Source organism: Spirosoma harenae (assembly GCF_054776975.1).
On record NZ_BAAHBD010000009.1, the window covers coordinates 147766 to 205436 of the forward strand.

General features: G+C 47.9%; 40 protein-coding genes (1 of these 40 running past the window's edge). 17 read left to right on the forward strand and 23 right to left on the reverse strand.

Going from position 1 to position 57671, the window contains the following annotated elements:
* Window positions 1-38 precede the first annotated feature (38 nt).
* The 10 genes from ACYVE4_RS13565 (at window position 39) to ACYVE4_RS13610 (ending at window position 17613) form a co-directional block, all read left to right on the forward strand.
* On the forward strand, window positions 39-1157 hold the full coding sequence (locus tag ACYVE4_RS13565; protein WP_461040712.1) for an alpha/beta hydrolase-fold protein: 1119 nt from the start codon (window positions 39-41) through the stop codon (window positions 1155-1157).
* 236 nt (window positions 1158-1393) lie between these two features.
* Window positions 1394-3328, forward strand: coding sequence for an alpha/beta hydrolase-fold protein (locus ACYVE4_RS13570; RefSeq protein WP_461040713.1), 1935 nt, complete (start codon window positions 1394-1396; stop codon window positions 3326-3328).
* A 28-nt stretch (window positions 3329-3356) separates the two neighbouring features.
* On the forward strand, window positions 3357-3692 hold the full coding sequence (locus tag ACYVE4_RS13575) for a hypothetical protein (protein ID WP_461040582.1): 336 nt from the start codon (window positions 3357-3359) through the stop codon (window positions 3690-3692).
* 155 nt (window positions 3693-3847) lie between these two features.
* On the forward strand, window positions 3848-4903 hold the full coding sequence (locus tag ACYVE4_RS13580; RefSeq protein ID WP_461040714.1) for an endo-1,4-beta-xylanase: 1056 nt from the start codon (window positions 3848-3850) through the stop codon (window positions 4901-4903).
* Window positions 4904-5037: 134 nt separating this feature from the next.
* The gene (locus ACYVE4_RS13585; protein ID WP_461040583.1) at window positions 5038-6090 is read left to right on the forward strand and encodes a glycoside hydrolase family 43 protein; all 1053 of its coding nucleotides are present in this window, start codon (window positions 5038-5040) and stop codon (window positions 6088-6090) included.
* A gap of 97 nt (window positions 6091-6187) precedes the next feature.
* Window positions 6188-7249 (forward strand): endo-1,4-beta-xylanase, encoded by a 1062-nt coding sequence (locus ACYVE4_RS13590; RefSeq protein WP_461040585.1) that lies wholly within the window; start codon window positions 6188-6190, stop codon window positions 7247-7249.
* 568 nt (window positions 7250-7817) lie between these two features.
* Entirely contained in the window at window positions 7818-10952 is a 3135-nt protein-coding gene (locus tag ACYVE4_RS13595; protein WP_461040587.1) for a SusC/RagA family TonB-linked outer membrane protein, read from the forward strand.
* 36 nt (window positions 10953-10988) lie between these two features.
* Entirely contained in the window at window positions 10989-12527 is a 1539-nt protein-coding gene (locus ACYVE4_RS13600) for a RagB/SusD family nutrient uptake outer membrane protein (RefSeq protein WP_461040589.1), read from the forward strand.
* A gap of 86 nt (window positions 12528-12613) precedes the next feature.
* The gene (locus ACYVE4_RS13605; RefSeq protein ID WP_461040590.1) at window positions 12614-16006 is read left to right on the forward strand and encodes a VCBS repeat-containing protein; all 3393 of its coding nucleotides are present in this window, start codon (window positions 12614-12616) and stop codon (window positions 16004-16006) included.
* A 65-nt stretch (window positions 16007-16071) separates the two neighbouring features.
* Window positions 16072-17613, forward strand: coding sequence for an alpha-N-arabinofuranosidase (locus tag ACYVE4_RS13610; protein ID WP_461040592.1), 1542 nt, complete (start codon window positions 16072-16074; stop codon window positions 17611-17613).
* Window positions 17614-17677: 64 nt separating this feature from the next.
* Here the strand turns inward: ACYVE4_RS13610 and ACYVE4_RS13615 are convergent, their stop codons facing one another.
* The 6 genes from ACYVE4_RS13615 to ACYVE4_RS13640 form a co-directional block, all read right to left on the reverse strand.
* Window positions 17678-18604: a helix-turn-helix domain-containing protein gene (locus tag ACYVE4_RS13615; protein ID WP_461040716.1), complete on the reverse strand. Its 927-nt coding sequence runs from the start codon at window positions 18602-18604 to the stop codon at window positions 17678-17680.
* Window positions 18605-18661: 57 nt separating this feature from the next.
* On the reverse strand, window positions 18662-19384 hold the full coding sequence (locus ACYVE4_RS13620; RefSeq protein WP_461040594.1) for an SDR family oxidoreductase: 723 nt from the start codon (window positions 19382-19384) through the stop codon (window positions 18662-18664).
* A 12-nt stretch (window positions 19385-19396) separates the two neighbouring features.
* Window positions 19397-20302: an SDR family oxidoreductase gene (locus tag ACYVE4_RS13625; protein ID WP_461040595.1), complete on the reverse strand. Its 906-nt coding sequence runs from the start codon at window positions 20300-20302 to the stop codon at window positions 19397-19399.
* 159 nt (window positions 20303-20461) lie between these two features.
* Window positions 20462-21199 (reverse strand): SDR family oxidoreductase, encoded by a 738-nt coding sequence (locus ACYVE4_RS13630; RefSeq protein ID WP_461040597.1) that lies wholly within the window; start codon window positions 21197-21199, stop codon window positions 20462-20464.
* 68 nt (window positions 21200-21267) lie between these two features.
* Window positions 21268-22146, reverse strand: coding sequence for a helix-turn-helix domain-containing protein (locus ACYVE4_RS13635; RefSeq protein WP_461040599.1), 879 nt, complete (start codon window positions 22144-22146; stop codon window positions 21268-21270).
* An 87-nt stretch (window positions 22147-22233) separates the two neighbouring features.
* A complete protein-coding gene (locus ACYVE4_RS13640; protein ID WP_461040601.1) occupies window positions 22234-23175 on the reverse strand; it encodes an NAD(P)-dependent alcohol dehydrogenase in 942 nt (313 codons plus the stop codon).
* 443 nt (window positions 23176-23618) lie between these two features.
* Between ACYVE4_RS13640 and ACYVE4_RS13645 the strand changes: the two genes are divergently transcribed.
* Complete coding sequence (locus ACYVE4_RS13645) at window positions 23619-24116, forward strand: cupin domain-containing protein (protein ID WP_461040603.1); 498 nt, start codon at window positions 23619-23621, stop codon at window positions 24114-24116.
* An 8-nt stretch (window positions 24117-24124) separates the two neighbouring features.
* Here ACYVE4_RS13645 and ACYVE4_RS13650 read toward each other — a convergent pair whose 3' ends face one another.
* Together ACYVE4_RS13650 and ACYVE4_RS13655 are read right to left on the reverse strand one after the other, a co-directional pair.
* A complete protein-coding gene (locus ACYVE4_RS13650; RefSeq protein WP_461040605.1) occupies window positions 24125-25066 on the reverse strand; it encodes a helix-turn-helix transcriptional regulator in 942 nt (313 codons plus the stop codon).
* 336 nt (window positions 25067-25402) lie between these two features.
* Window positions 25403-26299, reverse strand: a complete 897-nt coding sequence (locus ACYVE4_RS13655) for an SDR family oxidoreductase (RefSeq protein ID WP_461040607.1) — start codon at window positions 26297-26299, stop codon at window positions 25403-25405.
* Window positions 26300-26541: 242 nt separating this feature from the next.
* Here ACYVE4_RS13655 and ACYVE4_RS13660 point away from each other — a divergent pair, with 242 nt between their 5' ends.
* Together ACYVE4_RS13660 and ACYVE4_RS13665 are read left to right on the forward strand one after the other, a co-directional pair.
* On the forward strand, window positions 26542-27102 hold the full coding sequence (locus tag ACYVE4_RS13660) for a hypothetical protein (protein WP_461040609.1): 561 nt from the start codon (window positions 26542-26544) through the stop codon (window positions 27100-27102).
* Window positions 27103-27215: 113 nt separating this feature from the next.
* On the forward strand, window positions 27216-27704 hold the full coding sequence (locus ACYVE4_RS13665; protein WP_461040611.1) for a ferritin-like domain-containing protein: 489 nt from the start codon (window positions 27216-27218) through the stop codon (window positions 27702-27704).
* 103 nt (window positions 27705-27807) lie between these two features.
* On the opposite strand, the gene ACYVE4_RS13670 is transcribed toward ACYVE4_RS13665, so the two are convergent.
* A complete protein-coding gene (locus tag ACYVE4_RS13670; protein ID WP_461040612.1) occupies window positions 27808-29001 on the reverse strand; it encodes an amine oxidase in 1194 nt (397 codons plus the stop codon).
* Window positions 29002-29272: 271 nt separating this feature from the next.
* On the opposite strand from ACYVE4_RS13670, the gene ACYVE4_RS13675 reads away from it, so the two are divergent.
* On the forward strand, window positions 29273-30442 hold the full coding sequence (locus ACYVE4_RS13675; protein ID WP_461040614.1) for a glycosyltransferase: 1170 nt from the start codon (window positions 29273-29275) through the stop codon (window positions 30440-30442).
* A 61-nt stretch (window positions 30443-30503) separates the two neighbouring features.
* Here the strand turns inward: ACYVE4_RS13675 and ACYVE4_RS13680 are convergent, their stop codons facing one another.
* The 10 genes from ACYVE4_RS13680 to ACYVE4_RS13725 all read right to left on the reverse strand — a co-directional run bounded on the left by ACYVE4_RS13680 (window position 30504) and on the right by ACYVE4_RS13725 (window position 47792).
* Window positions 30504-30710 carry a hypothetical protein gene (locus tag ACYVE4_RS13680; RefSeq protein WP_461040616.1) on the reverse strand — a complete coding sequence of 69 codons (207 nt, stop codon included), beginning with the start codon at window positions 30708-30710 and terminating at the stop codon, window positions 30504-30506.
* Between the two features lie 375 nt (window positions 30711-31085).
* On the reverse strand, window positions 31086-33365 hold the full coding sequence (locus tag ACYVE4_RS13685; RefSeq protein ID WP_461040618.1) for an alpha-L-rhamnosidase-related protein: 2280 nt from the start codon (window positions 33363-33365) through the stop codon (window positions 31086-31088).
* Window positions 33366-33460: 95 nt separating this feature from the next.
* A complete protein-coding gene (locus tag ACYVE4_RS13690; RefSeq protein ID WP_461040619.1) occupies window positions 33461-34012 on the reverse strand; it encodes a DUF2264 domain-containing protein in 552 nt (183 codons plus the stop codon).
* A 439-nt stretch (window positions 34013-34451) separates the two neighbouring features.
* On the reverse strand, window positions 34452-35573 hold the full coding sequence (locus tag ACYVE4_RS13695; RefSeq protein ID WP_461040620.1) for a glycoside hydrolase family 88/105 protein: 1122 nt from the start codon (window positions 35571-35573) through the stop codon (window positions 34452-34454).
* Window positions 35574-35578: 5 nt separating this feature from the next.
* Window positions 35579-36565, reverse strand: a complete 987-nt coding sequence (locus ACYVE4_RS13700; RefSeq protein ID WP_461040622.1) for a glycoside hydrolase family 43 protein — start codon at window positions 36563-36565, stop codon at window positions 35579-35581.
* Window positions 36566-36667: 102 nt separating this feature from the next.
* Window positions 36668-38296: a RagB/SusD family nutrient uptake outer membrane protein gene (locus tag ACYVE4_RS13705; RefSeq protein ID WP_461040623.1), complete on the reverse strand. Its 1629-nt coding sequence runs from the start codon at window positions 38294-38296 to the stop codon at window positions 36668-36670.
* A 27-nt stretch (window positions 38297-38323) separates the two neighbouring features.
* Window positions 38324-41389 carry a SusC/RagA family TonB-linked outer membrane protein gene (locus ACYVE4_RS13710; protein ID WP_461040625.1) on the reverse strand — a complete coding sequence of 1022 codons (3066 nt, stop codon included), beginning with the start codon at window positions 41387-41389 and terminating at the stop codon, window positions 38324-38326.
* 477 nt (window positions 41390-41866) lie between these two features.
* Window positions 41867-43807, reverse strand: a complete 1941-nt coding sequence (locus ACYVE4_RS13715; protein ID WP_461040626.1) for a family 43 glycosylhydrolase — start codon at window positions 43805-43807, stop codon at window positions 41867-41869.
* A gap of 256 nt (window positions 43808-44063) precedes the next feature.
* On the reverse strand, window positions 44064-44903 hold the full coding sequence (locus ACYVE4_RS13720) for a 3-keto-disaccharide hydrolase (protein WP_461040628.1): 840 nt from the start codon (window positions 44901-44903) through the stop codon (window positions 44064-44066).
* A gap of 129 nt (window positions 44904-45032) precedes the next feature.
* Window positions 45033-47792 carry a PQQ-dependent sugar dehydrogenase gene (locus ACYVE4_RS13725; protein WP_461040629.1) on the reverse strand — a complete coding sequence of 920 codons (2760 nt, stop codon included), beginning with the start codon at window positions 47790-47792 and terminating at the stop codon, window positions 45033-45035.
* Window positions 47793-47960: 168 nt separating this feature from the next.
* Between ACYVE4_RS13725 and ACYVE4_RS13730 the strand changes: the two genes are divergently transcribed.
* The 3 genes from ACYVE4_RS13730 to ACYVE4_RS13740 all read left to right on the forward strand — a co-directional run bounded on the left by ACYVE4_RS13730 (window position 47961) and on the right by ACYVE4_RS13740 (window position 53382).
* Window positions 47961-52217 carry a two-component regulator propeller domain-containing protein gene (locus tag ACYVE4_RS13730; RefSeq protein ID WP_461040630.1) on the forward strand — a complete coding sequence of 1419 codons (4257 nt, stop codon included), beginning with the start codon at window positions 47961-47963 and terminating at the stop codon, window positions 52215-52217.
* Window positions 52218-52410: 193 nt separating this feature from the next.
* Window positions 52411-52941, forward strand: a complete 531-nt coding sequence (locus ACYVE4_RS13735; RefSeq protein ID WP_461040632.1) for a response regulator transcription factor — start codon at window positions 52411-52413, stop codon at window positions 52939-52941.
* A 57-nt stretch (window positions 52942-52998) separates the two neighbouring features.
* Complete coding sequence (locus tag ACYVE4_RS13740; RefSeq protein ID WP_461040633.1) at window positions 52999-53382, forward strand: LysR family transcriptional regulator substrate-binding protein; 384 nt, start codon at window positions 52999-53001, stop codon at window positions 53380-53382.
* A 133-nt stretch (window positions 53383-53515) separates the two neighbouring features.
* Here ACYVE4_RS13740 and ACYVE4_RS13745 read toward each other — a convergent pair whose 3' ends face one another.
* The 4 genes from ACYVE4_RS13745 to ACYVE4_RS13760 form a co-directional block, all read right to left on the reverse strand.
* Window positions 53516-54823, reverse strand: coding sequence for an MFS transporter (locus tag ACYVE4_RS13745; protein WP_461040634.1), 1308 nt, complete (start codon window positions 54821-54823; stop codon window positions 53516-53518).
* Between the two features lie 236 nt (window positions 54824-55059).
* On the reverse strand, window positions 55060-56067 hold the full coding sequence (gene araD1 / locus ACYVE4_RS13750; protein WP_461040635.1) for an AraD1 family protein: 1008 nt from the start codon (window positions 56065-56067) through the stop codon (window positions 55060-55062).
* A 36-nt stretch (window positions 56068-56103) separates the two neighbouring features.
* On the reverse strand, window positions 56104-56895 hold the full coding sequence (locus ACYVE4_RS13755) for an SDR family NAD(P)-dependent oxidoreductase (protein WP_461040636.1): 792 nt from the start codon (window positions 56893-56895) through the stop codon (window positions 56104-56106).
* A 22-nt stretch (window positions 56896-56917) separates the two neighbouring features.
* A protein-coding gene (locus ACYVE4_RS13760) for an enolase C-terminal domain-like protein (protein WP_461040637.1) crosses the window boundary here: on the reverse strand, window positions 56918-57671 show its 3' portion. 416 nt of this gene lie beyond the right edge of the window; only the last 754 of its 1170 coding nucleotides appear in the window; its start codon lies off the right edge, out of view; it ends in the stop codon at window positions 56918-56920.

Consider the following 57671-nt stretch of genomic DNA (forward strand, 5'->3'; position numbering starts at 1 on the left):
TGATAACCTTTTATTCTCACTCAAAACCCAAAAACCCAATGATCGCTAAATCATTAGCTGTACTATTCGCAGCCGCATGCACAAGTTTAACCTGCCTTGCGCAGGGAAGCCAACCAGCTATTGCTGAGGATTTTAAACCCTCTACGCTGAACCAGCCGGGACAGGAATACCCCCAAGTGAACTCTCAGGGCTACGCTCGATTCAAGATTAAGGCCCCTAAAGCCGATAGTGTTCGGGTGAGCTTAGGACTGGGTGGACGAGGAGGTACCATTCTCACCAAAGGGGAAGACGGTTTCTGGACCGGCACCACAGCCGGGCCGCTGGACGAAGGTTTCCACTATTACAACGTAACGATCGATGGAGGAAAGTTTAACGACCCCGGCGCACAGAATTACTATGGTTCCGTTCGGTGGGAAAGTGGCATTGAAATTCCCGCCCACGATCAGGATTTTTATGCATTAAAGGACGTACCACACGGAAATGTGCAGCAGATTCTGTTCCCATCCAAAAGCACCAGTACGTCGCGTCGGGCATTTGTATACACGCCACCGGGTTACGAAAAGGAAAAATCGAAAAAGTATCCGGTACTGTACTTGCAACACGGTTGGGGTGAGGACGAAACGGCCTGGAGTAATCAGGGCCACGCCAACCTGATTATGGATAACCTGATCGCCGAAGGCAAAATCAAGCCCTTTATTATCGTGATGACCTACGGGATGACCAACGAGGTGAAATTTGGCAAGATTAGGGAGTTTAAAATCGAACCCTTTCAAACGGTCGTGGTCGACGAATTGATTCCATATGTGGACGCTAATTTCCGTACGCTGAATAACCGCGACAATCGGGCTATGGCGGGTCTGTCGATGGGCGGCATGGAAACCAAAATGATTACCCTCAATAAGCCAGACGTTTTTGGGTATTACGGTTTACTCAGTGGTGGTGTTTACGCACCGGAAGATCTGAAGGACAAGGCGAAACCAAAGCTTGTGTTTATCAGCTGCGGCAGCAAGGAACGACCCGACGGGGTAACAAAATCGGTAACGGATCTGAAAGGGGCGGGGTACAATGCCGTTTCGTACATCTCCGACAAAACGGCCCACGAATTCCTGACCTGGCGTCGTAGTCTGCATGAGCTTGCTCCATTGCTGTTTAAGTAAAAGATTTCTTTTCGACAGGATTCTCAGGTTTTCTTACACCGAAGCTATTTAAACTTTATTTAACCGTTGCTTTTGTCATTCTGACGAAGGAAGAATCTTACAGTTTACTAACTCATCTGCTTGGATGCCTTAAGATTCTTCCTTCGTCAGAATGACAAAAGCGCTTAGTCAAACTACCGTAAAAGTTCAAACAGGCCTTCCGGAAATCCTGTCAAAAAATATTCCCTTAGAAGATGATGAAAAGTTTATTTCTAAAAAGCCAGTACATAGCCATTGCCGTGATCCTAGGATCAACGGCTTATGCGCAAACCATCGACAAAGAAATGCCCAAAGGATTCGATCAGGTGCGTACGGGCATTGCCACGGGTAAATTGGATTCGATTCAGTACGAATCTAAAACCGTGGGTACTACCCGTAAAGCATTGGTGTATACGCCACCGGGTTATTCCAAAAAGAAAAAGTATCCCGTTCTGTATCTGTTGCACGGCATCGGTGGTGATGAAAAAGAATGGCTCAAGGGGGGAAACCCACCTGTAATCCTGGATAACTTATACGCCGACAAAAAACTCGAACCCATGATCGTGGTGATGCCAAACGGACGCGCCATGAAAGACGACCGGGCAGTTGGTAACATCTTCGACAAAGACAAAGTCGAAGCGTTCGCTACGTTTGAAAAAGATTTGCTGAATGATCTGATCCCGTTCGTCGAGAAAAAATATTCGACCCTAACTGATCGCGAACACCGCGCCATTGCCGGGCTATCGATGGGGGGCGGACAATCGCTGAATTTTGGGCTGGGGAATCTGGATAAATTCGCCTGGGTCGGTGGGTTTTCGTCGGCTCCCAACACGAAGCCCCCGCAGGAACTGGTGCCCAATCCGACAGACGCCAAAAAGAAGCTGAAACTGCTCTGGATTTCCTGTGGCGACAACGACGGCCTGATTACGTTCAGCAAGCGTACGCATGACTACCTGTATCAGAACGACGTACCGCATATTTATTACGTTGAACCGGGCGTCCATGATTTCAAAGTCTGGAAAAACGGGCTTTACATGTTCTCCCAATTTCTGTTCAAGCCGGTTGACGTATCATCCTTAACCAAATACACGCTCCTAGGCTCACCGGCGTCTACCAACATTCGGAATGCCAAATACCCGCAGATTTTACCGGACAATCGGGTTGTCTTTCGGGTGAAAGCCCCGGATGCTCAAAAGGTACAGATCGATCTGGGCAAGAAATACGACATGGTGAAAGATACAGCCGGATTCTGGAACGTAACCACTGATTCCGTCAGCCGGGGCTTTCACTATTATTCCTTGCTCATTGACGGATTACCTACAGCTGACCCTGCGAGTGAAACGTTTTACGGCATGGGCCGAATGGCCAGCGGCATTGAAATTCCCGACAAAGACGGTGACTACTTTGCCATGAAGGACGTACCACATGGCGACATCCGTATTAAACGTTACCTGTCGAAAGCGTCGAATACCTGGCGGGAAATGTACGTATATACCCCACCGGGCTATGACCAATCGAGCAACAAATACCCGGTGCTGTATCTCCTGCATGGTGGGGGCGAAGATCAGCGTGGATGGTCAACGCAGGGCAGAACGGGCCTTATCCTCGACAACCTGATTGCGGAAGGCAAAGCTAAACCGATGGTGATCGCGATGCTTGATGGAAACATGACTATGCAGGGCGGACTGGCCGGTTTCAACGAGAATGTGCTACGTTCCTTTGAGAGTGAATTGAAGCAGGGAGCCATTCCGTTTGTGGAAAGCAATTTTCGGGTAGCTGCCGATGCCAAGAACCGGGCGCTCGCCGGTTTGTCGATGGGTGGTTTGCAGACGCTTTATGCAGGCATCAAGAATACCAATCTGTTCTCGTCGCTGGGCGTGTTCAGTTCGGGCTGGTTTGCCAATAATCCCAAGCTGTCGGACCCGCAGTATGCCTTCATGAAAGACAATGCCAGCACGATCAACAGCAACCTGAAAAACCTCTGGATTTCGATGGGCGGGAAGGAAGATATCGCTTATCAGAACTGTCAGGTTATGATGAAAAAGTTTGATGAGCTGGGCGTCAAATACAACTACAGCGAATATGCTGGCGGCCACACCTGGCCGGTCTGGCGGCACGACCTGTTCATGTTTGCACCGTTGCTGTTTAAATAACTAGTTAACTAAACCCCCAATTTTTACCATGAAAACGTTATTCTTTGCTCTATTCTTATCAATTGTCAGCTTGACAGCATTTGCCCAAAACCCAATTGATGGTAACTGGAAAGGCAGTCGTGAAACGGCAAACGGCACTTTTGACGTAAACTATACCTTTAAAGTAGAAGGTAACAAATTGACAGGAACATGGAAGACTCAATTTGGAGAGGCACCATTACAAGAAGGCACTGTTGATGGCAAAAAGATTTCGTACACTATCACGCTCAACGACCGTAAAATGAGCTACACGGGCGAGTTAGTTTCTGATAAAGAGATAGTTGTAAAAAGTGAGCGTGGTGAGATGAAGCTTGCCAAGCAGTAAGGAAATGGTACCCTTTACTTGCGCAAAAATCAGCCAGCTAAAGGGTACTTTCATTTTTTAAGGCGGTTTGAATAGATTTTTAATCGTCTCAAAGTCAACCGTATATCTCAATGGTTTTACTAAGAAATCTCAGGGCTATCAGCACGGCCATTTTCATGATGGGAACGGTCTCCGGATTTTCCCAATCTGTTCCTTCGTTAAAAGACGCGTTTAAAAAAGATTTTGGCATCGGAACGGCGCTCAACAACGCCCAGATTGAGGAACGTGACCCTCAAACGACGGAGTTTATTGCCCGGCAGTTCAACATGGCGACGCCCGAAAACATCATGAAGTCGGCGCTGATTCATCCGAAGTGGGATACGTACGATTTTTCCATGGGCGATAAACTGGTTGAGTTTGGCAAGAAGCACAACATCAAAATCAATGGGCATACGCTGATCTGGCACAGTCAATTACCGCCCTTCATTCGCGGAATTCGTAGTCAGGATTCCATCCGAACCTTTTTTACGGAGCATATCAAAACAGTTGCTGGACACTATAAAGGCAAGGTTTTTTCGTGGGACGTCGTGAATGAAGCCCTTAATGAGGACGGTACGTTGCGGAAGTCCGTTTTTCTGCAAAACCTCGGCGACAATTACATTACAGAAGCCTTTCGACTGGCTCAGGAAGCCTCGCCCGGTACGGAGCTGTATTACAATGATTACAACAACGAACAACCTGCCAAACGCGCGGGCTGTATTACGCTGATCAAGAAAATACAGGAGGCTAAGGTACGTATTGATGGCGTAGGCATTCAGGGCCACTGGCACGTTGGGAAAGTACCGCTGAAAGACATCGAAGAAAGCATTCTTCAGTACGCGGCCCTGGGTATGAAGGTCATGTTTACGGAACTGGATATCGAAGTCCTGCCGCGAAATTTTCAGGGTGCCGATGTGGGACAACGCATGACGGCGAACGAACAGTCAAATCCCTATACAGCGGGTCTGCCCGACAGTGTCCAGCAGCAATTAGCCGCTGATTACGAAGCTCTTTTCAAGCTATTTCTCAAACACAAAGACAAAATTACCCGGGTGACGTTCTGGGGTGTCAACGATGGGCAGAGCTGGCTAAACAACTGGCCCATCAGAGGCCGAACCAATTACCCGCTGCTCTTCGACCGGAACAATCAGCCTAAACCAGCTTTCGAAAAAGTCATTGCGTTGACGAAGTGAAAGCGGAGCTAAGTCCATGATATATTATCCACTGCCCGTCTTCTCTAATTTCTGGAACGACGCTACAGTTTAGCCAGCCGCTGATATCTCAGTTGAGACTACTAGGGCTATGGATTATTTTCTTTTAACTATCAATGAGTCAAATTCTTATGAAACGAACCTACACGACACTTGCCCTTATTGCTTGTTCACTGACCGCTTTTGCACAATCTAATAAGACGCCCAAAGATCAGCCACTAGTGTCGCACATCTACACAGCTGACCCTTCTGCCCATGTTTTTAACGGTAAGATTTACATCTACCCATCGCACGACATTGACGCCAAGGATGTTAAAGAAGACGATGAAGGTGGCCATTTCGCCATGCGTGACTACCACGTGCTATCGATGGACAAGATTGGTGGACCCGTTAAAGACAACGGTGTAGCGCTCGATATTAAAGATATTCCGTGGGCGGGTCGTCAGCTTTGGGCACCTGATGCTACGTATAAGAACGGAACGTATTACCTCTATTTTCCAGTAAAGGATAAGCAGGACGTGTTCCGTATCGGTGTGGCAACCAGCAAAAGTCCGACCGGGCCATTCAAACCAGAAGCGGAACCCATCAAAGGCAGCTACAGCATCGACCCCGCCGTATTTCAGGATACTGACGGAAAGGCATATTTGTATTTCGGAGGTATATGGGGTGGCCAGTTACAGCGCTGGGAGGGTAACAACTATGATCCTAAAGGGGCGTTGAAGCAAAAAGACCAGGTGGCCTACCTGCCCCGCGTCGCCCGATTGAGCGCCGATATGAAGTCGTTTGCAGAGCCCGTTCGGGAGGTGCAGCTACTGGATAAGGATGGCAAACCGTTTTTGGAAAAAGACAACGACAAGCGGTTTTTCGAAGCGGCCTGGCTGCACAAATACAAGGGTAAATACTACTTCTCGTATTCCACCGGCGATACGCACAATCTTTGTTACGCCATCGGCGACAATCCATATGGCCCTTTTACATACCAGGGAATTCTACTAAAACCCGTTCTTGGCTGGACGAATCACCATTCCATCGTGCAGATAGATAACAAATGGTACCTGTTCTACCACGATGTCCAGCTCTCTGGAAAGACCCATCTGCGGAATGTGAAAGTAACTGAACTGACGTATAATTCAGATGGTACGATTAAGATTATTGACGCGTATAAGTAGCGGTTTACCCCTAAAGGGGACTTTGTTCATTTGCGAATTAAGTCCCCTTTAGGGGATTTAGGGGTGAAATCGACTTAAAAACCTAAATCATTTCCTCATGAATAGACGAATCGCCTATACCCTGATTGCCTTATCCGTTGCCTTTGTGGCACCCGAAAAAGGGTTGAAAGATTATTACAAGGCTTATTTCCCGATTGGCGTGGCTGTCAGCCCACGTATGGTACAGCCCGGACCGGATGCGGAGTTTATTAAAACTCAGTTTAACAGCATGACGCCCGAAAATGCGATGAAAATGGGCCCAATTCATCCAGAAGAGAATCGCTACAACTGGAAAGATGCAGACGCCATCGCTGATTTTGCCCAGCAAAACAACATCAAACTACGGGGACATACCCTCTGCTGGCACAATCAGACCCCTCGCTGGTTCTTCACCGACTCCACCGGCAAAACCGTTAGCCGGGACGTACTGCTCGCCCGTTTAAAGCAGCACATCACCGACGTAATGGGTCGCTACAAAGGGAAGATTTACGCCTGGGACGTTGTGAATGAAGCCGTTCCTGACACCGGAACTGGTATCTACCGCAAATCGAAATTTTACGAAATCATCGGCGAGGATTACATCGAAAAAGCGTTCCAGTACGCTCACGAGGTCGACCCGTCTGCGCAACTGTTCTATAATGATTACAATACCGAAAATGCCTCAAAACGGGAACGCATCTACCAACTGTTGAAGAAACTGAAAGATAAGAAAGTGCCTATCAATGGAGTCGGCTTACAGGCTCACTGGTCTATCTACGAACCTACTGCGCAGGAGCTGGAAGAATCGATCAACAAATTCGCTAGTCTGGGGCTAAAGATTCAGTTTACGGAAGTAGACATGTCGGTGTATCCTAAAGAACACGAGCGACGAGCCCGGCGGGATACGGACAAAAGCGAGTTTACGGCGGAAATGAATGATAAGCAGGCGGCTCAGTACAAAATGGTATTCGATATCTTCCGCAAGCACCGCGACAAAATCACTGGCGTTACATTCTGGAACCTGACCGACCGCTATTCCTGGCTGGACAATTTCCCCGTTCCGGGCCGCAAAGATTACCCTTTACTGTTCGATCAAAATGGCCAGCCCAAGAAAGCCTATGAGAGCGTTGTGAAATTCTAAATAGCTAATAAGGCACCTAATTGATACATTTTGTGTGTGGGTAATTAAAGAGGATTTTAATGTTCAGCTATCTTTTGAACGAATAGCAAGAATGTAACATAGCCAAAGAATCGTGTAACATGCTTTTGCTGTGTTTTGCATTATATCAACATAAATTTGTTCTCAATGATTACGCTTCTCTATGGTTTACTAAATAAAGTACTAACGACCTCACTTGTTACCAGTAATTTATTGAAAACCAAAACGGGGCTTTTTTGTGGTTTTTAATTTAAGGATAAGTTGAGTAGAAACATAGGCTGACTCGATTTTTACAAAAAACTTCAAGTTAACCAGCAAGCTATTTGTTCAGAAAAAACGGTGTACCTATTTACGTTATCCTTCATTTTTAACTTTATACTTATCAAGCCTTCCCTTTCAGCCTATGCATAGACAAGCATATTAAATAAAAAAGTCAGTAATGTTGGCGCATTACTGACTGGTAAGTACCCCCAATTTTCGGCTAGAAAAATCATCCTAATAGGATGTAGGGATTTTTTTGTCTGTATTAAAAAAACAAACCCTTAAAATTATGATAAATCAATTACAAAATCATGTTTTGCTGCTAAAACACATACGGCCAGGGCTCAACCTGCTTCTGGTGATGTACTGCCTGATAACAACCGCCTGGGCAAAGGTTGCTGATCAACCTATTACGGGCACTGTACGGGATGAAAAAGGTGATCCTTTGGTGGGCGTAAACATTCAGATTAAAGGAACAACACGCGGTACTGCCAGCGATGCTCGGGGCACTTACCGGATTGATGTCCCCAATGCCAATTCAGTACTGGTGTTCAGTTATATCGGGTATAAGAGGCAGGAAATAACCGTTGGTAATCAGTCATCCATTAATGTATCGCTGGAATCTGATGCCGGGTCATTGGAAGAGGTGGTCGTGGTGGGGTATGGTACTCAGAAACGATCTTCTCTGACGGGTGCTGTATCGACCGTTACGCCTAAAGAAATTACGGCGCTCCCTGTGCCTAACGTAGCCTCTGCGCTTCAGGGACGCGTCCCCGGTGTTTCGGTAGTGAACAACGGTGGTCCTGGTTCATCGCCTATCGTTCAGATTCGCGGTATTGGGTCAATTAGTTATGGGTCGGGGCCATTATACGTGATCGACGGCGTGCCGACTGGCGATTTAAATAGCTTTAATACAAATGACATTGAGTCGCTGGAAGTATTGAAAGATGCCAGCTCGGCGGCTATTTATGGATCGAGGGCGGCCAATGGGGTCATTCTGATTACCACTAAAAAAGGTGGCCGCGATAGCAAAATTCGGGTAACTCTTGACACATATGTTGGTACCCAAAGTGCCAGTCATAAAATTGATGTGCTTAATCGTGATCAGTATGTGCAATACGCTAAAGCCCTGACATCCAATGCGGGAATAGCCCTGCCATCGCGCTTGAACAATCTTAATACCCCAATTTACGACGGGGCTACGCAAACCTTTGCTCAAACCGAAACCAACTGGCAGAATGAGCTATTCCGCAATGCCCCTATTGCCCAGCATCAATTATCGCTATCGGGCGGTAACGCCGTTTCGCGATTCTTTGCGTCGGGTAGCTATTTCAAGCAGGATGGTATTATGCGGGGCACAGATTTCGAACGGGGTTCTCTTCGGTTGAACTCCGATCATCAGGTCGCTAAATTCCTATCAGTTGGGCAGACACTCACAGCCGCTTATAGCAACCAACGGGGCGAAACTACCGGTGACCGGTCGCAACTAATGCACGCGATCCGGATGATGCCCTACTGGCCGACAATGGACCCAACCAAAGTAGGTGGATTCAGTGCACCAACAGCGGCCGATGGTTCGGATCCAGAAAACCCACTTCGTGCCCCAGCGATGGACATTACCCGAACGAAGTTTCTGAAAGCCTTTGCTACCATCTATGCGGATGTGAAACTGACCAGTTATTTGAAATACCGATTTAATTATGGCGTTGACTTAGGCTTTTCAAACGGCAGTACGTTTAACCCAATCTATAATGATGGCTACGTACAGCGGAGTTCGGCGACTGTTTCTCAGGTTCGCAATACCAATATTGCTCAGACCATTACCAATCAGCTTACGTTTGATAAATCATTTGGTAAACACAATCTGAGCGTATTGGCCGTTGCGGAAACCCAGAAAGTACTATCGACTGGTTTGACTGGATCGGGTACCCGACCCAACAATGATTTAGATGTAATTCAGGGGGTTAGTAACCCGGCTATCACTAGTACCCGTGGCGAAACTGATCTGATTTCGTATGTCGGTCGGGTCAATTATGATTTCGATGGGAAGTATTTGATAAGTGCTTCGATTCGGCGGGATGGTTCGTCGCTGTTTGCACCGGGGAATAAGTGGGGAAACTTCCCTTCGGCCTCCGTAGGCTGGCGTATCAACCAGGAAAACTTTATGAAAAGTATGCCCAATCTTTCTGAGCTGAAGCTGCGGGCCAGCTACGGAAAAACGGGCTTCAACGGAATTGCTAACTATGCCTGGCAGTCGCTTGTATCGGCCGATGCCACGGCCTATCCGTTCGGCTCGGCCAACAGTCTGGGCTCATACTTCAACTCATTGGGTAATACAGAACTGAAATGGGAAACTACCGACATGGTGAACGTAGGCTTAGATGTTGGCCTGTTCAATAACCGGATCACCTTTACTGGTGAAGTATATAACCGGTTTACGGATGGACTTATTCTAGGCATCCCCATTCCTAACTCGATTGGCTATAGTAATGCTCCTGTGGCTAATATAGGTAGCATGAAAAACTGGGGCTACGAATTTCAGGCGGGCTATAATTACGCCAAAGGCGATTTTCGCTGGAACCTGTCGGCTAACATTGGTATCACCCGCAACCGAGTTTTAAGTATGGCAACACCAACAGGAAATATTTATGCCGGATCGAATGCGGACTACGGTGGATCTGACATTACCAAAACCGAAGCGGGACAACCAATTCAGTCGTTTTATGGCTACGTAGTGGAGGGCATATTTAAATCAGTTGATGAAGTATATAGCGCCCCGGTTCAAAACAGACCTGCTACGCGTGATGCCGATAATCCGGCCAAAAATACCTCAGCTGGTGATATTCGCTTTAAAGACATAAATGGCGATGGGAAGATTGATGCCGCTGACCGCACGTACCTGGGAAGTTATCTGCCTAAATTCAACTACGGAGCCAACTTTAGTGGTACGTATAAAAACTTCGATTTTACGTTGTATCTGCAGGGAACCTACGGCAACAAAATCTATAACGGTACCAAAGTCGTTACCCAGGGAATGTTACGTCTGTTCAACGCGGGTCCGGACGTGCTAAATGCCTGGACGCCCACCAACATGAATACGAATATACCACGGGCGGTAGCAGGTGATCCGAACAACAACAGCCGTACATCGGATCGGTTTATTGAAGATGGCTCGTACATGCGAATCAAAAATCTGACCATTGGCTATTCAATTCCTACCAAAGTTCTGGGTGGCCTGACCAGTAATGTGGTGAACAAAGTACGGGTGTACGTATCGAGCCAGAACTTGCTGACCTTGACCAAATACACGGGCTATGATCCGGAAATTGGTTCGCGCAACGGAACCCTGTTACGCAGTGGCATCGACTACGCCAACTATCCGCAGGCCCGTACTCTGCTGGCTGGACTTCAGATCACATTTTAACTGACTTAACGAACTTAAATCATACGTTTTCTATCTATGAAAAGGCACTATTTCTCAACCGGCGTTTTGCTGATTGGCCTGGCCGTTGGGTGTAATGAAAAGAACCTGGATCAGCTAAACCCAAATGCGGTTACCACCGACAGTTATTTCCAGACGGATATCCAAATCAAGAGTGCCGTCAATGGAGTTTATGCGGCTCTTCAATCCACAAACCTGGTCGCCCGCGAGTGGTTCTTTACCCACGATCTGCGTTCTGACGACGTAGCGGCCGGTGGTGGCCAGCTCGAAACCCCTCGTAACCAGTTGTTATTGGGTGTTCAGAGTACCGATAATGGACTGGTAAGCTCTGTCTGGACAGGTGCGTACCGGGTTATTCACCGAGCCAACGTGGTGATCGACAAGGCATCCGCTTCGAAAACATTAACGGCTGCCGTATCGAATCAGGCCGTTAGCGAAGCGAGATATCTACGCGCCTGGTCCTATTTCGAATTAGTAAGTATGTGGGGTGGTGTTCCGCTCTACAAAAATTATGTTACCTCCATTGCCGGATCGTTACCCCGCTCCTCAGAGGCTGATGTTTATGCCTTCATTATTGCCGATCTGAAAGCGGCTCAGGATGCCCTTCCAGTTACCTATGATGCGGCTAATCAGGGCCGCGCTACCAAAGGAGCGGCTCAGATGCTACTGGCTCGGGTGTACCTCCAACAGGGTGATTATGCTAATGCGAAGACGGAACTTCAGAAAATTATCAGCTCTGGAACCTATGCCCTGGTCGATGAATACAATGATAATTTTATCGAAGAGACCGAGTTTAATAAAGAGTCGATCTGGGAAGTGAATTTCTTACCATCGGGCGGTACGTTCAACTGGAATGGTGATGCTGACGGGGCGTCAGCAGGTGAAGAAACGGTTCGGACGCAGGAATATTCGGGCATTGGCTGGCGGAATATTATTCCGTCGAACAGCCTGCTGGCTGAATTTGAAAAGACCAGTAAAGGCGATGCCAAGACTGATCCTCGTTATGCGAAATCGGTGTATACCACTGGGGATAAATACAATAACGGTCAAACTACCCTGACTGACGAAGTACAGAATGGTAATAGCTCAACCGTAGATGGCAAAGTACAAAAAATAAGCTGGCGGAAATTTACCCTGATGTATAAAGCCGGTGTTTCCACAACGGGTGGTATTAACCAGAGGATTATGCGCTATGCCGAAACGCTGCTGGCGATGGCGGAGTGCGAAAACGAGTTGGGTAACCTGACCAGCGCCGTTTCGTATCTGAACATGATCCGCAATCGACCCAGCGTTGCCATGCCAACGTACCCAACGGCTAACTATCCTGTATCGACCAAAGATCAGGTATTTGATGCGATTGTTCACGAACGTCGGATAGAGTTAAATGGTGAAGAAATCCGCAACCGGGATATTTTGCGCTGGCGGAAATTAGGCAAATTGAAAACCGAACCGATTTCTTATTTCCAGAAAGGTAAACATGAATTACTGCCGATACCGCAACAGGAAATTGACAATAATCCGAATATCGGCGTAAAAGGCCAAAATCCTGGTTATTAGGCATTTTTGGATAGGTAGGTTATCAGACAATGACACCGGAGTTTCTGGTGTCATTGCTATATTACGGGAATTAACAGACGATTTTTATGAGACGGTTGTGGCTAGGAATGATCTGGATAGGTTTGTTGAGCAGCTTGTTAATGGCTTGTCAACCGGCAAGTCCAACCCGGTTTGAGCGACTATCCAGCGATCATACGCACGTAACGTTTACGAATAAACTCACTCCGTCCGAACAATTGAATGGGTTCACATTCACCAACTTCTACAATGGTGGGGGCGTTGGCGTTGGCGATGTGAACAACGATGGCTTTGCGGATTTGATCTTTACGGGCAATCAAATTAGTTGTCGGTTGTACTTGAATCAGGGAAAACAAGGGAAAGATGCTTTTCAATTTGAGGATATTACCGAACCTGCCGGACTAACTACTGATCGCTGGTGTTCAGGCGTTTCGATGGTTGACATTAACCAGGATGGCTGGCTGGATATTTATATTTCGGTTGCGAGCCACCCAACGCTGAAGCATACCGAGAATTTGCTATTTATCAATCAGGGAGTCAAATCTGGAAAGCCGGTTTTTAAGGAAATGGCGGCTGAGTATGGCCTGGCCGATCCTGCTTTCACCACCCAATCCGCTTTTTTCGACTATGATCTCGACGGTGATCTGGATGTATTTCTGCTCAATACGGCTCCCGATTTCCAAAACCCTGCCCACGTTCGTCCGGTCGTTTCTGATGGATCACATCCGAGTACAGGTAAATTGTATCGAAACGAAGGGACTAGTAGCCCCAAAGGGCATCCGGTTTTTAAAGACGTATCGAAAGAGGCTGGAATAACCTATGATGAGCTAGGTTTAGGTCTGGTAATTAGTGATTTGAACAAAGATGGGTATCCCGATATATACTGTTCCAATGACTTTACCAGCAGTGATATCTTATATCTGAACGATGGAAAAGGGCATTTTACCAATGCCATCAAGCAATCAATGGCTCATACCAGTATGTACGGAATGGGCGTCGATGCCGCCGATCTGAACAACGATGGCTTGCCCGATCTGATGCAATTAGACATGCTTCCCAAAGATAATAACCGTCTTAAAATGATGCTGAGTGGACAGGATTATGACCGGAAGCAACTGAGCATTTCACCCCAGTTTGGGCATCAGATGCAATACATGCGTAACTGCTTACAGATGAACTTAGGGGCGGTTGCCCCGAGCCCTCTGCCCTCTGCCCCTTTATTTTCCGAAGTTGGCTTGATGGCGGGCGTGGCACAAACGGATTGGAGTTGGGCAGCCTTACTCGCTGATTTTGACAATGATGGCTGGAAAGATATGTACATTACCAACGGCTATCGGAAAAACGTGACCGACCGGGATTTTATCACGTTTACCGAAGATTTTTCCGGGTTTGGAACAACCGAATACAATACCAAAAAACGTCTGGAACTACTCGATAAAGTGCCTGAGATTCCACTGTCTCATTATGCGTTTCGAAATAAGGGTACTGGCTCATTCGATGACGTGTCTCAAAATTGGGGACTCCACGATGAGTCGTATGCAAACGGGGCTGCTTACGCGGATTTCGACAATGACGGTGACCTGGATTTGGTTGTTAATAACGTCGATGGCGAGGCCTTTGTGTATCGAAATCAGAGTCGGGAACAAGACCCCACGAAACATTATCTAGCCATCAGTCTACAAGGCGACTCCCTAAACCGACAGGGAGTTGGAGCGACGGTAACGCTCTGGTCGGGCGGGACTATGCAATACGGCGAGTTATCCCTTGTTCGTGGGTATTTGTCCTCCGTAGAGCCAAAATTACACTTTGGGCTAGGTAGCCACACTAAAATTGACTCGTTGCGTGTCAGATGGCCCGATGGACGCGTGGAAGTTAAACGTAACTTACTTGCTGATCAGATAATTACGCTAACGCACTCACGGGCTTCGGTCAGCAATAAACGTAGCCCATCCGTTCCGACCAAACCGTTATTTGCGGATGTCACGACGAATTATCCGATTGATTTTGTTCATGTCGAGTCAGACTTTGTCGATTTCAAACAGACAGCGGCCATGCACAAAATGCTATCCCGTTCGGGCTTTGCACTGGCGGTCGGCGATGTAAATGGCGATGGCTTAGACGATTGCTTTCTGGGCAGTTCCTACCGGGGAAATCCGGCCTGCCTCTTCTGGCAAACGGCTTCCGGTACTTTTGCGAAACATCCGTTTCCGGCTATAACTGAGCAGGAAGCGACGAGTGCTTTGTTTTTTGATGCCGACGGGGATAAAGATCTGGATTTATATGTGGTATATGGAAGTAACGAGCGTCCAGAGAGCGAGAAAGCCTTTTATCAGGATCAATTGTATCTCAATGATGGGAAAGGCGCTTTCAGTCAGGCATCCGCCGGAACATTACCCGATGTTTCGGGCAGCGGTTCCTGCGTAGTCGCTACTGATTTTGACAAAGATGGCGATCTGGATTTGTTTGTTGGCGGTCGTCAGATACCCGGCCGTTATCCATTGCCCGCTCGTAGTTATCTTCTTCGAAATGAGCGGTCGGCGCAGGGGAATCGCTTCATCGATGTCACCCAGCAGGTATGCCCCCAACTCATGCAGGCCGGTATGGTATGCTCCGCGCTTTGGTCTGATTATGACCGCGATGGCTGGGATGACCTGGTACTGGCTGGGGAATGGATGCCGCTAACTATGTTTAAAAACACCAAGGGATCATTTCAGGCCACCTCGCCAATTCAAATCCCCAATTCATCGGGCTGGTGGAATTGCCTCGCTCAGGGTGATTTTGATCAGGATGGTGATCTGGATTACATTGCCGGAAATGAAGGGCTGAATACGTTGTACCGACCTTCTGAAAAGGAACCCGTCAAATTGATAGCTCGTGATTTTAATAATGACGGCACAATTGATCCGCTGATGGGATACTACATAAATGGGGTATGCTATCCGGCCGTACCGCGCGATGCCCTGAACCAACAGGTGATTCAATTCCGACGAAAATACCAGCGATTTGCCGATTACGCAGCAGTTACCTTCGATGAACTACTCTCCGACGACGATCGGAAAGGAGCCTATCAGGTCCAGGCAACGTATCTGGAAAGTGCGTATATTGAAAATCTAGGTCAGGGAAAATTTGCTATTCACGCCTTACCGCAGCTCGCCCAGGTTGCCCCTGTATACGGCATTGTTGCCCACGATTTCAATCAAGACGGCCACCTGGATATAGTATTGACAGGAAATTTCTACCCTAACGAAGTTAATATGGGCCGCCAGGATGCCTCGGTAGGTGCAGTATTATTGGGCGATGGCCGTGGTCATTGGAAATCGCTTAACCCCACCGAAAGCGGTCTGCTAATTCGCGGAGATGCCCGATCGTCTGTGTTACTGGTTGCACCAAACCAAAAAAAGTGCCTACTTACAGCCATCAACTCACAAGGGTTAAGAATAAATCGTTGTATTTCACTATAGCCTGTAAACGATCCTGTCCTGAAAAGTCACCAACGTAAACTATTCGCTCATTCACTTAAAAATCCATGAAAACACAATTTATATCACTCTTAATCAGCTTACTTGTCATTCCCGCTCTGGCTCAGAACAAGGTAACGGTCAACCCGGAAGAAGCGAATGTAACCATAAACCGACACATCTATGGGCACTTTGCCGAACACCTTGGCCGCTGTATCTACGGTGGGTTTTACGTAGGCGACAATAACAAAACGATCCCCAACAAAAACGGGGTTCGTCTGGATGTAGTCGAGGCTTTGAAGAAGATGAAAATCCCGAATCTGCGGTGGCCGGGCGGATGCTTTGCCGATACCTATCACTGGAAAGACGGTATTGGTCCGAAAGCCAAACGCCCAAAAATCGTGAACACCTGGTGGGGGGGCGTAACAGAAGATAACAGCTTTGGCACGCACGACTTCCTGAACATGTGCGAATTACTGGGCACAGAGCCCTATCTGACCGGGAATGTCGGCAGTGGCACTGTACAGGATTTAAGTGACTGGGTGCAATATGTCAACTTTCCAACCAACAGCCCCATGTCAGGTCTGCGGCAGCAGAACGGGCGGGAAAAGCCCTGGAACGTCAAATTCTGGGGCATAGGCAATGAAGCGTGGGGCTGTGGGGGCAACATGAAGCCCGATTATTACGCCAATGTTTACCGGCAGTACAGCACTTTTATGAACGGGCAGGTGGGTAAGGACAAGATTTTCCGGATTGCGTCAGGGGCCAGTGACGACGACTACAACTGGACTGAAACGCTGATGAAAAATATTCCGCTCACTCTGCTCGAAGGCTTAGCCGTGCACCATTATTCGGTGTTTGGCTGGAAACCGAATGAGAAAGGATTAGCCACCCAATTTACCGAAACTGACTACGCCCACACAATGCATGAAGCTCTGAAAATGGATGAGTTCCTGACGAAGCACTCGGCCATCATGGATAAATATGACGCGCAGAAAAAGGTGGCGCTGGTAGTTGATGAGTGGGGTTCATGGTATGAAGTCGAACCAGGTACGAATCCAGGTTTTCTCTATCAGCAAAATACCATACGTGATGCGGTGCTGGCCGGGACCACGCTCAACATATTCCACAAGCACGCAGATCGGGTACGTGTAGCGAATTTAGCGCAGGCTATCAACGTATTACAGGCAGTTATCCTGACTGATGGCCCTAAGATGCTGCTAACGCCGACCTATCACGTGATGGAAATGTACAGCGTTCACCAGGACGCAACCCTGCTGCCTGTCGACGTAAAAGCTGAGGACTATAAAGTGGGCGACTACAAACTGCCCGCCGTATCGGTGTCGGCTTCGCGTGACAAAGCAGGGAAAACGCATGTCTCGCTGGTTAATATCGACGCGGGTAAACCACAGACTATAACCGTCAATTTGAAAGGGATTAACGCGAAAACCGTATCTGGCCGCATCCTCACCTCAGCGAAAGTGCAAGACCACAATACGTTTGCCCAACCGAACAAAGTAAAGCCTGCGCCTTTTACTGGCGCCAAACTGGACGGGGATGAACTATCCGTAACTTTACCTCCGGTGTCGGTAGTGGTACTTGAACTGTAATGACCTGTCCGCGATCAATATGAATCCAGCTTGCGGCAGCGTATAGCCAAAGGCTGATTAGTGATCAGTTTTCAGTAAACGATTGCCGGAATGCTAACGGCGTAAGCTGAGTCTTTGCCTTAAATAACTTACTGAAGGATTGCTGGTGCTCAAAGCCTAGCGCAAAGGCGATTTCGCCCACTGAAAGGTCAGTGGTGGATAATTGCTCTTTCGCCCGCTCAATGAGCTTTTCATGAATGTGCTGCTGGGCGGTTTGCCCAGTCAGCACTTTTAATAAACTGCTCAAATACTTCGGTGAACTATGTAGAGCCTCAGCGAGATAGTGAACCGTTGGCAAACCGTTTTTCAGCAACCCATCCTGGCGAAAATAGTCTGTCAATACATCTTCCAACCGGGCCAGAATCGCGTGACTACTGATCTTTCTGGTAATAAATTGACGATGATAGAATCGCTCAGCATAGCCTAGCAGGGTTTCCAGCTGAGAGATGATGATTCCCTGGCTAAACGTGTCCATATTGGCCTGATATTCCCGCCAGATCGTGTCAATGATGGTATTTATGACCGTCTCTTCTTTATCAGAAAGAAACAGGGCTTCGGCCACCGAATAGTCAAAGTACTCGTATTGTTTGATAGCTTTAGCCAACTGTGTATTCCACAAAAAGTCTGGATGAATCAGGAGCATCCAACCCGAACGCTGACTGGTCGGGTCCGGGTCCGGCTCAATTCGAAATACCTGATTAGGCGCAATGAAAAACATGACACCTTCGTCAAAATCGTATTCCTGCTGACCGTATTTAAGTTTGGCAGCCATGCCCCGTTTGATGGAAATCTGGTAAAAATCCAGTACCCAGCTGATTGAACTCATCTCCGGTGTCCGTTGGATGGCGCTGTAATCGACCACGCTGATAAGTGGGTGTTCGGGTTTGGGCAGGCCCCTGAGCCGGTGAAACTCGCTGATGGTTTTAATACGCTGAATGGTTGACATGACTATAGGATGATTGTTGATTAGAGCACTACACAGAATGAATTTGCTGGGTAAAACTCATGACTACCAGGGCACTTCACCACCGTCTTTATAGAATTTTCCGGTTGCCACGTCATCCGGTTGAGTGGCGATTTGCACAATCGGCCTGGCCCCTTCTTCGGCCGTCTTAAAGCCTTTATGCTGATTGAGATCGGTAGCGGTATACCCCGGTGTAACGCTGTTTACGCGGAAGGCTGTCCCTTTCAGTTCATTCGCCAACATAATCGTAAAGGCATTCAGGGCTGTTTTGGTTGATCCATACGCACTATACAAATCCCAGTTCAGACTCTTGCCTTCACTTGCCTGCAGGGTCAACGAACCGACTTCGCTCGATACATTAATAATCACCGGCTGAGCCGACTTGTTCAACAGCGGCAGGAATTGTTGCGTTGTTTGAACTGTGCCGAAAAAATTGGTGTCAAACAGGTTGCGTAAAGTAGCCATCTCGCCAGCAGCAAACGTCTGGGGCTGCTCACCACTGATCCCAGCATTATTGATTAAAATATCCAATGCATCAATTTTTGATTCTAACTCGATTCTGGCCTTTTTGACAGATTCCAGGCTGGTTACATCAAGCTGGATACTAGCTATCTGAGTCAATCCAGCGGCTTTCAGCGTTTCGACAGCTTCACGACCTTTTTGCTGATCACGGCTTCCGATGTAAACCCTGTAGCCTAGTGTCGCCAGTTGCTTTGCTGTTTCGAAGCCAATTCCTTTATTGGCTCCTGTTATTAATACGGTTTTCATGGCAAATCCTGATTATTCGTTATTGTAAGCGAAGGCGAAATCCTGAGCAAAGTCAGCCAGTTTTACTCTACCCAATGTTGGTTGGTGCCGGTAATAATCTTCGTACAGTCTGCCATTGCCCTGACTGGTCTGCATCTCAACAAACCCTTTGGCCACCTGCTCATTAAATCCGATGGACAGCCAGTTATCCAGCAGTTGCCCGTCGGAAATGACGTTCCATTGCAGATCTGGCTTACTAATGGCTTGCCCCAATGCATTGGCAATTTCATTGGGCGATACTTCATCGCTAGCCACGTAGCGTACCATACGGCCTTCAAACGGCAGGTCCATCTCTTCACTAACTACCGCGGCAATATCTTTGGGCGACACCCAAGGTTCTTTAGCATCCCCGCCGTAGTTGGAAATAATAGCTCCCTGCCGTTTAATGGTAGGTATAAACGAGAGCATATTAATGTAAAAGCCAACGGGACGGATGAATTTGATGATAACCTCAACGGGTAGTTGCCGCAGGATCTGTTCGACGTTATAATGAAATAGCAGAATGCCATTCCCCTGATCCATGTCTGCGCCAATACTGCTGAGGTGAACTACCTTTCTGACGCCTGAGCGCTCAATAGCCTGCTTGTAATGCTGTCCAATCTGGGTGATCTGACCAATAAAATCGACTGACTTATCAAAGCTATCTCCAACGGCCTCCATGGTTTCCATGAGGTACACAATATCGGCACCGGTAAATGTCTGGGTCAGGAAATCAGGGTCCTGCATAATACCGATGGCGGCCGTTGCGCCCATGCCTTCAATCTCTTTTTGTCGTTTCGGGTTACTGCTGATAACGGTAATGGTGTGCCCTTTTTGCACCAAATCCTGAGTGAGTGGTTTACCAATATTACCCAGCGATCCTGTTAATACAATGTTCATGTCTATGACTTTTGGTTGAGGCAAAAGTCCGCAGTAGGGGCAAAACCGTTTTAGTCAAAAGGCAGAATGTTGTAGTCAAAGTGCTGTTATAGTTTTTCTATTCCCTGTTAAACTTTTAAAGTGGCCGAAAGGAACGGTACTAGAGTAGTGAAGGGGTCGTTACCAGGGACAGCTGGCTGGCTCAGGAAAATATTCCTCACTGATAAACTTGCCCGTTGGTCCATGCTGATCGATGAGCGCATACTTGGCAATCCGTTGTCCTGCCTGCTGCACCGTGCTGGTGCCTTGATGGCCGGTAAAATCCGTTTGTGTATAACCCGGACAAACCATATTTACCTTGAAAGATGTATCACGAAGCTCGTACGCTAAGTTAATCGTGTACATGTTGAGGGCGGCTTTACTGGACTGGTAGACAGCTAATTTAGTGTGATAACTGCTGCCTGACGAGTCGGCGGCTAAGCTCAGCGAAGCCATCGCCGTCGTTACGTTCACGATACGGGGCTCAGGCGACTTTCTGAGCAAATCGATAAACGCTTGCGTGACGCGCACCACCCCAAACAGATTCGTTTCATAGACTTCTTTAAACTGATCAATTGGGCTACCAAGAGACGACTGGGGTGATCCGCCAGAAATACCTGCATTGTTAATCAATACGTCCAGTACTTGCGTTTTTTCGCCGATCAATGCGCGGGCGGCCCGAACCGATTCATCATCCGTGACATCGAGTTGTATGGCTTCAACCTGGCGGATTCCGTCAGCGTGAAGCTTTTTCACTGCCGACAACCCATTGATCAGGTTACGGCTACCCAGATATACAAAGAACCCGTTTTGAGTGAGCTGTTTTACGACTTCTAAGCCAATTCCTTTATTAGCTCCGGTTATTAAGGCTGATTTCATTTTGTTAATTGCTTTTTGAACAGTGCAAAAGTCGCCCGCCCAAAATCAACTCACATGGACAAATCACCTCAATTACTGGACAAACTATGCTGGTCAGCCAGAAAGTCACTCACGTTCTTACCTGTCCTTTTCTTAAACAGTCGTGAAAAATAAGCCGGGTCGTTAAATCCCAACTCGTAAGCCAGTTCCTTTACCGACGGGGAGGAATACTGCAACTTCCGCTGCGCTTCCTGAATCAGTCGGTTGGTCATCCATTCTTTGGGCGAAAGACCTGAAAACTCCTTGACGATATCATAGAGACGACTCGGCGTCATGGCCAGTTGTTCAGCAATCGTGTGCACATCACGTTGCTCGGTGAGTTGTGTTTCCACAGCGATTGTGAAGGCTACGTATTTTGACAACTTGGGGTTTGACGGGATCGGCTGATCGTGGTACTCGAAGTAAGCGCTGTTAAACTCAGTCAATAACGCATTTAAATGCGCGAGAATAATGTCCGCTTTTTTAGACCTCCCAGGCGAGTGCAAGAGTTGAAATAATATGGCCAATACCGCCTTTACCCGTTCCCTGGCATCTGGCTTGAAAGTAATCGTGTTTGCATTTAGCGGATTGACCAGAAACGGGAAAGCCTGTGGAAGCATTGCCAGGGTATTCTCATCAAATCCAATTTTATACTGTTGAGTATCTTTATCAGGCGAAGGATGCGCGAAGATTTGGTTAGGTCTCCCAAAAACCGCTTCACTATCGGAAATGGTAACCGCTTGCCCGTCTACCTGAAAGGTTTCTCGGCCCTGATCTACAAACACAAAATAGTAATAAGCGAGTTTGTGGGGTTGAAGCAGTTTCGGCCAGACCGCTTCTGGAAGGGGTATAACGCAATTTTGATTCACCGTGATCGGTAACGTATCATGGTGTTTGATTTGGTTCAGTAATCCCTTCGTTTCTACCACGGCTTATCTTACTGTTTTAGACTCTGCTAACAGGAATAAATAGACTTACGTTTCGCCAGAGCCAGTTTTCAACCGCAACGGCTAACGTCAATCAAAAATAATAACTGACTTCCCAATCGGTTTACCCCGACGAGCTTCCTGGTAGGCTTCTCTGACGTTGGCGATCGAGTACGTCTTATCCAGCACAATCTGTAGGTTAGTCTCAGCTAGCTTAGTTAACGTGTTGAGCCCTTCAACGGTCGGTTTGAGGATCAGGATTTTGAGTTTTTTCCCGGAAAAGAGATTGTTGATGAATGAATAAAGGAGCGTCAACGGCGAAGGAAGCGTATTAACAAAGACGGCTCTGTGTTTCATCAGGCGCTTTGCCTCCGGAAAGGTTAGCTTGGTGGATAGGTCGATAACGGCGTCAAATTGCTGGTTTAGAAGCTTGATGTCGGCTTTTGTATAGTCGATAACTGCATCCGCACCCCATTTTTTTGCTTCCGCAACGCCTTTCGTACTGACAACCGCCGTCACTCGGGCACCACGTTTTTTGGCAATCTGCACGGCAAATACGCCAATCCCACCCGTAGCTCCGTTGATCAATACCTCCTGATCAGAGCCGACTCTGGCCAGCTGATCCATAATTTGCAGAGCTGATAGTCCGGTTACGGGCAAGGCAGCTGCCTGTTCAAACGACAGATTAGCAGGTTTTAGGGCAATAGCGGTCTGGTTAACGGCAATGTAATCGGCCAGGGCTCCGCCTTTAAATGCATCCAGTATCCCTATGATCGCATCACCCATTTTAAAGCGGGTAACGGCGCTGCCGGTTTGTTCGACAATACCGGAGAAATCGATGCCCACCGATTTAGGAAAGCCAGATCCCGACATCAGTTTCATTTCTCCGCCATACACCTTCCAATCTAAGGGATTGATCGAAACCGCTTTTACCCGGATCAGCAGTTGATCCTTCTGGATACCTGGCACCGGTTGCTCGACTAACTCCAGCACGCTCTCGTCGCCAAACTGGTTATACATTACTTTTTTCATGGTATTTTTATATTTAATTGATCAGGACGCCCAACAACGCTGGGCAGTTTATGACAGGTTATACGCGTTGTTCAATTCGTCCAATACAGGATAATTAGATGGGAAGCTTTTGCCAAAGGCACCAGACCGGTCGATCCGTCCTGTGCGTTCGCTTCGGCGGTTTCTGAGAATAGTCCACTTTTCATTGCCATGTAGTTGAATGATTACACCGCAAAATTGCGCCTGATAACGAACTGTAAATAGCACAAAAAGCCGAAAAAACAGTCGAATCCGACAGGGCAAGGCAATCAGGATGATTACTACGTAGGTGCTCCTGTTGTATTGGTATTTAGGGTCGTGAGCGGTATGATCCGGTTTGTCCGATCGGACTGATTTATGGTCTCATTGGAATATTTTCCAGTATAGAACCTTCCGAGATTTGTCCAGTATTTAAATCAGGTATCATGGAAAATCACAAAAAACCGTTCATTACAGGCCCTAAAGAGGGAAAAAGCGTTTCCGTTGTTGGCGATACGTACCGAATCCTGATCAGTGGAGAAGACACAGGAGGGGCTTTCGCTACGATTGACATGCTGATACCGCCCGGTGGTGGCCCTGGACCGCATGCCCATGCAAATTTCGAGGAATCCTTTTATGTGATTGACGGCGAAATCGAGGTCAAATCTGAGTTTGGCAACTATATAGCGACCAAAGGATCATTTATTTCCATTCCGAAAGGGGGCGTGGTACACGGCTTCAAGAATAATAGCGGTCAAACGGCGCATTTGCTCTGCACGGTGGTACCCGCTGGCCTGGAAACGTTCTTCGAGGAGATTGGTCAACCTGTTGCTGCCGATCAGTTCCTTCCTGTCCCCCATTTTGATGAAGAAACCATCAAAAAATTACAGGCTATTGCCAACAAGTACGGCCAACAAGTATTCCCACCCGATTATCTGGGTTAAACCGCCTATTACGAATACGAGTAGCGCTTAGGGTTTAGCCCATAATGCTTTTCAAAGAGTCGACTGAAGTGGCTCAGATTGGAAAAGCCCAGCTCATAACCCACCTCGCCAACGGAATGCTTACCTTGTTTCAAGAGGAAAGCGGCTTCTTCCATTCGGGCTTGCTGGTAATAATTGTAGATCGTGGTGCCAAACGTTTGTTTGAAAAGTTGTTTTAGTTTGGTCTCGCTCATGGCAGCGACCTGAGCCAGTTCACGGAGTATCGGTGGCACGCTCAGGTCGCTGATGATCTCATTGCGTATATACAGAAGTCTTTCTGCATCAGCGCTGTTAATGGTTTGATGAGCAGCACTTTCCCGTAAAGCCAATTTATGAAAAACCAGATAAAGCAGCTCCTGCACTTTGATCTGCATGTAAAAATGGCTCAAGGGATCTTTCATGTCCACAGCAGCCAGGTTTTTAAGCAGCAGCTTGGTCTCAGCGGCCATGCTTTCGAAGAAAAGAAAGGAATTGCCACTGCCGGTGATGGTTTGGAGTACCGAGTTAGGCTCGCTAACGGCTAATAATTCGGTCAGACGGGGCGGATTTATAGCAACAACCACATAATAAATCTGTTGATGGGCTGGAAAGCGGATGGTTGAACTGAGATCGTTGGAAGTAACCTGGATGGCCGACTCATCGCGCTGCGAAAACAGTACCTGGGGATCATCGTTATAAGCGATCTCAAGTGACTGTTCATTACTGTAAAAAAAGACAGTAATCAGGTCATTTCCCTGACCGGACGTATTGCGATTGATGATCAGATCTTCCTTGAGCAAGTAGCGGTGTATAGTAATCTTGAAATCTGACCCGAAACGTAACTTGCGTATATATCCCTGTCCCAACTGTTCGGGTATTACCAGCAGGTCATCCTGTACCGTTGCCCGTATATGACGGGCAAAGTAAGTCATAAAGTCGAAATCGGCTGTAGCAGTAAAGCTGAATATCATGACGACAAAGCTCGTGGGTGGCAAACGTTTAGCAATAGTACACAATCGTACCGTAACTCCGTTGCGTTTGTAAGTATCTGCTCAGGGCCGCAAATTCGCCGGTTTGCTCATTGCTCAATTGGGTAACAAGCCAATAAGCCACTTTCCCCCAGCTCCTCTCTAGTTTTGGGAGAGGGGCTGGGGGAAAGTGGGTAAACCTTTAAAAGGTAATAACTCTATTCTGAACGAGTTTGGTTCGCGCTCTAAAAAGGTCGACAGCGACCGCCTTTCAGGGAATTGAGAGGTAAACTTGTTTACTTAAGCCGTTGGTCTTCCACCCGTTACGCCATAGATCATACCTGTGATATAGCTTGCTTCCTGCGACGCTAACAGCACATAAACGGGTGCTAACTCGACAGGTTGAGCGGGTCGTTTCAGTGGGGTATTGGAGCCGAATTTTTCGAACTGTTCGGGCGGCATGGTCGATGGAATCAAGGGTGTCCATACAGGGCCGGGGGCCACTGCATTGACTCGAACCCCTTGCTCCATTGCTTCTTCAGCAAAGGCTTTGGTAAAATTGACAATGGCCGCTTTTGTTCCAGCATATGCCAGTAGTTGAGCTTTGGGGTCGTATGCTTGAATCGACGTTGTATTAATGATGGAGGCACCGGGTTTCAGATGCGGCATTGCTGCTTTGCAGAGGTAGAACATCGCAAAGACATTGGTACGAAATGTTCGGTCAATCTCTTCCGCCGAGAGCTCAGAAATCGATTGGTGCGTCATCTGGAAAGCGGCATTATTGACCAAAATATCCAGCTGCCCCCATTCATCAACGACTCGCTGAACGAGTTGCTGGCAATGACTTTCCTGTTGAATATCGCCCTTTATAGCAATGGCTTTCTGGCCTGATTCTTCAACCAGACGTACCGTTTCCTGAGCGTCTTTATCTTCTTCGAGGTAAGCAATTAGTACATCGGCTCCTTCACGGGCAAATGCGAGTGCAACAGCGCGGCCGATGCCACTGTCGCCCCCTGTAATTAAGGCTTTACGACCTGTTAATTTCCCACTTCCCCGATACGACTCTTCGCCATAATCGGTCTTAGGATTCATGTCGGCCTCCTCTCCAGGAGTACTTTGGGTTTGTTGCTGTTCAAAGGGAGGTACTGGATACTGCTGGCGCGGATCCTGCATTTGGGTAAGATCTGTAGTTACCATCGTTTGTTAAATTGATTTTACTAACCTCACAGACGGATCGGTTAGCCAGGAGATTTGGTTTTGTGCACGCTTAAGCGACTACAATTTTTAACCTGTCTCTCTAAAAAACGGACGATTTTTTCGGCAGCAATGAGGTAATGGACCACAATTTTCGGCAAACCATATCCTCACAATTTGGGCTATTCCGAGAAATGACTCTTAGCTAATCTGGTTAAAAGGGTACTCCTTTAGCTGATTAGGTCATGCAGAACGACACAACAAAAGACATGGTTTACCAGAGCCAACGTACATTTCCTGACGAAGCGACCGCCCGGGAAGCGTTTGGTCGATCGATAGACAAACTGTTTCGGGTAAACGACTGGTCGGCGCTATCGAGTCTGGCGTCTGATTTCAAGGTATACAGTCAAGCGGGAGAGCCGAAAACGACTGTGTATCCAGAAGTTAGCGATTTTATTCAGATTAGTTTACCCGGTCCCGTTCCCGAAAACTGGGTACAAGTCACCCATCGGATGATTGAAGATAATCGGGCAGCGTTTACGGTTCGGCCCAGTCGTAACCCACGAGAAAATAATCCGGCAGAAATCGAGCATTTTTTCCATGAATCGGCGAGCAGTACGTTTCAGGTCGAACGCATTGGAAAGACCATTACAGCCGCCGAAATCGGTAAAAACGAAGGGATCAACAATGAGGGACCCCAGGCAGGAAATCGGGCCATTATCAACACCATCATCGCCGAAGTGGGCTGGCTATTCTACCAGAAGTTGCAATGGAAGCTTTTAACGGACTATCTGGTAGAGGTATAAAGAAAGGGAAAGTCGGTTGGAAGAGCCATTTCCTTACTTTTTGCACTATTTCTCTGTAGGTATGGTCGCGAAATAGCCTTAATCGGTTAAATGCTCAAAACGAAATTATATTTATGAAAACCATGCAAGAATTAATGGAGCACACGATCCGGGATCTGTACTCTGCCGAAAACCAAATCCTGGAAGCCTTACCTCAGCTGATCCAACAGGCGCAGGACGATAAACTGCGTCAGGCCTTACAACTGCATCAGCAACAAACCGAACAACAAGTTCAGCGGCTGGAGCAGATTGCCGAACAGATGGACATCGACCCGGATGGCGAAACCTGTATGGCCATGCAAGGCCTGGTGGAAGAAGCCCAGGATTTACTCAGTCAGCTTGAAGAAGGTCCAGTGTCCGATGCCGCCATTATTGGAGCCGCCCAGAAAGTGGAACACTATGAGATTGCTTCGTATGGTACAGCACGAACGCTGGCTCAGCAGGCGGGCCAGGATCAGGTAGCGGACTTGTTGCAACAGACACTGGAGGAAGAAAAACAAACTGATGAGAAATTGACAGAAATTGCTACAAGTCAGGTAAATCAAAAAGCGGTGCAATCGTAAAGAGCGCACAGATCGGTAAAAGTGTAATCGCACGATCCAATAGATCGAAGCCAGTGGTTTAGTTATTGATTGATACAATGGTAGCTCTTGTGCCGATCACTAGCTAAACTACTGGCTTCGATCCATCGGACAGGTAAATACACGGTTGATTAAGTTGTTGCTGCGTAGTCAATAGGGCTTCGGCATACGCCAGATTTAGTACCCGGCGGGGTGGGTAAACGGTTAGATCAGCATCCCATAGCCCCGACCGATGCCAGCAATCCAGATGGTCCCAGTCGGGTCGGTCGATGATCGGATAGAGGCAGACGCCCCATAGCGGTACACCTGCCTGCCGTACGACAGCGCATTCCTCGCCAATCATACTAATCCATTGAGGGCGATGCTCTCCGGAGTGACTGGTTTCGGTCAAGGCAATGGGTTTTTGATACCGTCTATGAGCTTTCATCAGAAGTTTGTGGAGTGGTATCCAACGAGGATCAGGCACAGGATCGCCCCAGGGCAGAAAGTCCACGAAATCAAGCACCCATTGATTATTGTAATAATAATTGCACCCCATTATATCCAGATAGTCGGGTGAGCCGCCTAGCTCAGGTGCTATGGCTCCAACCAGTATATCAGTGGCTTGAAACTGATTCTCGTCGGCAATTGTGGCAGCCATAATCTGTTCGATAGTGGCGTTAAGGGGGGGCACAATCTGAACCAGCGGTTCGGTTGTCAGAATGCGGATTGTTGGATCAAGCTCGCGCATGGCCGCCACGGCTTCAATGTAGGCCCGCATCAGCCCTAGTTTAACCTCCCAGCCTTGTTTCGTACAGTAGGGAGTTGTTCCCCGAGCATCGCCACCCAGCCAGGAAATGAAACTCACTTCGTTGATTGGCGTCACAATGAGCGTATCATCCGGATAATTATCGCGATAGAACTGCACAAACGCCCGGCACATGGCTGCAAATCGCCGGGCAAACATCGGATGCAACGGCGATAGATCGTCGGGATAGCCAAAATGGCATAGGTCCCAAAGCTGCTGAATACCGTATCGATGCCCAGTTGTACACATCTGCTTTACAGTGCTCCAATCATATTGATAGGCTCGTTTTTCAACCTGGCTCCAACGGATACCTTCCCGAACGGTACGAATGTGAAAAGGAGAAAGCTGTTGATAATCCGATTCCAATAAGTCCAGATGCCCCGTAGCGCTGAACATATCAACCCGGTTCCCAAAGCAATTAAGCTGATCGGTGCATTCGAAACCTCCCCACCAGAAAGATCGAAACGGATTGGTTGGTAATGATATTTCCATAAACACGAATGCTGTAGGCTCACGGCGATTGACTGGACGAACCATACGCCTTATGTATCCGCATCCTAAAGCCTGTTGTCACAGGAATTGTTTATGGCTGGCCCTGGCATTAGGAAACGGACCATCTGCTCACAATTCAGAAGCGTATCCGGCCTTTGGAAAAGGTAGTCATCGCTTGTCCTAACAAACGAATCTGTCTACCGTTCATAGCTTGCTGATTCCAGGCAAAATCAGCCTGCCGTTTCCGATTCACCTAGTTTATTAACCCATTATGTCCGTATCTACATCGATTATCCAGAACCTCCCAGGATCTCCGCATCCTGGCCGCTTATCCAGCGAGAACATAACCGATTTAGTTTGTTTTTCTCATCTGCGCTGGAATTTTGTTTTTCAGCGGCCTCAACACCTACTGAGTCGAGCTAGTCGACAGTGGCGAGTCTGGTTTATTGAAGAACCTATTTATGGCGAGACCGAACAGCTCGAGATTCGGCCGGTTAGCCATCAACTGACAATCGTCGTACCGCACGTGCTGCATGGCAGTAGTGAGGCCACTGTTCTTTCGCTACAACGAAAAGCGATTGACCAACTTCTGAAAGATTATCAGATTCAGCATTTTGTGGCCTGGTATTATACTCCGATGGCGTTGCCGTTCACCGATCATTTGAAACCCCAGCTGGTTGTTTATGACTGTATGGATGAGCTATCTGCTTTTTTAGGTGCTCCGGCCAACCTGCTGGAACAGGAAGCGTTGTTGCTAAAACGGGCTGATCTGCTATTTACGGGTGGATTAAGCTTATATGACGCTAAAAAAGATCGGCACCCAGCCGTATTTGCGTTTCCGAGCAGTATCGATTTTACGCATTTCGAATCGGCCCGATACGCTTTGCCGGAGCCAGCCGATCTGTTACCGATCTCCGGTCCGCGAATTGGCTTTTGTGGGGTAATCGACGAACGACTAGACATCGATCTGTTACGATCATTGGCCAGCCAACGGCCTGACTGGCACTTTGTGCTACTAGGCCCAATCGTTAAGATTGATCCCGATACGCTACCCAAAGGACCCAATCTGCATTATTTGGGGCCAAAACCCTATTCGGAACTTCCGGCTTATTTCAGTCATTGGCAGGTAGCTATGATGCCGTTTGCAATTAATGAAGCTACCCGGTACATCAGTCCAACAAAAACGCCTGAATACCTGGCTGCGGGCCTACCGGTTGTCTCTACGCCAATCCGGGATGTCGTGCGAACCTATGGTGGCTGGTCGCCAGTTCTTATTGCCGATTCACCAGTTACGGTTGAAGAAGAGATTACCAGGGCGCTCTCCAATCAGGTGGATAACTGGCCTGTTGTTGATGAATATCTGCAAGCTAACTCATGGGATATTACCTGGGCTAAAATGAATAATCTAATGCAAACTCATCTAAAGCTGGTTTTTCAATAGGCCTGATCAAGGGACTTACGCTTATGTCGTTGCCAGAGACTACACAAAGAGCCAATTTCATTTATTCGTCCTGGCTTATGTGTTGACCAAAAGGGCTCTTTACTAATGGCTTGGGTTGTTCAGCTTTGTGAATCAATACGTGACGGATGACAACCTGTTTGAACGGCGTTTCATCCGCGTTTAGAATGGGCATTGCCCGCAGATCAGGTTCCTTTTGTAAATCCAGCGTAGCCGGGATAAAAGCGCTTCCTTTGCCCAGGCGAACCATACTTTTCAGCAGGTCAAAAGAAGGTACGTAGTGAACGATGCTCGTTTGCCGGGTAAAGCCGACTTTTCCTGTTGCAATTGCTCCAGCTTAATGGCTTTCTGCGCTGCCATTGGATGATTCTTAGCCAACAGAATTGCATAATCAGCTTCTGCCTAAGGCATAGCTGTCAATCCGTTCCGTTCTAATGGCAGTACTGTCATACCCAGATCAAGCTGATCATCAGCTACCCCAATCTAGTCATCGGATTACACAAATAAGTCAGTCTGTTTGTATAATCCGATGATTAGTTTACCAGTTTTAGTTTTGTAGGCGTTGTCAGTCCTGCGATCCTGTGGGAATAAATACGCGCACATCCTGTATTAGCTTGTTTATAGATCAATAGACCACCTCCCATTCGTATGTACCAGCCCCTACGTCGGTAACTTTCCAGAAGGCCCCTTCAGCGACGGCTTTCACGATGGTCCCGTTTTGCCGAACCTCACTTTTTGTTTTCTTACGCGGCAGATAGACCACGCCACGCGTATTAGCAGGTAGTATAGTCTGCAATCGAAATCGTTCGGGTGTATTGTCAAATGCTACTGTAATGGCCCCTCGTACCGTAGCCAGTTGTATTGACGCCTTTCGTAGCGTATCGGGTTGAGGTTTGATCTGTACAGTTTCGAAAGCCGGCGTTAGGGGCTCAACACCCATTAGCTTGCGTACGATGATGTTAGCCGGAGCGGCTCCCCAGGCATGGTTCCAGTCCTGATTCGGTTTATAACGAGTGTCCCAGGCTTCAGTTGTCATTGTAGATCCTGTGCGAATCATGTTGTACCAACTTCGTTCTTCAGTCGAGGTTAGCAGAGCTAAAGCGTAAGTGCTTTCGTTGGCATTGTATAGACCATCCAGCAGAAATTGTGACCCGTATACGCTACACGCCATACCCCGCGAGCGTATATGTGCTACTATAGCCGCTCGGTTTTTTTCTGGTACAAGGCCAAACGCCAGCGCCATCATGTTGGCATGCAACGAATTATGATCTGTACCTTCACCATCCCGAATCAATCCTGTTTTTGGTTCAATAAACGTGGCTTGAAATGCTTTCTTAACCTGATTTGCCCGAGCTGTTAAAAAAGTGGCATCTTCTGTTTTTTCTAATTGCTTTGCCAGTTCGGCCATAAACACCAATCCCTGGTAATGAAACGCGTTGACGACGGCATTGTAATCCTTAAAAACAAAGCCATCCGTTTCACCCACTTCTTTTTTACCTAATCCCAAAACGCCTTGCTGCGGCCAATCGACAATATCCTGAATCGTCGGCCGACCGTCAAACGTCTCGTAATGAATCGACTTTGTAAATTCTGGCGTTTGCAGACCTGTGCGGGTACTGATCAATCCATCCGGGCGAGCCAGTGGCAATAGCAGTTTCGCTTTTAGATCGGGATACAGCGCGTCGACGGTTCGTGGATCGCCCGAATAGAGATAGTCGTTCCAGGCAATGAGTGGATTTTGCAGCGACCATTCCGTAGGCCAGGTAGCATGAAAAACCAGATAATTCAGCGACCGTTTGGCGATACTAAACTCAGAATCGGTCGCATAATGCGACAGTTGGTTGATGACCGCATCGCCCTCGTAAGGAATCCGTTCGCGGTCGCCATCGACGTAAAAACCGCTAAACGTCGTGGCCTTGATGGTGTGTTTACAAAGCTCCCAAATCTGGTTCAGCGTCGTGTCGGAACTGGTAAAGGTCGTCGCCAGATCATCGAATGGATAGGTTACCGTTTGGCGAACCACCTGATCGACGCGGACATTACCCGTGAGTAATTCCAGCTCAACGTACCGAAACGGCAATACCTCGCCAATGTATTCTGGCATGTGGATCGCTTTAGGGCCCGTGTTGCGCTTATCAGGTTTGAACTGAATGGCATAGCGGTGCGTCCCCCGTTGTAGAACTACAGGAATGCGTCGATAGCGTAGTGTACCCGCTGGTTTTGTATTGACATGTCCCTCGGCTGTGATGGCTTCGCCAACGTGCAACATCAGCGTATCGGATTCGGCCATTGTGCTGGCGGTGATGAATACTTGTCCAAACGCATCCTTGCCAAAATCATACAGAATCTGCTGTCCGCCCAGTTTGCGTTGTGTGCGAGGAATTTCTTCTGTTTTCACCAACGGATAAAACGGAGTTTCGTAATCCGCTAATTGCGGAGCCGTCCGGAACGCTTTAACCTGTGAAAACGCACTTTCGACGTTCTGCTCATTCCAGACTTTTACTTTCCAGAAATAAGTTCGATTTGCATCCAGGACAGGAGGAATCAGAACACCTGCACTCCGGCTATTCATCATCTTTCCTGAGTCCCAAAAATCACCTTTACTTGCTTGGCAATTGGCTCGAGAAGTACTGACAATTAGTTGGAACGCACTCTGGCGACTGCCATTCCTTTTTTCGGCAAGTACCCAGCTAAACGAGGGATGGACACTCCGAATAAGTGCTATTTGTCCTGAAATACCAGCTGAATCAGCGGCTTCCAGGGCAAGGTTCGTTAAAAAACCATTGCTCCACACTTTATCGGTATGAAGCAATAGATCCGTGCGTAATAAAGTCGGGGCCGTTGATGACTGAGGGAAAGTCCTTAAACCAACCGACAGAAGTAATCCTAAAAAAATATAGCGCATTGCCTGTACAGAAGCTATTCTCTAATTATCCATTTCTTCTGTCATGCTGACGAAGGAAGCATCTTAAACGGCCCTAACTAATTTGTTGGGATACTTTAAGATGCTTCCTTCGTCAGCATGACCAAAATTCTACCGCAAATCAACACTGTGATCGTGCGGAAAATCTTCGCCACTCCATATTTTTTGCGCACTCCATTTTTCGGGCGCATCGTCCCAAAACGGATCAGTTTCGGGTAAGTCGAGTGGCAAAATATATTCGTGGCAATGTACAGATTTCCCTGATTATTGTAAAAATCAGCCAAGTCTGGCTGCGAGCCGTACAAACCGATGGTTAACCAGCCATTCTGGTAGGTAGAAGGACTTTCGAGCGTTTTTTTAATGACCGCCGTGAGTGCGCAACGCACCTGGGCCGGTTTCAATTGTTCAGGTAGCGCTTTCCGACGAGCCATGTCCGCCAAATGCTGAAAGACCGCGCCCCGGTACACAATCGACCTGCCTGTTGCCGGATACGCACCATCGGTGTTGATCAACCGCTCCTGAATGATGGCGTATCGCTCATTTCGTTTTTTGATCTTGGCAATCATGCCGTTGTACGCATTCGTTTTCTTGCCAATGATTTCTGTAATGGCCGCCAGATATGGGTGCATGACGTAGCGGTTGTAATAATCATACGCATACGATCCGAGTACATGCCATCGCCCAGGTACCACTGCTCCAGTTGCTGAAGCGCATAATCGTTACTTTTTCGGCTTTAGAAACTTTCTTTTTCTGGGCAAAAAGTGGGCTTCTTAAACCGATTAGAAGTCCTAAAATCAGTATCCTATATGTTTTCATTTTACCTATTGCTTTACCCATAAATCTCCCACATCCTCGGTCTGTGTCCTCACAGACCGGAACGTTTCGTCTAAGTCAAGTCTAGCTGACGCGAATGGGTCTGTGAGGACACAGACCTGAGAAATGGGTTACCCCTAAATGCCCTGAAGGGGCTTTGTCTATGAGTGAGTTAAGTCCCCTTCAGGGCATTTAGGGGTATCAAAGTCAGACTTTAATAGTCTTGACCTTTGGAGAGCGCAAGGGTAATCTTTCTTATTTCTTCGTTAAAAAGCGGTGCATTTCGCAACCCGCTAGCAGGAAAGCGCCTACGCCAAAATTGGTTGTGGAAGCGGCATTGACCACCTGTCCCGGAATGGCTTTTTCACCAATGGGTTGTACATAGCCAATTTTCCCGTCGGGTTGAAGCGCGACCGTATTCAGATATTGCCAGCCTTTCAGCGCTGCGGCTAGATACGTTTGTTCAGGTAGGTAACCATTATTAATCCCCCACAATAGGCCATATGTAAAGAAGGCCGTGCCGCTGGTTTCAGGACCCGGTGCGTGTTCAGGATCAAGCAGGCTTCGGGTCCAGTAGCCTTCGGGTTGTTGGGCTTTCAGAATGGCTTCTGCTAGTCCTTTGTATTTAGCTACGTATTCGTCTCGGTGGGGTGCATTTTTGGGTAAATCGGCTAGAACTTTCGCCAGACCAGCAAATACCCAGCCATCACCCCTAGCCCAGAAATCCTTTTTGCCGTTTACACTTTTGTGCTTCGGGTACACATATTTCGCATCGCGGTAGTACAGTTTTTCATCTTTATCGTACATGATGCTGTTGGCATACATGAAGTATTCGTATAGCTTCTCCAGATACTGTTTATTGCCGGTTGTCTTGTAAAGTTTCGTCATAACCGGCATCACCATGTACAAGCCATCGGCCCACCACCAATAGTCGTTGTTGGGCGTACTCATTTCATACTCCATTACCTCTTTGGCACGGGCAATCTTATGCTCTTCAGGTTTGAGATTATACAGGTCGATGTACGTTTGAAAGCAGATTTGCCAATCGCCAAAGAGTACGTACTCATCGGTTTCGCCATACGAATATTTCCAGGTCGATTTATCGGTTGATTTAGCGCCTTTCCACTCATTGTGCTCGGCCCACGCTTCCGAATACTGGCGATACGCTTCGTTTTTCGTCAGGAAATACGCTTCCATATTTCCGGTATGATAGGCCGCATTATCCCAGAATGCGCGACCGTGGGTAGGATGCGTTGATTGCCAATACCCGTTCGCCTTCTGAATGGCGGTAAGTACATCCGGAGTGGATGGTTTCGGCTGAGCAAAAACACTCGTACTGAACAGTAGCGAAAGGCTCAGGTAATGAATTTGTTTCATTGGGATTAACGGGTCTTCCAGGTCGACAAATTCCACTGATCTGTCCATTGCACGATAGGCTGATTATTCTCGAATGTGATGGGCAACCAGAGATAGCGGCTGTCTTTCAAATCTTTCGGATTCCAGCGATCCGCCATGAAAATGAACGCGTCTTTCTTTCCATGAACAGGTTGAATGTATGTCGATTGACCATCAAACGTTTTATCAGCCAACGGACCTTTCATCGGATCGCCAACGAGTTTCCAGGGTCCGAACAACGATGTGGCCGTGTGTAGTGTAGCCGCATTGGGCGCCCAGCCAGTACAACCGCTGGTAATCAGATAATACTGACCATTTTTCTTAAAAATGGCTGGGGCTTCACGATGATTGCTGAATAATAAGGTATCCTGCGTTGAGGCTGACAGATAGTCATCCGTCAGTTTTACGATTCGCAAATCATAGTTTTCGCGAGCCGAATAAATCTCATACGCTGAGCCGTCTTCATCGACAAACAGAGTCATGTCGCGCGACATATTCCCATTGGGACGGAAGCTTTTCACATACTGATACGGTCCGGTCACTTTATCGCTGACGGCAACGCCAGCACGAGCGGCTTTATAGCCCTGCCCCGGCAGTTCGAGGTGAAACCACATCACATACTTTTTCGTATTCGGGTTATAAATCACCTTCGGGCGTTCCATCAGTCCGTTGGTGGCAATTTCGCTGGCTGGGTCTGTCGATTTGGCTAAGGCTACTCCTTCGTATTTCCAAGTGTATAAATCGTTTGACGAGTACACGTTGACGCCTTCCGAAGCGGATTGTCCCCGTTTTTCGCCAAACCAGTAGTACGTTTTATTGGCAAACAGTAATCCCCCGCCATGCGCGTTGATGATGTCACCTTTATCATCGTACCAAACAGCACCGGGTTTAAAGGCGGGCTGATCCTGAGCCTGACAAAGCGGTGTAGTTAGGATCAAACTTAGGGCTACTACAAGAAGAGAAATGGATTTCATACGGAAGAGATGTTGATAAAAAAGATCGTGGACTTTCAATCCACTAATCGAAAGGGGGAATAGTCTTCGATTAGCGAATTGAAAGTCCACGATAAGACTCTATTAATACCCTGGATTTTGCGCCAGAACCGCGTCTTTGTTCAACTGAATTTCCGTCAGCGGAATCGGCATCAATAAGTGCGTGGCCGTTAAACTCCGTGTTGGATTGACCGCACTGTTCGAGTTCAGGCGAGTAGCCCGATCAACCAGCGTTTTCGTACGCATAAGTGTCATCCGTCGGTTTTCTTCACCGATCAATTCACGAACGCGTTCGTCCAGAATAAAATCCATCGTAATATCCGCAGACGCTACTTTTCCAACCGTTGGATAGCTTGTGTAGGCTCGTTCGCGCAGAGCGTTGATGCTCGTAGCTGCGGCTTCCAGTTTACCCTGCTTGAATTGCGCTTCGGCCAACAGCAAGTACGTTTCGCCCAGACGCATCAGGATAAAGTCCTTGATCATAGCGTACCCGAACGTATCGTTTGGATCAAACTGGTACCACTTCGTTGTGTGTGGAGCAATGTTGAATAGCGTATCGGTACCTGTATACGGCACAAGTTTGCCATAGGTTGCCGGTTTGGTCGGGTCATTATAAACGTAACGACGGCGGATGTTGTACTGGGAATTACGAATGTCGCCTGGTTTGTAGAGACTATACAATACCCAGTTGCTCAACCGCAGACGACCCAGGGCGCGTCCACCCGTTGAATCGGCCAGGGCCATGCCCTGTACGTTATGGTAAGCCGCTCCCCAAACCCGCCGTTGCTGTGGATTGTCCGTAATACCGCCAACAACCGTACTGGGGTTTTCCTGTTCCAATACCCAGATGGCTTCCGTATTTCCCTGTACCCGACGCTGGTTGCCGTAGATAAACATATCGTGGTAAAAATCACCGGCCTCCCCTGCTCTGATCCCGTAGCGGCTTTTGATCAATTTAAACCGACCGCTGCTAATAATAGCCTGTAATTGCGCTTCGGCCAGATCGGGTTTATCCATCCGCAGGTAGGCTTCAGCCAGTAATTGCATGGCCATGAACTTGTTGGCCCGTCCGTAGAGCTTTCCTTTCGAGTTGGTTTTAACGCTCTCAATATCCGGCAGATTCGCTACGGCAAAGGTGAGATCATCGACAATCAGTTTGTTTACCTCATCGAGCGTAGCCCGCACGAAGTCTGTTTTAGGGCCGGTAAGCGCTTGTGTCAGAACCGGTACACCACCGAAGCAGGTCGCCAGGTTATTATAAGCATAAGCCCGGAAGAACTTGGCTTCAGCACCGATGCTACTTTTACCCGTTCTACTGATCGTCGTCAATGTTGGGGCATCGACGCCGTTGATGATCGTATTTGTGAGGTTGATCATCACGTAATTGCGGTTCCAGGTACGGGCTGCGGCACCGTCGGTAGGCGTTAGCAGCGCGTAATTGTAGTACGGAATCTCGATACCCTGCTGGTTAGCCGTCGCATTGGCAACATCCGTACCGACCTGCCAAACGCTGGGCCATCCCTGCTGATCGGACCAGGAGAAATACGTGCTGGTATGATTATAAAGCCCAACCAGCGACGCTTCGAACCCCAGCGAATCGTTCAGCGTAACGGGGGTATAAGACGAGTAAGGCTTCTCGTCGAGGAACGTCTGCTTACAGGACGAGGCCAGAACGACGGCCGACAAGGCCAGTAATTTTATGTATGGTTTCATCTGATTCTAAGAATTTAAGCCGATCAATTAGCGGAGAGAGACATTCAAGCCCAGCACAAAGGAGCGGGTCAGCGGATAGTTATTCGTCCAGCTTGTGTTCGAATCGCTGGAGTTACCCTGCGTTCCTCGTGAGTACTGAACCGCTTCTGGGTCCCAGCCGATCCACTTGGTAAAGGTGTACAGGTTCCGTCCGCTGGCATACACAGTCAGATTGCCCAGACGCAGTTTATCCAACAGTTTTTGCGAGAACACATAGCTCAGCGTAACGTCTTTGATACGGGTAAAGCTGGCATCTGACGCGTAACCGTAGCCTCGTGGGTTTTTAAACGCCAGCGATGGGCGCGTTTGGCTCATGTTTTCAGCCGTCCAGTAGCCCACGTCGATTGGCGTGTTCCGCTTCCCGGTTTCATCGGCGTAGGTTAAATCCGCATTATTACGGGTTACGCCCTGAACTGTCTGAATGAAAATATTCAGGTGCAGGTTTTTGTAGTGGAACGTGTTGGTCAAACCGCCGGTCCATTTAGGAGCCGTTTGTCCAAGAATCATGCGGTCGCCATCGGCCGTAATCTTTTTGTCGCCATTCAAATCAGCGAATTTCAGATCGCCCGCTACGGCACCGGGGTCCTGCGACGACGCATCTTCGCCCTGCTGCCACACGCCAGCCAATTTATAATCGTACGTGACACTGATGGGTTGTCCGATAAACCAGCGGTTACCCAGATCATCCTTCTTATCGCCGTATAGGTCAAGAATGCGGTTTCTGTTGGACGCAAATACAACGGTGCTTTCCCATTTAAAATCACCCTTCGTCATGTTACGCGTGTTCAGCGTCAGCTCGATACCCGTATTCGAGGTTTCGCCGAGGTTATCGTATACGCTGGAATAACCAGTCAGGATCGGTAAGCTTCTGAGCAGAAGCAGTCCTTTCGTATTGTTTTTATAAACGTCGATGCTACCGTTGATGCGGTTACCGAGGAATCCAAAATCCAATCCGATGTTACGGCTCAGCGTCGTTTCCCATTGCAGGTTCGCATTTCCTAAGTTACCAGGTTGAGCACCGATAGTACTTACGCCATTGAAGGGCGAGCGGACGGTATTGTCGGTAGTAATGGTCCGGTAAACGCTGATCGCTTCGTTTCCTGATTTTCCGTACGATACGCGAAGTTTCAGGTTGGTAACAGCCGTTATGCTTTTCATGAAATCCTCGTTGCTGATATTCCAGCCAAGAGCCGCCGACGGGAACAAACCGTATTTCGTGGTATTCGCGCCAAAAACTGACGAACCATCGCGACGAGCTGTTACGGTGAACAGATATCGACTATCGTACGAGTAGTTTACCCGCGCCATTTGCGAATTCAGGCCGTAACGATCCGCATAAGAATTGCTCGATTGGGTAGCACCAGCCCCTAAATTGTTGAACGACAATTGGTCGTTGACAAAGCCCGTTGCGGTTCCAGTTGCGGTGGCATATTTCCGTTGTTGAGCACTGTAGAGACCCGTAAAATCCAGGTGATGTTTTCCGAAATCTTTAGCATACGACAGGATATTCTCTAGCGTGAAGCTATTCGTTTCTGAAAAGAACGTGTTAGCCGTTCCCAGCAGGTCGTTTGCCGCCCGGCCCGTATAGCTGGCTGTACGAGCGGGTATATACGAATACCCAATGTTCATCCGGTATTTCAGCCCCTTCAGTTTACCCGGTAATGCCAGTTCGATATAGCCGTTTCCATTGAGGTTTGTGTTCTTGTCAACACGATCCGTTGTCAGGCCGAGCAGAGGGTTCGTATACAATTGCTCGGGAAACATCGGGTAAATTCGATACGTCCCATCGGTATTGTACTCCTGACCATAGGGGCTCATGGCCGATGCATTCAACAAATTAGCCCGGCCCCCATCGCGGTTACTGTTGGCAATAAACAGCGACGTACCTACCGTCAGATAATCCGTCAGCGTTACATCGAGGTTCGAGCGAAAGCTAGCCCGCTTGTATTGATAGCCTTTGATGGCTCCCTTCTGATCTAAATATTCACCCGAAATAAAGTAGCGAACGTTCTGCGTACCCCCCGAAATGCTCAGGTTATGATCCTGCAAAACGCCGGTTTGCGTAGCTTCTTTGATCCAGTCGGTTGTGATGCCCGCGTTGTAGTTGGCCAACTCATCGTAGTTCGGAACGGGGCTAACCAGAGTCTGGCCCGTTTGCGCCATGTAATCAGCATACTTTTGCAAGTATTCAGCGCCGTTGCGTGGGCGAAGAACATGCGCAAAGTTTTCGATACCGACGTAGTTATTGTATCGAATGGTTGGCTTGCCTGTTGTACCGCGCTTGGTCGTTACGAGAATAACACCGTTAGCGCCATTTGTACCGTAAATAGCCACCGCAGAGGCATCTTTCAGCACTTCCATCGACTCAATATCGTTGGGGTTAATATCGCTAAGCGATCCCCCCGTTTTACTGAGTGGAATCCCATCCACAACCACATAAGGCCCCGAGTTCGCATTAATCGAGTTCTGCCCCCGAATGGTCGTGCTAGGCGCAGCACCCGGCACCGACGACGATTGCGAAATATTGACCCCAGCCACAGAACCTTGAATAGCCTGTAACACGTTGGTCACGGGCAATTGCGAAAGACGCGCCTTCGGAACAGAAGCTACTGACCCCGTAATATCCGACCGTTTCTGAGTACCATACCCGACAACCACCACTTCGCTCAACGATTTAGCATCGCCCTGAAGCTGCACATTGACTACCGTCTGATTGCCCAGAGTTACTTCCTGAGGTTGATAACCAATAAACGAAACGACCAGAATTGGATTCGCTGCACCATCCGGAATACGAAGCGTGAATTTCCCTTCCGAGTCGGTATTGGTACCCGTATTGGTTCCTTTCAGCGAAACCGTAGCACCAGGTAGCGGTCCGCCTTTTTCGTCGGTTACTTGTCCGGTTACGGTAATGACGGCCTTATCCGACGTCGTCATTCGTGTAACAAATTGGTTGACCGAAGCATAAAGCGGATTGCTATTTAGGGCAATTTGTTGCGCAAACACCCCCTGAACGGGTAAGAGTGCTCCGCAAAGAAGTAGCCGTTTAATGTTCATAAACGATTCTTAGTTCTTGGTTGGTTATTGGACGATTTACTTATCAATGCGCCGTTGAAAAGCAAAATCATTGTTCGAATAATGCAAAATTAATGGGGGGCATTTTGACCACCGGGGGGCGTTTTCAGCAAAAAGAAGGGGTATTTTCAGCGTTGGCCCTTGAATCGCATATATTTTACACAATTCGGAAGCTAAGGCCGAAACGATTCTTCAGAAGCTGTTTTTAGCCAGTATTGGGCGAATGGATTACACACGCCCGGACCTGAGTCCTTACAGGCCGCGCTCCCGGATGGAAAACGTTGGCTGACGCATGAGGGGGCTGTGTCCTCACAGCCCCTGGATAGGAGCTTTAAAAATGATTAATGGGTGCTTTTGTCATCCTGAGCGCAGGGAAGGATCTTATGGTTTGCTAACACTCTAATAAGGATACTTTAAGATCCTTCCCTGCGCTCAGGATGACAAAGTTTTGAAAGCGTGTTATTTGCGAAGTACCCCCATATTAGATACCGAAACGGGCTTGATGCCTTCCAATGTAGGCTGTACTTTTTTGATACTTCGGTCGGCATTGAATTCCAGCTTGTCGATACAGACTTCGCGATGATAGCCCGCCGATTCCCCCATGTTGATGCCGTTGGGATAATTGAATCGGTGGTAGACAATGTACCACTCATCCTTGCCGGGTAGTTGAATGACCGAATTGTGGCCTGCGCCATAGATGCCCCGACTCTTATCTTTTTCCAGCACGATGTTATTGGCCGGTACGGTAATCTTGCCCAAGGGCGAATCGGAGGTTCCATAACGAACACGGTAGTTTTCGCTGCGCGTATCATCTTCCGACCAGAAAAAGTAGTACGTTCCATTTCGGTAAATGACGTAGGTTCCCTCACGAAAGGTCTTATCGGGCGTCATCACTTGCTGTGTACCGGGTTTGAGCGAAAGCATATCGTCGGCTAATTCCGCACCAGCCATGTAGCCATTACCCCAATATAGATAGCTTTTGCCCGATTTTGGGTCCGTAAATACATCTGGGTCAATTTCCTGTCCACCCGTAATACCATCCGGTTTAGACGCAATTAATGGCTTGCCCGAATCGGTAAACGGACCTATCGGATTATCAGCCGTAGCGACGCCAATTTTCTGAGCTGCGGTAAAATAATAGAAATACTTGTATTGACCGGCCACCTGTTTCTCTACGATGCATGGCGCCCAGGCATTCCGATTGGCCCAGGAAACCTGTTTCGGCAAATCTAGAATCGTTCCCTCGTCATGCCAGTCGACGAGGTTATCGGAGGAGAAGGTTTTGAAATAATTACCCGCCCAGTGAGTAAAGCCGTCGGAGGTTGGATATAAGTAAAATTTGCCCGTTTTTTTCGCGTACAGGATTTCAGGATCGGCGAAGTATCCGCCTAAAACTGGATTGTTCGTGCGGTGCCAATGGCTTTCCAGTGCCTGTTCTTCAGCCTTTGTAATCGGTATAATAGTGCCGTGTCGTGGCTTGAAATTCATTGAGACACGGCCGTCAATTTTCTTAAAATGCGTCAAATCCGTACTCTCGGTAAACTCGTAGCGGCCCTTCGTATAAACGTCATACATCAGGATGTACTGGTCGGAGTTAATCAGCTTAAATACGCTCGAGCCTTCAACGGGATCGGTAGTCTGTTGCAGATAGGTATCGTATTGTTTGTACGGGCCAGTTAGCTGTGTAGAAGTCGCCTTTTTGATGCCATTGCCGGAGCCTTCGGTTTTGTAAAATAGGTGGTACTGTCCGTCTTTCTGAATAATATCGGCGTCGATGCAGGAGCCACCTGCCGGATTGGTAAATAGCAATTCGGGCTTGGTTTCTAATCCCGTAAAATCGGCGTTGGCGTAGGCAAAATAGATTTTATCGGCATCCTTACCAAAGCGCATCGACCAGTAAATCATGTACTTCTTCTTTGCAGAATCGTAAATTGTTTGGGGTGCCCACACACGATTCACATTCGCCAGTTCTGGAAACCGCGTTGGAATATCAACCTTGCTGGATGTCCAGTGAATCAAGTCAGTCGAGCGTAACAGCACCATGCCCAGGTTTGGCCCCCAGTCGTTTTTGGCTACGTGCATGTCCGTAACAACCATATAAAACGATTTACTGTCTTGGCCACGCAGAATATGTGGGTCACGAACGCCACCCGTAGCGCTAATGTCAGCCGATGCGAGTACGGGTTGGTTGTCGTTGAGCGCTTTGTAGTGGTAACCGTCCGAACTGGTCGCAAACCGAATGGCTTCTTCATCGCCTGAATTTCCCGTGAAATACACAAATAGATAGGCTGAATAAGGCGCTTTCTGCGATTTAACCGATTGAGCTGTTGCAAGACTGTTAGTCAGGAAAGTCAGTCCCAGAAAAAGAGCGGCAAAACGAATGACAGGAAGGTTACGCATAATTGGATTTGTGTATTCTGGGTGACCCTATATTATTTTGAAGTAACTAATCGCCGAACTCCCGTGTCTGTGCGGCCGGCGTCCGGTCCTCATAGACACGAGAGTTCGGCGATTAGTTACCCTCCGGTAAGGGGTCTGTGAAGACACAGACCTGGGAAACTGTTACTGTTCGTTTCGGGGTTTATTAGTGCAAATCAATTAGCCGGGGGCTTATAGGGCTCAGTTTCGGTTTATACTATGAATGATGAATACTCGATTATTTCCGCGTTTGCAATTGCTTTAAAATAGCGCTCAATTCCTTCGGCTTTCGCATGTACGGCGATAGGTCAAACAACGACACTTTTCGGAATTCGACAGGGTGGCTTTCGCTTTGTAGAGAAATATAGCCTTCCCGAATCGGCTGTCCATCTTTTTTCACCGCTGAGTCGTAATGACTCACATTTCCACCGGCAATCTGCGGTTTCTCATAAGTTAAAACGGTATCGCCTTCAACAATGTGTTTGATCAGCGAATCGCCTAATACTAATGCTTCGGCATGAACCCATTGGTCGCCCGCGTAGGTTTTTGACTTTGAATCCGTACAATGGGCCGTAAACAGTTTGCCATTTAGATCAACATAGGTGCCGGGTGTACAGAGATTGGCCGTGTGCCGTTCATGTTGGCCATCACCACCAAGCAGTTGCATTTCGAGCGAAATCGGGAAATCCTGCTTCAGACCCATAGATTCGGGAGATTGCCCATGAAGCATAGCACCACTGTTGCGAATAGCCCAGCCCGGACCACCTTTTACCTGATCGCCTACGAATCGATATTCAACAACCAGCAGGTAGGCCGAAAACGGTTTCTTGTAGAAAATATGCCCGTATTGCTCATCAAACGCCGTATACTGATCGTAGCGGACCACCATCTTGCCATCCTCAACCCGAAAGGTATTGCCATAATTATCATTTACTGGATGCCCCGTTATTTTTACTGCCCAATCGTTCAGGTCTTTGCCGTTGAATAAGTCGATCCATTTTCCCGGTTTAGGCTTCGATTGAGCCAGACAGAGGCTTGTCGCGCAGAAGAGCGTAACGACTAATGAGAGGAATCGCATGGTTTAGAAAGTTATTGTTTTATGGTAAAACGATTGGAGTTACAAAAAAGGGGCAAAACAGCGCCTTGTCCCTTTTTAAACCAACCTAAAAAACTCTTACTGTAAAGGATATAACTAAAAATAAACGATCTATTGTCCAGCTGAGCTTACTTTCGGAGACGAATTTGATGTCCCAAACAGGAGCCACTCTAAGCTAAACAGATCGCGGTTCGGCGTTTCGGATTTGACAAATACGAAGTATAAATCATGTTGACCGCCCGGATTTTGAATGGGTGCACTGGCCTCTTTATACGTCTTCCAGTCGCCCGTTGCCGGATAAGCTAATGTGCTGATTACTTGCCCTGTCGGCGAATCGATGTGTACTTCGATCGTAGCTCCTTTATCTTTCGACGAATAGAAATACGTAAGCTGATCGATGCCTTTCAGATCAATATTCTTCAGCACGAAATACGACTCGTTGTGAATAGTACCCAGGCGTTTCCCTTGCCGACTAATGTTGTGAAGTTCATCGGCTTCGCTACCCAACACTTTTGTCGGGCGTAACACCAGCATATCCGTTCGGGTCAGCGCTAGTTGTGTTTTGGGTTTGCCAGTCGGAGGAGTCGAAGAGCCTTTATCGGTGTAAGAAGCCATCAGTACGTAACGTCCAACTTGTTCTTTTCCAACGTGTTGATTCAACGTCAGCGCACCTTGTTGCGGAAGCCGATTTTCGGATGGTTCATTACCCACCGACAAGATGTACTTCACCATTTCGGTGGTCTCTTCGCGTGATAGCTGCGGATGGGCGCTCATGGCGTGTTCTCCCCAAACGCCACCGCCCCCGATGATGATTTTGTTAGCGAGTTTAGCAATCGCCGTTTTATCATCCCGATACCGTTTGGCGACTTCGCTGAACGCAGGGCCTACTGACTTAGCTGTTAGCTGATGGCAGGCTTTGCAATCGGAGCCCGCAATCTGGTTTTTGCCCAGACTAAACGTGGTTGTTAATTGCTGGTGCCCCATTTGTGGTTCCGGGTTCACTTTCGGAATGTAGTTAAGCACCACTTTCAGATTCTTTTTGTCGATGGGCTTATCTTCTTTGTCCTTCACAAGAACGCTGTAATTAATTGGGCTCGACTTTGGCGAGAAGAACGTTCGGTTCTGCGTCGTTTGAATCGCTATCTGTGGAGCCGTATTGCCCACTTTAACCGTCACTAGATTGGTGCTGGATTTACCCTGTTGGTCAGTTACGGTCAGCGAGGCTTTATAAATGCCGTTTTTGCGGAACGTATACGTTGGATTGGCTTCGGTCGATGCGACGGTAGCCCCTTCAAAACGCCATGCGTATGTCAGTTGATCGCCTTTGTCGAAGTCGTGGCTTTGGTCGCCCTTGAAGACTACGGTCAATGGAGCTAATCCAATCGTATCGGTGACGATGGCTTGGGCAACCGGAGCGCGGTTGCCGCCATTGAAATTAATTTTTACCAGCCGAGCATCTTCATTATCAATGCCATAGACCGAGCCATATTCTAGCATGTATATACTGCCTTCAGGCCCGATTTCCATATCGACCGGACGTCGAAAATCGCCGGTTTTAGGCATAAACGCTTCCATGTACTGGTAATTCTGCTGCTCATCCAGCCGAACGGCAAACAACCAATTACGCATCCAATCGTACATAAACAGGGCTTTGTCGTAATAGGCAGGCAATTTGGTCGACGATTTCAAATTCGCATCGTAATGGTAAACCGGCCCACCCATTGCACAGCGACCACCTACGCCTAATTCTGGAAACTCATCGGATTTGTTGTATGGATACCAGACCATCGCTTTTTGGGTCGGCGGCAGGTTCTTCATACCCGTATTGTTCGGCGAATTGTTGACTGGCGCGTTCACATCGAAGGTCGATCCAACAGCTTTGCTGGCAAAATCGTACTGATGATACGGTTTGCTGTCTCCCACGAAGTACGGCCAGCCATAATTACCCGCTTTTTTCGCCTGGTTAAACTCATCATAACCGCGTGGTCCCTGCGGCCCATCGGTGCCCGAATCGGGACCAATTTCGCCCCAGTACAGAATCGACGTAGCCGGATCGACTGAAATTCGGTACGGGTTCCGGCAGCCCATCACGTAGATTTCCGGGCGGGTTCCTGTTGTGCCTTTCGGGAAAAGGTTGCCTTCGGGAATGGTATAGCTACCGTCGGCTTCGACATGAATCCGAAGGATTTTACCACGTAAATCGTTCGGGTTTCCAGCCGAACGTTGGGCATCAAAGGTTAGTCGACCTTCGCGTTGGTCGATGGGGGCAAAGCCATTTGATTCAAAGGGAACCGTATTATCACCAGTAGAAATAAACAGATTGCCTTGTGTATCCCAAGCCATCGAACCGCCGGTATGGGCGCTCACTTCCAGATCAATCGGGAATTCGATAATTGGTTTTTCGCTGGCTACATCCAACGTACTATCGTCATTGATCTTGAAGCGAGCAATTCGCTGTTTGGTTTGCTCACCAGACTGAATCGTATAGAAAAAATACAAGTAATGATTCTGTTTGAAATTCGGGTCGATAGTCATTCCCAACAAGCCGTTAAGGTATTTATCGACGGCTTTTACCGGGAAATCATACAGCAACCGGGTTTTCTTCGAGGTTGGATCGTAGAGGTAAAACTTACCGGCCCGTTCGACAAAAAACACGCGGCCATCGGGCGCTACAGCAAGCTCCATCGGCTCGTTAAGATCGTTGGACAGCACAGTTTTGGTGAAGCGGTTTTCCTCGGGTCGGTTCAAAGTATCGGCCTGAACAGAGTTGGGTTTGTCAACTAATGGGCGGGGGACCCAATTAGTAAATAGCGTTGTTAGGCCAAGCAACACACTAAGAGACGCACTATAATTAATAAACGGTAGAATCATAAATACCTGAGAAAACGGGTCAATAGCAATTTGTCAACCTTGGGTTGCCACCTTTTTCGGCCCAACGGCGTTATAGTCAATAACGCATTTGAATAATGCAAAAGTAACAGGTCGTAAATGGGCAGAGGGGTTGGTTTTCGTCAAAAAGAGGGGGTAAATTGGTCCCGAATGATGAAGTGGTTTTTTCAATACGGTTTTTACTTTTTAAGTGCCCTGCTGGTGCCTTTTATCGGTTATCCCCAGCGCGAGCCAGATCAATTTCGATTCGAACACATTACGGTAAATGAAGGACTTTCGCACAGCGATGCGATGTGCGTTACACAGGACAAAGCGGGTTTTATCTGGATCGGTACGAACAAAGGCATTGACCGCTACGATGGGTATTCGCTAAAAAATTATAATCTACCCCTAAACGATCAGAATGGAATTTCCGGTAATCGAATCCGGGCGCTAACCATCGATCAGCATGGGCGATTGTGGGTCGGTGTGGAACGGGCGGGCTTATTCTGGTACGATGCCAATCGGGATCGCTTTGTCAGCGTTCGGGAACTGGCCGGGGCAGCTCAGTTTGCAGTATTTATTGATCAATTAGCCAACACGAACGTACACGCACTCTGTACTGATGCAAAAAATCGGCTATGGGTCAGCTCGCAGCGGGAAGGCGTTTTTGTTTTACAGACGGATGCGCAAGGTGGTCTGCGTACCATCCAGCGTGTACAATTAACAAATCGCCCGAATGCGGAACCTACGGTCAGTAAATTAGCAGTAGATCACCAAAATCGAATCTGGATTGGTACACTGGGATATGGTTTATGGGTGTTTGATGGTCAGCAATCGCTTACCGCCAAAACGCCTTTGCAGGCTACTCAACTAAAGTCGCTTTCGGTTCCGAATATTCGGGCGTTACATCTGGACTACCGGGGTGATCTCTGGATCGGCGCTGACGACCAGATTTTTTGGACCTCAAAACAGGACTTACAGCATACGGCTAATGCTCCGCCTAAAGCCTTGCGCCGGAGCTTTGCGAACATTGAAAGCCTTTTTCTGGACTCCTTTCATCGACTCTGGATCAGCACAAACTATGGGCTACTACTGATGAAAGACGGAATCGCAACAAGTTCGACCCCTCCTGTCGATGAGCAGCAAGTTCGCACATTCCTTCCGCTGGATACCGATCCGGCCAGCATCAACTCCGTTCGTATTCATGACATTCTGGAAGATCGGTTTCATAATCTTTGGCTGGCTTCCTCTGCGGGCGGGCTTAATCAACTAAAACTTCGGGCGAAGCCGTTCGGCCTGATTCGTCGGCAAATGGTTGGGCAAACAACGCCAGCGAATAATTACATTAATATCATTTTTAAAGAACCGAATAGTAATCGGCTCTGGATGGGTACCCGAAATGGCTTTGCCAGTTATGATGTGGTCCAAAAAACCTATCAGAATTACCTGAATCGCTCTTTATCGGGGAATTTAAATGGCATCGATGTCTCGACTATTTTCCAGGCAAGTGATGGCACACTCTGGATTGGAACTCGCTACCACGGCTTATATACGATGCGTGGGCAAAGTCCTTCCTCGTTGAAGCGGTTACCAGCCATGACGGGCCAGCCAGACTGGGGTGGCATCAGTATAGAAAGTATTATAGAAGACCGTCATGGCACAATTTGGGTGGCCACATTCAACGCAGGTATTCACTCTTTTAATCGAGAGGGGACGTACCTGAATACGTTCGATATGCAGCATAAAACACTGCCGACGCGTCAATTCACGATGCTTTATTATGAGCAAAATCAGGCTATTTTGTGGGCCAGTACGCGGGATGCGGGGTTGTTAAAACTACAGATCACACCGCAGGATTTGCGTCTGCTGCACCAGTTCAAACACGAGCCGAATAACCCAGCTAGTCTGCGCACGAATTATACCTGGCCTTTGCTAAAAGATAAGCAGGGCGATTTATGGATTGGAACCATCGGCGGGGGATTGCACCGGCTCGTCAGAAATGCGAATGGACAGGAAACGATCGAGCGCTATAGCCAATGGGTTCCTGAAACCGACGTCGAAAGTCTGTTGACCGACGAAGCCGGGAATCTTTGGATTGGTGGCTCTGGGCTATATCAATTCAATCCGGCGACCAAACGATTGTTGCGTTATGACGTTTCAGACGGGCTGCAAAGCAATTCGTTTAAAGTAGGCGCTGTTTACCGAGCCGGAGATGGGACTATGTATTTTGGCGGCACCAATGGCATTACCTATTTTCAGCCGCGAGCCCTGCTTCCAAATCCATATCCACCACTGGTACAGATTACCGACTTACGCATTTTAAATCAACCTGTAGCGGTTGGCGATACCATTAACGGGCGAGTGCTGCTGACAAAACCGTTATCTGATGCTCAGGACATTTATCTGAAAGCATCAGAGAATGATTTTTCGGTCGAGTTTGTCGGATTGAATTATGCTAATCCGCAAAAACAACAATACGCCTACCGACTGGAAGGCTATAATGACGACTGGGTACAGACATCTTCTGATCGACGAATTGCTACATTTGCCAACCTTCCCGCTGGCTATTACACGTTGTTGGTAAAAGCGAGTAACGACGACGGCATTTGGTCAACCCAACCCGCTACATTACACTTTACGATCCTACCGCCCTGGTGGAAAACCTGGTGGGCTTATTTACTTTATGTGGCCCTCATTGGTGGGGGTTTAGCCATCTATCGAAGAGCCGAGATGGCACAGCAGAAACTGAAGGCTAAGCTGGCACTGGAACAGTTTAAAGTAGAAAAGGAGAAGGAAGTTACCGATACGAAATTGCGCTTTTTTACTAACGTGTCTCACGAGCTCCGTACTCCACTTACGCTCATTCTGGGGCCAATGGAAGAATTAGCGTCAGCGGGGAGTGGTGCGCTTTACAACGTCAAAGAAAAAATGGTGTTGATGCACCAGCAGACGCGCAAATTGCTGGATCTGGTGAATCAGTTGATGGAGTTTCGGAAAGTAGAAACAGATCATGTTTCCCTGCGGGCCAGCCGGGAAAACATCATCCCGTTTCTTACTGAAATCTTTCTGATTTTCAAGTTAAAAGCGGATGAGTTGACTCTGGACTATGCCCTGGAAGCGCCTACTGGAGACATTCCTTTGTATGTTGACCGAAGTAAGCTGGAAATCATTCTGACTAACCTGTTGTCGAACGCGTTTAAATTCACTCCCCAGGGCAGTAAAATCAGGCTAATCGTATCTGTAGTTGGATCGCCCAATGACGCAGCGGTTTTTCAACATAACACTTTACAGAATAACTACCTTCAACTGACGATCCGCGATTGGGGGGTAGGCATGAAATCGGAAGAAGTCGAAAAAATCTTTGATCCGTATTATCAGGCTTCACATACCGAAACGATGCGTATAATGGGGACCGGTATTGGGCTATCACTGGTAAAACAGTTTGTCGAAGCCCATTTGGGTGAGGTGACTGTACAAAGTGAACCCGGTGCAGGCACGATGTTTACAGTACGATTACCGTTTGGCAACGCGCATTTAGCCCCCGAATCGATTCGCGAAGAGGATGCTAAAGCTATTGACAGTAAGGTTTTTGTTGATGCAGACGAAGGGCAGGTAACTGAGCCCGATAAATCGGTTGTTCTCCCAGTTTCTTCGGCCAGGGTGCTGGTGGTGGAAGATAACGCTGAGTTAAGACAGTATTTACAGCAACTCCTGATGCCTACGTTTGACGTCTTTCTGGCTGTAGATGGCGTAGATGGCTGGAATAAAACGCTCGAACTACTACCTGACCTGATTGTGAGCGACGTAATGATGCCCCGAAGTAATGGGCTGGAGCTTTGCCAGAAAATAAAACAGCATCCCAAAACGATGCACATTCCGGTAATTCTGCTAACGGCCCGATCCGCTGCCATACACGAACTGGAAGGCCTTGAAACCGGGGCCGACGAATACATGGCGAAACCCTTCAATCCCAGACTTTTGTGCACAAAAATAGCCGTGATGCTACAGAGTCGATTCCGCTTGAAAGAATACTACCATCGACAAATTCTGCTAAAACCAGCCGATGTTGTTATCCCCGACACAGAGAAACAGTTGCTGGAAAAAGCCATGTCACTCGTCGAAGCGAATCTAACCAATCCAGATTTTTCAATACCCATGTTAGTTCGAGAAATGGGTATGAGTCAATCCGCTTTCTATCGTCAGCTTAAAGCCATTACAGGTCAGTCGGTCGTTGAATTTATCCGTGATATTCGGCTAAAACGAGCGGCCCAACTGTTAAAAACCAGTACACTGCGTGTATCCGAAATAGCCCATCAGGTTGGTTTCGATGATCTTAAATACTTCCGCAAAACATTCCAGACCTTATATTCTCTCTCCCCTTCCGAATATGCCAAACAAAATCGGGAAGGAAGCACAGTTATGTAATGAGACAACGAACTTACTATCAGGTAGAACAGGCTAAATTTCTATTCCTGAGTAAGTTGGATTAGTAAACTTATTAGCGTTAACTTTCTTACGTAGAAGTAAATAGGGTATAACGTACTCGCTATATATGTCAGCTGAACAGCCATCCCGCATGTTAATCGTTAACGACCATAGACTCTTTAGCGGTGTACTAATGGAATTTCTAAACCAACAGTCAGATTTGATGGTGTGCGGACAGGTGTTTCAAGCCAGTGAGGTATTGGCCTATATAGACCATACTCAGCCCGATCTTATTATTCAGGATCTAAGCACTGCTATTGACATCGAGATTGGGAAGTCCGTTCTGGCTAGTTTTCCCTTGATCAAGCTTATCGCCTTGACCCGAGACCAGAGCTTAGCCCAGGCTGCTCAACAGGCCGATTTCCATGGAGGAATCTTCTATCAAGCTGAATTAAGTGAAATTTTCCAGTGCATCAGAAGCGTTTTGGCGGGAAAAAACTATTTCTCAATCAAACCGCCTGTTGATACGAGCCTGACGTTGAATAGTCGGGAAAAGCGAGTTATTGCACTCCTTCGTCAGGGCCTTAAACATCACCAGATTGCAGAACAGTTATATATTGAACCAATGACTGTCAGGGCATATCGGCATTCAATCTTTCATAAATTAGGGGTTAGTAAAGATGCTGACATCGTAGCCTATGCGATTCAGAATGGCATCGGGTAACTCATTGGTTGTGATTGGTATAATCTAGAAGCATAATGTATGGAAAACACAAACTGATTGATATTCAACAAAATACTCAACAGAGAACTGCACTTCGGCATCGTTCCCAACGCAGTAGCTCCCGACGGAATTGAAGAAGTTACACTTTATAAGGAGAATTTTGTTGTGGTGATGCCTCAGTCATTAAACGTAGATTTAAGCAATGCATCGGGCCTCAAGGCGCTGGCAAACGTTGACTGGATTCTGCCAGCAACCGAAGATGGCTATAGCTATAATGAGATCTTGTATAAGTTGTTTCAACAGAATGGTTTTACGCCTAAAGTAATCTTTCAATCGCCTAATGCATCGACCAATTTACGCTTGGTAAGTGAAGGTCTAGTACAATCATTGGAAAATCGGCAATTCGAGGCATCAACCTGGCTATTAAGCAATTCGAACTAGCGGATATACCCGTGTGAAGCTAGCCTTACAAAAGAATCTATCAACCCTGTAAAAGAAAAGAGACGAGACAGAGCCTCGTCTTTTCTAAACCAACCTATGATAAATTCCTAAATCAGATGAAAGCACTAAAGTATCAAGGCTGTAAAACGGGAGTCATATCGGCTTCAACATAATCAGATAGCTCTTTATTTTTAACCAGCGGCCCCATGAAAAGCATCATGATCAGTAAGCCGATTATGGCTACCGCGCCGAAACCAATAAAGAGCATATTATAGGCAGCTACATAGCCAATCGAAACGGAATAATTTTTCAGTACCAGCCCAGACAGCGACTGGAATAAGGCTCCTCCCAAACCCGTCCCTACACAGGCTAATCCCCAAACGGAGGCCGCTGCACTTTTGGGAACGACATCTGCCGGAAACGCCAGTGAATTAGCGGTGTAGGCCGTATAGCCAAATCCAGCCATGCCAAAAATCAACAGGGCCGATAAGGGTGTGGTGATAATAAACGGTCCCAGCAGCAAGGATACGCCCATTATTGAGCCAGCAATGGCAACGGCTATTTTCCGCGCTTTCGGAATTGGAACGCCCTGTTTAATAATGAATTGGGTAAAATAACCACCGACCAGATTGCCCACATCAGCAATGATAAAGGGTATGGTAGCGTACCAGCCAATCTGCTTTAAATCCCACTGATGCACATCGACCAGATAACGTCCGATCCAGAACGTAACAAAGTACCAAACCGGGTCCATGAATGTTTTGGAGAGCGTGAACATGATAACGAACCGGGTTTTCAGCAGTTTCATTGGGGGAATAATCCGAGCCTTTGCTTCTTTTACCGACTGTTCCGGTGTATAGTAGGTAAACCAGAAAATAGCCAGCCATAAATAGCCGAAAACAGCCAGAATAATGAATGTTGCCTGCCAGCCATATTCAACACCCAGATAAGCCACCATGGGTGGAACAATCACGGCTCCTAATGCCGAACCACTGTTAAAAATTCCCGACGCCGTGGACCGCTCGTTGGGTGGAAACCATTCACTCGTCAACTTGATAGCGGCAGGCCAGTTTCCCGCTTCTCCCAATCCCAGTAAAAACCGGCAGATACCGAACTGGAGAGGGGTAATCGCAAAGGCATGAATCAGTCCGGCGCTCGTCCAGAAGGCCATGCATAGTGCGTAACCGACGCGTGTGCCCAGCTTGTCAATCACAAAGCCTGAAAATGCATTGGATAGCATATAGGCCACAAAAAAGGCTGTACCAATATAGCCGAAGGCATCATCGGGAATGAGTTTTCGCAGGTCGCCATCCGCACTTAAGTAATTAAATGACAGCCGATGGACGTAGTTGAGCACCGTAGCCAGAAACGCCAGGCTCACCATCACCCACCGCATTTTTAGCGGCTTCGTGTCACTCAGCAAACCAGTCTGATTTTCCATGAAATAAGGGCTTAGAAAGGAAGATGTAGAGAGCAATGCCCTAATTGAGTTGATATAAATAACCACCGAAAAGACTAGGAGGTGACTCCTAGGTCTGTGTCCTCACAGACCTCTTACCGGAGGGCACTGCTGGCTGACGCACAGGTGTCTGTGAGGACACAGATACTGGGAGTTCGATGGTTGTTTATGTCAACTCAATTAGGGATTGAGGGTAACCAAGTATTTCCTGGAGCTTCCTACAGTGCCGAAATAGATACGATCTGCTCCGATTCTGTATTGATTTTCAGTGGATTCCGCAAAGTCCTACCTAAACCTTCCCATTGGACGTGCATTAAATCGTCATCCTGCAATGCAATACCCTGGCCGAAACTGAACGCATCCGCACCAAAAAAATGGACGTGTGCCTGGAACGGAAGTCGGTGTGCCTCGTATTTGAAATGATGGTATTCCAGGTTTTGAATACTGTGGGCCATGTTTTTCTCGCCCGTTCGGATGGGAGACGACCAAAGCGAGTTCCCATCCCGATCAACACCAACCGTACCTGTCCACTCAGAAAAATCGTCGGTAATGACCAGTTCGGGCCCGATGGCGCATTGGCGCAGTTTGGATGGTGCGAGGTAGAGGTAATTCTTTTTTTCCATGACATGGTCGGAAAACTCGTTACCCGTACAGAAACCAATTCGCCAGGGCTTGCCCGTTTCATCCACTACGTAAGCAGCCGCTACTTCGGGTTCTTCTCCCCCATCGTTCCCATACGCAGGTACTTCCAGCGTCTGTCCGTGCGCTCGCAAAACGGAACCATTGCCTTTATAAAACCATTCCGGTTGCACACCGATTGTACCCGCTGCTGGCGAACCGCCTTCAACGCCCCACTGATACATTTGCATACTATCGGTTGGCTTTTCAACCGCGGACTGGTGCATCATTTGCCGATTCAGCGCACTGTTTTTATGCGTCAGTCCCGTTCCCGAAACCATGCAGCCGAACGGTCCTTCGGGGTGATCGAAGGCGGGGAGTAATTGCCAGTCGCTTTGGTCGTCGTAGACTGACTGGTAATCAATCGTTTCGTCAGATAAACGGCTCTGAATCAGATTGACGAGTGATTGGTTTGTCTGAATCGCGTCGAGCGCCAGCGAATAGATTGATGACGTATCTTGTAAAAAACGTAACAACGGTTCCTCTACAAGGGCAACTCGTCGGTGCTGGGCGGCATCCGACAGTTGCACTAATCGTGTCGTTTCCATGAAATTCGTAAGGTTTAGGAGTAATGAAAGGGCTGTCTATTGCGTTACCCAGCCGCCATCAACCGAAAAGCAGGAGCCTGTTACGTAGCTGGATGCTCGGCTAGCCAGATAAAGTGCCATACCACTAATCTCGTGTAGTTCACCCCAGCGACCCATTGGAATTTTGGCGATAAACGCCTGATATTTCTCCGGGTCATTGAGCAGCGGCAGATTCAGATCGGTAGCAAATGGCCCCGGCAAAATCGCATTGACCGTAATGCCTTCTTTAGCCACCTCCATCGCCAGGGCGCGGGTCAGTTGCAGAATCGCTCCTTTGCTGGTTGCATACGGTGTACGGTCGGGAATAGCGGTTAACGCTAGCATCGAGCCGATGTTGATGATACGTCCGTATCCGTGTTGCTTCATCACAGGAATTACTTCGCGACAAGCCAGCCACGTACCTGTTACGTTGACCTGCTGCACTTTCGTGAAGTCATCTAGGGATAAATCTTCGATGGCACCCCGAATGTTGATCCCCGCTGAATTGACCAAAATATCCACCTTGCCGAACTGATCAACCGCTTGGCGTACAGCCGATCGGACGCTTTTTTCAGCTGTCACATCGCAGATGGTGCTGATACAATCGACGCCATAGGCCGATTTGATCGCTTCTTCGGATTGCAGATTTGTAGCTTCGTCGCGGGCGGCAATCACAATATTGGCTCCCGCTTCTGCTAATCCCTGCGCCATCGCCAAACCAAGTCCCCGGTTCCCTCCTACTATTAGCGCCGTTTGACCGTGCAGTTTGAAGAGGTCTAAAATGCTGCGTTCCACCGAAATTTGTTCCATAAGTCTATGTCGATCAGGTTGATTATTCGATGATGGTAAAGTGTTCGAGTCCCTCTGTTTTCAAGGTCAGACCCATGCCCGGTTTGTTATCGTCGAGCTGGAGTTTACCGTTGTCGGCAATGGCTTCGCCGTCGAAAATGTACCAGAACATCTCGTTGCCCACTTCAATCTCAGTTTGGGGAAAATATTCGGCCATTGGACAGGCAAACGAACTCATCACAACGTGCAAATTGTGCATCTGTCCGCCGTGAGGAATCACCTCTACACCGTGTACAAGCGCCATATTGCAGATCTTCTGCGCTTCGGTAAAACCGCCAACCCGGTTGACATCGAACTGGAAAATATCGAGCGCACCCGTTTCCAACAAGTCATGAAAACCATAGCGCGTGTACTCGTGCTCACCACCCGACAGCGGGATGTCTGTGTACTGTTTGAGCTTGGCAAAGTTCTGAATCTCGTCGGGCAGCATTAGTTCCTCTACCCAACGCAGGTTGTAGGGTTCCAGCTCTTTCAACAGTCGCTTGGCATAGGGGAAATTAAAGCCCATATACGCTTCGAGCATGATGTCTACATCGTCGCCAACGGTTTCCCGCACAACACGAACCATCTCTACATTTTTCTTCAGTCCAGCCAGTCCGTCGGTTAGCGGATAGCCGCAGCGCAGCTTCATGCCCGTAAATCCTTCGGCTTTGTAATGCGCAGCTTCTCCCTGCAAACTGTCTAAATCGCGGGTGTACAATCGGCTATAATACGTCTCGATATGCGGTCGGGTACGT

Coding starts and splice junctions, on each gene's coding strand:
- ACYVE4_RS13565 (WP_461040712.1), top strand. CDS start 39: ATGATCGCTAAATCATTAGCTGTACTATTCGCAGCCGCATGCACAAGT.
- ACYVE4_RS13570 (WP_461040713.1), top strand. CDS start 1,394: ATGAAAAGTTTATTTCTAAAAAGCCAGTACATAGCCATTGCCGTGATC.
- ACYVE4_RS13575 (WP_461040582.1), top strand. CDS start 3,357: ATGAAAACGTTATTCTTTGCTCTATTCTTATCAATTGTCAGCTTGACA.
- ACYVE4_RS13580 (WP_461040714.1), top strand. CDS start 3,848: ATGATGGGAACGGTCTCCGGATTTTCCCAATCTGTTCCTTCGTTAAAA.
- ACYVE4_RS13585 (WP_461040583.1), top strand. CDS start 5,038: ATGAGTCAAATTCTTATGAAACGAACCTACACGACACTTGCCCTTATT.
- ACYVE4_RS13590 (WP_461040585.1), top strand. CDS start 6,188: ATGAATAGACGAATCGCCTATACCCTGATTGCCTTATCCGTTGCCTTT.
- ACYVE4_RS13595 (WP_461040587.1), top strand. CDS start 7,818: ATGATAAATCAATTACAAAATCATGTTTTGCTGCTAAAACACATACGG.
- ACYVE4_RS13600 (WP_461040589.1), top strand. CDS start 10,989: ATGAAAAGGCACTATTTCTCAACCGGCGTTTTGCTGATTGGCCTGGCC.
- ACYVE4_RS13605 (WP_461040590.1), top strand. CDS start 12,614: ATGAGACGGTTGTGGCTAGGAATGATCTGGATAGGTTTGTTGAGCAGC.
- ACYVE4_RS13610 (WP_461040592.1), top strand. CDS start 16,072: ATGAAAACACAATTTATATCACTCTTAATCAGCTTACTTGTCATTCCC.
- ACYVE4_RS13620 (WP_461040594.1), bottom strand. CDS start 19,384: ATGAAAACCGTATTAATAACAGGAGCCAATAAAGGAATTGGCTTCGAA.
- ACYVE4_RS13625 (WP_461040595.1), bottom strand. CDS start 20,302: ATGAACATTGTATTAACAGGATCGCTGGGTAATATTGGTAAACCACTC.
- ACYVE4_RS13630 (WP_461040597.1), bottom strand. CDS start 21,199: ATGAAATCAGCCTTAATAACCGGAGCTAATAAAGGAATTGGCTTAGAA.
- ACYVE4_RS13640 (WP_461040601.1), bottom strand. CDS start 23,175: ATGAAAAAAGTAATGTATAACCAGTTTGGCGACGAGAGCGTGCTGGAG.
- ACYVE4_RS13645 (WP_461040603.1), top strand. CDS start 23,619: ATGGAAAATCACAAAAAACCGTTCATTACAGGCCCTAAAGAGGGAAAA.
- ACYVE4_RS13650 (WP_461040605.1), bottom strand. CDS start 25,066: ATGACTTACTTTGCCCGTCATATACGGGCAACGGTACAGGATGACCTG.
- ACYVE4_RS13655 (WP_461040607.1), bottom strand. CDS start 26,299: ATGGTAACTACAGATCTTACCCAAATGCAGGATCCGCGCCAGCAGTAT.
- ACYVE4_RS13660 (WP_461040609.1), top strand. CDS start 26,542: ATGCAGAACGACACAACAAAAGACATGGTTTACCAGAGCCAACGTACA.
- ACYVE4_RS13665 (WP_461040611.1), top strand. CDS start 27,216: ATGAAAACCATGCAAGAATTAATGGAGCACACGATCCGGGATCTGTAC.
- ACYVE4_RS13670 (WP_461040612.1), bottom strand. CDS start 29,001: ATGGAAATATCATTACCAACCAATCCGTTTCGATCTTTCTGGTGGGGA.
- ACYVE4_RS13675 (WP_461040614.1), top strand. CDS start 29,273: ATGTCCGTATCTACATCGATTATCCAGAACCTCCCAGGATCTCCGCAT.
- ACYVE4_RS13680 (WP_461040616.1), bottom strand. CDS start 30,710: ATGGTTCGCCTGGGCAAAGGAAGCGCTTTTATCCCGGCTACGCTGGAT.
- ACYVE4_RS13685 (WP_461040618.1), bottom strand. CDS start 33,365: ATGCGCTATATTTTTTTAGGATTACTTCTGTCGGTTGGTTTAAGGACT.
- ACYVE4_RS13690 (WP_461040619.1), bottom strand. CDS start 34,012: ATGCACCCATATCTGGCGGCCATTACAGAAATCATTGGCAAGAAAACG.
- ACYVE4_RS13695 (WP_461040620.1), bottom strand. CDS start 35,573: ATGAAACAAATTCATTACCTGAGCCTTTCGCTACTGTTCAGTACGAGT.
- ACYVE4_RS13700 (WP_461040622.1), bottom strand. CDS start 36,565: ATGAAATCCATTTCTCTTCTTGTAGTAGCCCTAAGTTTGATCCTAACT.
- ACYVE4_RS13705 (WP_461040623.1), bottom strand. CDS start 38,296: ATGAAACCATACATAAAATTACTGGCCTTGTCGGCCGTCGTTCTGGCC.
- ACYVE4_RS13710 (WP_461040625.1), bottom strand. CDS start 41,389: ATGAACATTAAACGGCTACTTCTTTGCGGAGCACTCTTACCCGTTCAG.
- ACYVE4_RS13715 (WP_461040626.1), bottom strand. CDS start 43,807: ATGCGTAACCTTCCTGTCATTCGTTTTGCCGCTCTTTTTCTGGGACTG.
- ACYVE4_RS13720 (WP_461040628.1), bottom strand. CDS start 44,903: ATGCGATTCCTCTCATTAGTCGTTACGCTCTTCTGCGCGACAAGCCTC.
- ACYVE4_RS13725 (WP_461040629.1), bottom strand. CDS start 47,792: ATGATTCTACCGTTTATTAATTATAGTGCGTCTCTTAGTGTGTTGCTT.
- ACYVE4_RS13730 (WP_461040630.1), top strand. CDS start 47,961: ATGATGAAGTGGTTTTTTCAATACGGTTTTTACTTTTTAAGTGCCCTG.
- ACYVE4_RS13735 (WP_461040632.1), top strand. CDS start 52,411: ATGGAATTTCTAAACCAACAGTCAGATTTGATGGTGTGCGGACAGGTG.
- ACYVE4_RS13745 (WP_461040634.1), bottom strand. CDS start 54,823: ATGGAAAATCAGACTGGTTTGCTGAGTGACACGAAGCCGCTAAAAATG.
- araD1 (WP_461040635.1), bottom strand. CDS start 56,067: ATGGAAACGACACGATTAGTGCAACTGTCGGATGCCGCCCAGCACCGA.
- ACYVE4_RS13755 (WP_461040636.1), bottom strand. CDS start 56,895: ATGGAACAAATTTCGGTGGAACGCAGCATTTTAGACCTCTTCAAACTG.